Here is a 57,671-nt window from a genome sequence, read left to right as displayed (position 1 = left end):
CGAGGATTACTTGGAAGCGCGGGTACCGACCACTTCGATTTCCACGCGACGGTTCTTCGCACGGCCTTCGGCAGTCTTGTTGTCAGCCACGGGTTGCTTTTCGCCCTTGCCTTCGGTGTAGACGCGGTTCTTTTCGATGCCCTTGGACACCAAGTAAGCCTTCACGGCTTCGGAACGACGCACCGACAGCTTCTGGTTGTAAGCATCGGAGCCCACGGAGTCGGTATGACCCACGGCAATGATCACTTCCAGGTTGATGCCCTTGACCTTGGAGACCAGGTCATCCAGCTTGGCCTTGCCTTCTGGCTTCAGCACCGACTTGTCGAAGTCGAAGAATGCGTCAGCAGCGTAGGTCACCTTGGTGGCCACAGCAGGAGCTGGAGCGGCAGGAGCTGGAGCGGCAGCAGCAGGAGCTGGGGCAGCAGCAGGAGCGGCAGCAGCAGGAGCTGGAGCGGCGATAGCGCCATCGCAGCCAGGAGCAGCCGTTGCAGGCGTCCAGTTGGCATTGCGCCAGCAGTATTCGTTGGTGCCGTTCTTCCAGACGATGCCAGAAGCGTTTCTCCAGTTGTCAACGGTTTGTGCGCCAGCGGCGGTTGCGAGCGCTGCAGAGGCAAACAACATCGCCACTTTGTTCAGTTTCTTCATGGTTCTCCTCTTGGGGAAAAAGCCGCAGCCGCGCTGCGAATCAGGACGCTTGGAGTGACCATCACCCAAAGCGTTCAAACGATTGTGCCATACGTAACAGGGCAAAAGCGGGGGCACCCGCCTGGGGCCCGTAGGACAAAACCGGAATTGCTTCGATATGTTGCGTGGTCGCTACACGGTCTTACCTCTAAAATGGTTCTCCTTCGCCGCCACCGCAGTCCCCAATGACCCAGTTTGCCAAAGAAACCCTGCCGATCAGCCTCGAAGAAGAGATGCGGCGCAGTTACCTTGATTACGCGATGAGCGTGATCGTGGGCCGGGCCCTGCCCGACGCGCGCGACGGCTTGAAGCCAGTGCACCGCCGCGTGCTTTTTGCGATGCACGAGCTCAACAACGATTGGAACCGGCCTTATAAAAAGTCGGCCCGTATCGTAGGCGACGTGATTGGTAAATACCACCCGCACGGTGATTCCGCTGTATACGACACCATCGTGCGGATGGCACAGGATTTTTCGCTGCGCCATATGCTGGTGGACGGCCAAGGAAATTTCGGATCGGTGGATGGCGATAACGCCGCAGCGATGCGGTATACCGAAATCCGCCTGGCCAAAATCGCGCATGAAATGCTGGGCGATATCGATAAGGAAACCGTCGATTTCGGCCCCAACTACGACGGCAGCGAAAAGGAACCGCTGGTATTGCCCAGCAAGCTCCCGAATCTGCTGGTCAACGGTTCGGCCGGTATTGCCGTGGGCATGGCCACCAATATCCCGCCCCACAACCTCAATGAAGTGGTCGATGGCTGCCTGCACATGCTGCGCAACCCCGATGCCACAGTTGATGAGCTGATGGAGATCATTCCCGCGCCCGACTTCCCCACGGCCGGCATCATCTATGGCATCAACGGCGTCAAAGACGGTTACCGCACGGGGCGCGGGCGTGTGATCATGCGCGCCAAGTGCCACTTTGAGGACATCGACCGGGGCCAGCGCCAGGCCATCATCGTCGATGAGCTGCCCTACCAGGTCAACAAAAAGACGCTGCAGGAGCGCATGGCCGAGCTGGTGCACGAGAAGAAGATCGAAGGCATCAGCCACATCCAGGACGAGTCTGACAAGTCGGGCATGCGCCTGGTGATCGAGCTCAAGCGCGGAGAAGTGCCCGAGGTAGTGCTCAACAACCTGTACAAGCAGACGCAGCTGCAGGACACGTTCGGCATGAACATGGTGGCGTTGATCGACGGCCAGCCCCGCCTGTGCAACCTGCGCGACCTGATCAGCGTCTTTTTGCAGCACCGCCGTGAAGTGGTCACCCGCCGCACAGTGTTCGAGCTGCGCAAGGCGCGCGATCGTGGCCACGTGCTCGAAGGCTTGGCCGTAGCGCTGGCCAACATCGACGACTTCATCGCCATCATCCGCAACGCGCCGACCCCGCCGGTGGCCAAGGCCGAGCTGATGGCCCGCCCGTGGGACAGCAAGCTGGTGCGCGAAATGCTCACCCGCACGCGTGCCGACGGTGGCGTGATCAATGCTGACGACTATCGCCCCGACGGCCTCGAAAAAGAATTCGGCATGGGCCAGGACGGCCTGTACCGCCTGTCGGAAACGCAGGCCCAGGAAATCCTGCAGATGCGCCTGCAGCGCTTGACCGGCCTGGAGCAGGACAAGATCGTCGCCGAGTACAAGGAGGTCATGGCGGTCATCGAAGACCTGCTGGACATCCTGGCCAAGCCCGAGCGCGTCTCCACCATCATTGGCGAAGAACTCACCTCCATCAAGACCGAGTTCGGCCAGCACAAGCTGGGAGCTCGCCGCAGCATCGTCGAGTACAGCGCGCAGGACCTCTCCACCGAGGACCTGATCACCCCCACCGACATGGTGGTCACACTCAGCCACACCGGCTACATCAAGAGCCAGCCCCTGTCCGAATACCGCGCCCAGAAGCGCGGCGGACGCGGCAAGCAGGCCACGGCGACCAAGGAAGACGACTGGATCGACCAGCTCTTCATCGCCAACACGCACGACTACATCCTGTGCTTCTCCAACCGAGGCCGCCTGTACTGGCTCAAGGTCTGGGAAGTGCCCGCCGGCTCGCGCGGATCGCGTGGCCGCCCCATCGTGAACATGTTCCCGCTGCAAGACGGCGAAAAAATCAACGTCGTGTTGCCACTGACCGGCGACATGCGCACTTTCCCGGCCGACCGCTATGTTTTCATGGGCACCAGCATGGGTACCGTGAAGAAAACGGCGCTGGATGAATTCAGCAACCCGCGCAAGGGCGGCATCATCGCCGTCAACCTTGATGATGGCGATTACCTGATCGGCGCCGCCCTCACCGATGGCAAACACGACGTGATGCTGTTCAGTGATGGCGGCAAGGCCGTGCGTTTCGACGAAAACGACGTGCGCCCACTGGGCCGTGCGGCACGTGGCGTACGCGGCATGATGCTGGAAGACGGCCAGAGCGTGATCGCCATGCTGGTCGCCGAGGACGAAACCCAGAGCGTGCTCACCGCCACCGAAAACGGCTATGGCAAGCGCACCAGCATCACCGAATACACCCGCCACGGCCGGGGCACCAAGGGCATGATCGCCATCCAGCAAAGCGAGCGCAATGGCAAGGTGGTGGCCGCCACGCTGGTGCATGCTGACGACGAGATCATGCTGATCACCGACAAGGGCGTGCTGGTGCGCACCCGCGTCTCCGAGATCCGCGAACTGGGCCGCGCCACGCAGGGTGTCACACTGATCGCATTGGACGAAGGCTCCAAGCTCAGCGGGCTGCAACGTATTGTTGAAAACGATGCCAATGTGGCTGAGGGCGAAATCGAAGGCAACGCCAACGACGGAAACCCGCCAGCCGCCGAAACCCCGGAACCACCAGACGCTTGAGTCAGACCAGCGGGTGCTGCCCCGACGGCGCAGCACCCACTGCGCTATTAAAACTGAAGCTGCTAGCGCTTATTTGATAAGCGCCAGCAGCCTTTTTGACCAAAAAAATGAAACGCCCATACAACTTCTCGGCCGGCCCGGCCGCCATACCTACCGAAGTCCTGGAGCAGGCCGCCGCCGAGATGCTGGACTGGCATGGCAGCGGCATGGGCGTGATGGAAATGAGCCATCGGGGCAAAGAGTTCCTGTCCATCTACGAACAGGCGGAAGCCGATCTGCGCGAGCTTCTGGCAGTGCCAGCCAACTTCAAGATCCTGTTCATGCAGGGCGGTGGCCTGGCCGAGAACGCGATCGTCCCGCTCAATCTCTCGCGGGCCGGCGTGGTTGATTTTGTGGTGACTGGCAGCTGGAGCCAAAAGTCGCAGAAGGAAGCGCGCAAATACGCATCCGAAGTGAACATCGTGGCCTCCTCCGAAGACACCGGCTTCACCACCGTGCCCGACCCAGCCTCCTGGACGGTGAGCCGGGGTGCGAGCTATTTGCACATCTGCAGCAACGAAACCATCAATGGCACCGAGTTCCACGAGTTGCCCGACCTGAAGGCACTGGGCAGCGATGCACCACTGATCATTGACTTCTCCTCCCATGTCGCATCACGGCCGGTGGACTGGTCACGTGTCGGACTGGCCTTTGGCGGTGCGCAGAAGAACCTCGGGCCTGCAGGCCTCACGCTGGTGATCGTGCGCGAGGACCTGCTGGGCCACGCCCTGCCCGCCTGCCCCAGCGCGTTTGACTACCGCGTGGTGGCAGAAAACCAATCCATGTTCAACACCCCCCCCACCTGGGGCATCTACGTTGCAGGCCTCACCTTCCAGTGGCTCAAGCGCCAGACCGAAGGGGCCTTGAGCGGTGTGGCAGCCATGGAGCAGCGCAACATGGCCAAGGCGGATCTTCTCTACAAAGCCATCGACAGCTCGCAGTTGTATGTGAACAAGGTGGCTGCCAACTGCCGCTCGCGCATGAACATCCCGTTCTTCCTGCGCGACGAAAGCCGCAACGAAGCCTTCCTGGTCGGCGCCAAGGAGCGCGGCCTGCTGCAGCTCAAGGGCCACAAGTCCGTGGGCGGCATGCGCGCCAGCATCTACAACGCCATGCCCCTGGCGGGCGTGCAGGCGCTGGTGGACTACATGCGAGAATTTGAACAAAAACACGCCTGAGCGGACTACGGCCCACCCACGTTTTCGCGACAGCGCACCGAAATTTCCCCATCCATGAACACTCCGCAAGCCTCACCCGACCTCGCCAGCCTGCGCGTGCAGATCGACAGCATCGACCAGCAACTGCTCACGCTGCTGAACCAACGGGCGCTCGTGGCCGAACAGGTGGGTGAAGTCAAGAAGCGCGAAGGCACGCCCTTTTTCCGACCCGACCGTGTAGCCCAGGTCATCGACAAGATCACCCATGCCAACCCTGGGCCGCTCAAGGGTGCGCACGTCGCTGCCATCTGGCGCGAGATCATGTCCGCCTGCCTTGCGCTCGAATCGCCCCAGCGTGTGGCCGTGCTCGGCCCCGAGGGCACGTTCTGCGAGCAGGCAGCGATCGAGTTCTTTGGCGGCGCGGCCGACCTGATGTACTGCGCCAACTTCGACGAAGTGTTCCACGCCACAGCCGCTGGCAGCGCGCAGTACGGCGTGGTGGGCGTCGAGAACTCCACCGAAGGCGTGGTCACCCGCTCGCTCGACCTCTTCCTGCACACCCCCACCCATGTGGTGGGCGAAGTGAGCCTGCTGGTGCGCCACAACCTGCTGCGCACCACCAATTCGCTCGACGGCATCGAGGCCGTGCTGGCCCACCCGCAGGCGCTGGCCCAATGCCAGGCCTGGCTGTCCAAGCACCTGCCGCACGCCGAGCGCCGCCCGGTATCGAGCAATGCCGAGGGCGCCCGCCTGGCCACCACCAACCCCGCCTGGGCGGCCCTCTCCAGCGAACGCGCAGCCACTCAGTTCGGCTTGCACATCGTCTCCCACGCCATTCAGGACGACGCCTACAACCGCACCCGCTTCGCCATCATCTGCCTGCCGCACACGCTGCAGACGCCACCGCCCTCGGGCAAGGACTGCACCAGCCTTGTGGTGTCGGTGCCCAACCGCCCTGGCGCCGTGCACGACCTGCTGGTGCCACTCAAGACGCACGGTGTGTCCATGACGCGCTTCGAATCGCGCCCCGCCCGCACCGGCCAGTGGGAGTATTACTTCTACATCGATCTCGACGGCCATCCTGCCCAGCCCCATGTGGCCAGGGCGCTGGAAGAACTGCGCAGCCTGTGCGCGTTCTACAAGGTCCTGGGCACCTACCCTGTCTCGTCATAAGGAGCCGTCGCCATGTTCGAACAACTGGGACTGATCGGCTGCGGGCTCATGGGAGGCTCATTCGCCCTGGCCATGAAGAAGGCCGGCCTGGTCAAACGCGTGGTGGGTTACAGCAAATCACCCTCCACCACCGACCGCGCCCGTCAGCTGGGTGTGATCGATGTCGAGGCGCCGTCCGCCTTGCTGGCCGTTGCTGGCGCTGACATTGTGCTGGTGGCCGTGCCCGTGGCCGCCACCGAAGCCACGCTCAAGGCCATCAAGCACCTGGTCACCCCCCAGATGCTGATCATGGACGTGGGCTCCACCAAGGCCGATGTGGTGCAGGCCGCACGCCGCGCCCTGCGCGATCAGGTGGGCTCGTTTGTGCCCGCACATCCCATCACCGGGCGCGAAGTGTCGGGCGTGGAACACGCCGAGGCCGATCTCTACAGCGGGCGCCAGGTGATCCTGACGCCCACCGAACGCACCTTCACCGCGCAGCTGCAAAAAGCCCAGGACATCTGGACAGCACTGGGCAGCCGTGTGACCAGCATGTCGCCCGAGTCGCACGATGCGGCGTTTGCAGCTGTCAGTCACCTGCCCCATGTGCTCGCCTTTGCGATGATGAACAGCATCACGGGCCAGGACACCGGGGACGACTTCCTGTCGCTGGCGGGCCCGGGGTTCCGGGACTTCACGCGCATTGCAGCCAGTGATCCCAAGGTGTGGCGCGACATCCTGCTGTCCAACCGCGACGAGCTGATCGCCCAGTCCAAACTGTTCCAGCAGGCACTGCACACCATCGAGCAGGCCATGCAAAAGGGCGATGCCCAGGCGCTGGAAGACATGCTGACGCTGGCCAGCGAGACCCGGGCGCATTGGCGCATGGGTGCGAAGAGAAAGTAACCCCCTGAGTCGCCTGCGGCGCCTTCCCCCAAGGGGGACGCACCCAGTGGCCTGGCAAAGCCAGTTCCACGGGTGCACTGGGATGGGCCTGCGCCAGTAATGACGGGCGCTTGGACCAATGGACGAAAGATACCGATGTACAGCACCGCATTTATTGACCTGCCCCCCTTGCAAGCCGCTGCAGGTGAAGTCCACCTGCCGGGCTCCAAGAGCATCTCCAACCGGGTGCTGCTGCTGGCGGCGCTGAGCAATGGCACCACCACCGTGCACGACCTGCTGGCGTCCGACGACACCCGCGTCATGCTCGATGGGCTGCGCCAGATTGGCTGCACCGTGGACGAGGCGGGCAGCACCGTGCACATCACGGGCCTGGGCGGCCGCGCACCGCAGTCGCCGGCCAAGCTCTTCATGGGCAATGCTGGCACTGCCATGCGCCCGCTGACGGCCGCACTGGCCTTGCTGGGCGGTGAATTCGAGCTGTCGGGCATCCCGCGCATGCACGAGCGCCCCATTGGCGACCTGGTGGATGCACTGCGCCAGCTGGGCTGCCAGATCGACTACCTGGGGAACGACGGCTACCCGCCGCTGCGCATCGCCCACGCCAATGGCGTCCCTGCGCTGGCACTGGCAGAGCCAATCCGCGTGCGCGGCGATGTGTCCAGCCAGTTCCTGACCGCCCTGCTCATGGCATTGCCACTGGCGGCTGGCACCCAGAACATCGTGATCGATGTGGTGGGGGAATTGATCTCCAAGCCCTACATCGCCATCACCCTCCAGCTTCTGGCGCGCTTCGGCATCGTGGTCGAGCACCAGAACTGGCAGCGGTTCACGATTGCGGCGGGCAGCCGCTACCAGTCGCCCGGCACCATCCACGTCGAGGCCGACGCATCATCCGCTAGCTATTTCATAGCACTTGGCGCAATCACATCAAGCGCTAGCGGCCAAATTGGCATCAAAATTCAAGGCGTGGGCCTCGATTCGATCCAGGGTGACATCCGCTTTGTCGATGCCGCCCGCGCCATGGGGGCCGTGGTCACCGGTGGCCCCAACTGGCTGCACATCCAGCGGGGGGAACCGGGCCAGGGCTGGCCGCTCAAGGCCATTGACCTGGACTGCAACCACATCCCCGATGCCGCCATGACGCTGGCTGTGATGGCGCTGTATGCCGAGGGCACCACCACGCTGCGCAACATCGCCAGCTGGCGCGTGAAGGAAACCGACCGCATCGCCGCCATGGCCAACGAACTGCGCAAGCTCGGAGCCACGGTGGAAGAAGGGGCGGACTTCATCCGCGTCACGCCACCTGCCCAAGTCCAAGACTGGAAAGCGGCCAGCATCCACACCTACGACGACCACCGCGTGGCGATGTGCTTCTCGCTGGCGGCGTTCAACCCAGCGGGCCTGCCCGTGCGCATTGAAGACCCCAAATGCGTGGCGAAGACCTTCCCGGATTACTTTGAAGCCCTGTTCTCGGTGGCAAGCACTGCCACTGGCCACATCCCGGTGATCTGCATCGACGGCCCCACCGCCTCGGGCAAGGGCACCGTGGCGGCTGCGGTCGCGCAGCGCCTGGGCTACCGGTTCCTGGACTCTGGGGCGATGTACCGCATCACGGCCCTCGCCGCCCTGCGCGCTGGCCTGGCCATCAGCCCCGAGCACGAGGCCCGCATTGCCGCCTTGGCGCAGACGCTGCCCGTGCGTTTCGAAGGGGGCCGGGTGTGGCTGGGCAGCGACGATGTAACGGAAGCCATCCGCACCGAAGAGGCCGGCATGAACGCATCCCGCGTCTCTGCCCTGCCCGCCGTGCGGGGGTCGCTCGTGGATCTGCAACACAGCTTCCAGCGTCTGCCGGGGCTGGTGGCCGACGGCCGGGACATGGGCACGGTGATCTTCCCCGAGGCCCCTTTGAAGGTCTATTTGACGGCCAGCGCTGCCTGCCGCGCCGAGCGCCGTTATAAACAGTTGATTTCAAAGGGTTTTTCGGCTAGTATCGCAGACCTCCGCGCAGATCTGGAAGCGCGCGACGCCCGGGACAGCACCCGCAGCGTTGCACCTCTCAAGCCCGCGCAGGACGCTCTGGTCCTGGACAACTCCGATTTGACGATTGAACAAGCCGTTGAAAAGGTGCTGGCCTGGTGGCAAGAGCGTCAACCTTTCGCAGGGTCTGCGCAGGGTTGAAACGTGTGGCGCCTTTTTTAGAACGGGCTCCACAGGCAATGCTGAAAGGCCTTGCCACAGGCCCACGCAACTCCTCTCGCGCGCCAGCGCACAGGTTGTGTGGATCGATAACCTAACCCGCGGTTCTACCGCAAAAAACCACCGCAAGCAGCTATAAAAACAGTAGCAATGGTGCTACTGGAATCCTGTTTGTGGCAAGGAAACACATGTCCGAATCTTTTGCCGCCCTTTTTGAAGAATCTTTGCAGCGCACGGAAATGCGCCCAGGCGAAGTCATCACCGCTGAAGTCGTGCGCGTCGAGCACAACTTCGTGGTCGTGAACGCTGGCCTCAAGTCCGAAGCCTACGTACCGCTGGAAGAGTTCAAGAACGACAAGGGCGAAGTCGAAGTCCAAGTGGGTGACTTCGTTTCGGTGGCCATTGGCTCCATCGAAAACGGCTACGGCGACACCATCCTGTCGCGCGACACCGCCAAGCGTCTGGCTTCGTGGATGAGCCTGGAAAAGGCCCTCGAATCCGGCGAATTCGTCACTGGCACGACCAGCGGCAAGGTCAAGGGCGGTCTGACCGTTCTGGTCAACGGCATCCGCGCATTCCTGCCCGGTTCGCTGATCGATACCCGTCCGATCAAGGATCTGACGCCGTACGAAAACAAGACCATGGAATTCAAGGTCATCAAGCTGGACCGCAAGCGCAACAACGTGGTGCTGAGCCGCCGCGCTGTGGTGGAAGCCTCCATGGGCGAAGAGCGCGCCAAGCTGATGGAAACCCTGAAGGAAGGCTCCATCGTTCAAGGCGTGGTCAAGAACATCACCGAATACGGTGCGTTCGTGGACCTGGGCGGCATCGACGGCCTGCTGCACATCACCGACATGGCATGGCGCCGCGTGCGTCACCCTTCCGAAGTGGTGACCGCTGGCCAGGAAATCACGGCCAAGATCCTGAAGTTCGACACCGAAAAGAACCGCGTGTCTCTGGGTCTGAAGCAAATGGGCGACGACCCATGGATGGGCGTGAACCGCCGCTACCCCCAAGGCACCCGCCTGTTCGGCAAGATCACGAACATTGCCGACTACGGCGCGTTCGTCGAACTCGAACCCGGCATCGAAGGCCTGGTGCACGTGTCTGAAATGGACTGGACCAACAAGAACATCGCTCCCGCCAAGCTGGTTTCGCTGGGCGACGAAGTCGAAGTCATGGTCCTCGAAATCGACGAAGACAAGCGCCGTATCAGCCTGGGCATGAAGCAGTGCAAGGCCAACCCATGGCAAGAATTCGCACAGGACACGAAGCGCGGCGACCGCGTGAAGGGTCCTATCAAGTCGATCACCGACTTCGGCGTGTTCGTGGGCCTGGCTGCCGGCATCGACGGCCTGGTGCATTTGTCTGACCTCTCGTGGAACGAAGCCGGCGAAGCCGCAGTTCGTAACTACAAGAAGGGCCAGGAAGTGGAAGCCATCGTGCTGGCCGTGGACGTGGACCGCGAACGCATCTCGCTGGGCATCAAGCAGCTCGACGGCGACCCATTCACGACCTTCGTGACGGTGAACGACAAGGGCCAGACGGTGACCGGCAAGGTCAAGACCGTGGACGCCCGTGGCGCTGAAATCGACCTCGGCGAAGACATCGTGGGTTACCTGCGCGCTTCGGAAATCTCCCGCGACCGCGTGGAAGATGCCCGCAACGTGCTCAAGGAAGGCGACGAAGTCACGGCCGTGGTGGTCAACGTGGATCGCAAGACCCGCAACATCCAGCTGTCGATCAAGCAAAAGGACATGGCTGACGAACAAGGCGCCATGGCCAACCTGAGCCAGCAATCGAGCCGCGAAAGCGCCGGCACGACCAGCCTGGGCGCCCTGCTGCGCGCCAAGCTGGACAACTCGGAAAAGTAAAGCGCTGACCCGTTGAGGAGCCTCAGCGCACATTGCGCGGTAAGCTCCTTGTACGGTCAGACAGCGGGCGCCTCGGCGCCCGCTCTTTTTTCAGCAAAGACCTGCCCACCCGCAGCCTGCCCATGCCCCAAGATTCCATGACCCGCTCAGACCTCGTTGAAGAACTGGCCGCGCGCTTTGGTCAGCTCACCCATCGCGATGCCGAATACGCCGTCAAGACCATCCTGGACGCCGTGGGCGAGGCCCTGGTGCGTGGGCACCGCATCGAGATCCGGGGCTTTGGCAGCTTCTCGGTCAACCACCGCCCACCCCGCATGGGACGCAATCCGCGCAGCGGCGAGGCCGTGGCCATCCCCGAAAAACGTGTGCCCCATTTCAAGCCTGGCAAGGCCCTGCGTGAAGCCGTGGACAAGCGCACCGCCGAGATGGAAGAAAACTCCGGTGCCGCCAGCAGCACAACCATTCAAAAATAATAGCTGCTCGCGCTTTACAGATAAGCGCTAGAAGCCTATTTGACTTGAATTCTTATCCTGCAAGGGCCATGCGGCCCAGCAGGCACAAGCTCTTAGAATCGCCCCACCACTGGGGAGACCGATGAAATACCTCCTGTGGCTGCTCAAGGCAGCCATTTTTTTTACGCTGTTTGCCTTCGCGCTGAACAACCAGCAGGACGCCACCGTGCACTTCTTCTTTGGCACGCAATGGCGCGCGCCGTTGGTGCTGGTGGTGTTGACCGCATTTTCAGCGGGCCTGGCCGTGGGAGTGCTGGGCATGGTGCCGCGCTGGTGGAGGCACCGCACCGCAGCGCGACGCGCCCATGCAGCGGTGGCAGCGCCTACGCCCGTGGCATCCTCCGCAGCAGCGGGCTCCATGCCCCCCGCCCCGCCACCACCGCCCGACCTGCCTTCAGCCCATGGAATTTGACCTGACCTGGATCCTGCTGGGTCTGCCCGTGGCCTTTGTGCTGGGTTGGCTGGCTTCGCGTTTTGACCTGCGCCAACTGCGTGCAGAAAACCGCCGCGCGCCCAAGGCCTACTTCAAGGGCCTGAACTTCCTGCTCAACGAGCAGCAGGACCAGGCCATCGACGCCTTCATCGAGGCCGTGCAGAACGATCCCGATACGTCTGAACTGCACTTTGCGCTGGGCAACCTGTTCCGCCGCCGGGGCGAATACGACCGCGCCGTGCGCGTGCACGAGCACCTGCTCTCGCGCGGCGACCTCTCCCGCACCGACCGCGAACGTGCCCAGCACGCGCTGGCGCTCGACTTCCTCAAGGCCGGCCTGCTCGACCGCGCGGAAGAAGCCTTGCACCGCCTGGAAGGCACCCCCTTCGAGGCCCAGGCCCGCCTGGCGCTGCTGGCCATTTATGAACGCTCACGCGACTGGCCCCACGCAGCCACCATCGCCCGCAAGATGCACGACGCCGACCAGGGCGACTTCAGCACGCGCCAGGCCCACTACCTGTGCGAGCAGGCACTGGCCCTGAGCGGCCAGGGTGATCTGCCGGGCGCGCAAGCCCTGCTGGAACAGGCCGTGTCCGCAGCGCCCGAGGCCGCCCGCGCCCGCATCGAACTGGCCCGCCTGCAGCGCATGATGGGCCGGCCCGCAGACGTTCTTGCCACGCTGCGCACCCTGGGCGAGCGCAACCCCGCCGCGATCCCGCTGGCGGCCCCGATGATGGTGGAGGCCGCCACCACCGCGCAGCGCGTGCCCGAGGTGCAGGCGCTGCTGCAGGCGCACTACGCGCAGGCTCCGTCGCTCGACGTGCTGGAAGCCATCGTCGCCATGGAAGCCGCCGACGAGGCCACGCACGACACCGCGCGGCAGCGCTATGTGCAGCACCTGGACAAGGAGCGCTCGCTGGTGGCCGCCGCCAAATGGCTGGCCGGCGAGAAGCTCGAACACGAGGAATTCCACCCCCAGGTCCAGCGCGCGCTCGAGCATGCCGTCAAGCCGCTCACACGCTACCGCTGCGCGGCCTGCGGCTTCGAGGCACGCCAGCATTTCTGGCAGTGTCCCGGCTGCCAGACCTGGGACAGCTACCCGGCGCGCCGCGTCGAAGAACTCTGACCTTCATCTCCCTCTCCTCACCTGCTCTACACCGCCGACAGGAAGCCCCATGCTCAAGAAACTGATGCTCCTCATTGCCGCGCTCTGCGCCACCGCCGCATTCGCGGCCGTGGACGTGAACACTGCCACCGAGGCCGAACTCGATGGCATCAAGGGCATCGGCCCCGGCTTGTCCGGCCGCATCCTCGAAGAACGCAAGAGCGCGCCCTTCAAGGACTGGAGCGACTTCATCGGCCGCGTGGGGGGCGTCGGCAACAAGAGCGCGGTCAACTTTTCCAAGGAAGGCCTGACGGTCAACGGCAAGAAGTACAGCGCCGCAGCAGCCGCGAAGGCCGAAGCCAAGTCCAAAGCCGGCCACAGCAGCGCGCACTCCAAAAAGCCGGCGGGCGCCACGGACGAGCGCAAGCAGCAGTCGCCGCAGTCGCAGCAGCAACAACAGGCCCCTGCGGCCCCTGCGGCTCCTGCCGCCCCGCCGGCAGCCACGGGCGCACCGGCCGCAGCCGCCAGCGCTAGCAAAAACTAAGCACACTCTCCAAGCTGCAAGCCCGCCCGCGCGGGCTTGTTTTTTTGCGCTGTCAGCGGCGCAACGGCCGGGACCAGGCAGGGTCTTTGAGGCATGCCCCTAAAATCGATCGGGCATGCCCCTGATCACACTCATCCTTCTCCCCTTCATCGGCAGCCTGCTTGCGGCAGTGCTGCCCGCCAACGCGCGCAACACCGAGTCCACGCTGGCGGGCCTCATCGCCGTGTTCTGCACCGTGCAGGTGGCGCTGTGTTTCCCCGAGATCGCGGACGGCGGCGTGCTGCGCCAGAGCATCGAATGGCTGCCTGCGCTGGGCCTGAACCTCGTCATCCGCATGGACGGCTTTGCGTGGATGTTCTGCATGCTGGTGCTGGGCGTGGGCAGCCTGGTGGTGCTGTATGCGCGCTACTACATGTCGGCGGCCGACCCGGTGCCGCGCTTCTTCTCGTTCTTTCTCGCGTTCATGGGCGCCATGGTGGGCGTGGTGCTGTCGGGCAACATCGTGCAGATCGCGTTCTTCTGGGAGCTGACCAGCCTGTTCTCGTTCCTGCTGATCGGCTACTGGCACCACCGCAAGGACGCGCGGCGGGGCGCACGCATGGCGCTCACCGTCACCGGCACAGGGGGCCTGGCCATGCTGGCGGGCATGCTGGTGCTGGGCCACATCGTGGGCAGCTACGACCTCGACCACGTGCTGGCGGCGGGCCAGCTCATCCAGAACCACCCGCTGTACACCACGGCACTGGTGCTGATCCTGCTGGGCGCGCTCACCAAGAGCGCGCAGTTCCCCTTCCACTTCTGGCTGCCCAACGCCATGGCAGCGCCCACGCCCGTGTCGGCCTACCTGCACTCGGCCACCATGGTCAAGGCGGGCGTCTTCCTGCTGGCACGCCTGTGGCCGGCGCTGGCGGGCACGGAGCAGTGGTTCTGGCTGGTGGGCGGCGCGGGGCTGTGCACGCTGCTCGTGGGCGGCTACGCGGCCATGTTCCAGAACGACCTCAAGGGGCTGCTGGCCTACTCCACCATCTCGCACCTGGGCCTGATCACGCTGCTGCTGGGCCTGAACAGCCCGCTGGCCGCCGTCGCGGCGGTCTTTCACATCATGAACCACGCCACCTTCAAGGCGTCGCTCTTCATGGCCGTGGGCATCGTCGACCATGAAAGCGGCACGCGCGACATCCGGCGGCTGTCGGGCCTGCGCCGCATGATGCCCATCACCGCCACGCTGGCCATGGTGGCCAGCGCGGCCATGGCGGGCGTGCCGCTGCTCAACGGCTTCCTGTCCAAGGAAATGTTCTTTGCCGAGACGGTGTACGTGAACACCACGCCGATGCTCGAATGGCTGCTGCCCGTCGCCGCCACAGTGGCCGGCATGTTCAGCGTAGCGTACTCGCTGCGCTTCACGGTGGATGTGTTCTTTGGCCCACCCGCTACCGACCTGCCGCGCCCGCCCCATGAGCCGCCGCACTGGATGCGCGTTCCTGTCGAACTGCTGGTGCTGGCCTGCCTGGTGGTGGGCACGCTGCCCGCCTGGTCTGTGGGGGCCTACCTGGCCGCCGCCGCACGGCCCGTGGTGGGCGGCGAGCTGCCCACGTACAGCCTGGCGGTGTGGCATGGCTTTAATACCCCGTTTGTAATGAGCCTGGTGGCATTGGGCGGTGGCATTGCGCTGTATGCGCTGCTGCGGCGTCAGCGCGCGCGCGGCATGCTGGATGCACCGCCCCTCATGCACCACCTGAGCGGCCAGCGCATGTTTGAGCACCTGCTGGCCGCCCTCACGCTGGCGGGCCGCAACGGCCGCCGCCTGCTGGGCACCAGCCGCCTGCAGTGGCAGATGCTGTGGCTGGCCGCAGCGGCCCTGGTGGCGGGTACCCTGCCCCTGTGGGCGCGGGGTCTGCCGATTGGCGACCGCGTGCAGTTGCCGCTGTCGCCCACGTTTGCGCTGCTGTGGCTGCTGGGCGCCGTGTGCGCCGTGGCGGCGGCCTGGCAGGCAAAGTACCACCGGCTGGCAGCCCTCACGCTGCTGGGCGGCTCGGGCCTGTGCGTGTGCCTGACCTTTTTGTGGTTCTCGGCGCCCGACCTTGCGCTCACACAGATCGTGGTGGAGATCGTGACCACCATCCTCATCCTGCTGGGCCTGCGCTGGCTACCCCGCCGCGACGAAAGCCTGCGTGTGCCCACCCTGGCCGAAGAGCGCCGGACCCAGCTGCGCCGCTACCGGGACTTGGCACTGGCGTTGAGCGCGGGCGCAGGCATGGCGCTGTTGTCGTTCGCGATGATGAGCCGCCCCTTCCCCGACAGCACCTCCACCTTCTTCCTGGAGCGCGCCCTTACCGACGGGGGCGGCACCAACGTGGTCAACGTCATGCTGGTGGACTTCCGGGGCTTTGACACCTTTGGCGAGATCGTGGTGCTGGGCATCGTGGCGCTCACGGTGTATGCGCTGCTGCGGCGCTTCCGCCCCGCGCGCGAGGTGATGGATCTGCCACCCCAGCAGCGCGCCCTGCCCGCCGATGTGGACACCGACCTGACCAACCCGCGCCAGACTGCCGACACCGCCGTGGGCTACCTCATGGTGCCCGCCGTGCTGGTGCGGCTGATGCTGCCCTTTGCCACGCTGGTCGCGGTCTACCTCTTCATGCGCGGGCACAACGAGCCCGGCGGCGGCTTTGTGGCGGGGCTGGTGTTTTCGGTGGCGCTGCTGCTGCAGTACATCGTTTCGGGCACCTCGTGGGTCGAGGCCCACCTGCCGCTGTACCCACGCCGCTGGATCGGCATGGGCCTGCTGACGGCACTGGCCACCGGACTGGGGGCGTTGGCCTGGGGCTACCCGTTCCTCACCAGCCACACCGCGCACTTTGCGCTGCCTGTGGTGGGCGAGATCCATGTGGCCAGCGCGCTGTTCTTCGACATTGGCGTGTTCACCCTGGTGGTGGGCTCCACCATGCTCATCCTCACCGGCATTGCCCACCAGTCGGTGCGCAGCCACCGCTACAACAATGCGCGCGCCGACGACGAGGCGGCAGAACAAGCCGCTGCTGCCACAGCGCCCACCACCCGGGGAGAAACTGCATGGAACTGATACTGGCCCTGGCCATTGGCGTGCTCACCGGCTCGGGTGTGTGGCTGCTGCTGCGCCCACGCACCTTCCAGGTCATCATGGGCCTGTCGCTGCTGTCGTATGCCGTCAACCTCTTCATCTTCAGCATGGGCCGCCTGGGCCTGGCGATTGACAAGGAGCCCGTGCTGCAACCCGGCCTGCCGCAGGACCTGGCCCACTATGCCGACCCCATGCCCCAGGCGCTCACACTCACGGCCATCGTGATCGGCTTTGCCATGACGGCGCTGTTCCTGGTGGTGCTGCTGGCATCGCGTGGCATGGCGGGCACTGACCATGTGGACGGCACCAAGGGTAAAGACGTGCAGGAAATGCCATGACGGGAGGCACCAGCATCACCGCGTGGCTGATGCCGCACCTGATCCTCGCGCCCATCGCGCTGCCCCTGCTCACAGCCGGGCTGATGCTGCTGCTGCGCGAGGAGCGCCAGCGCACCAAGGTCACGCTCAACATCACCTCGACCTTTCTGGGCCTGGTGGTGGCCGTGCTGCTGCTGGTGCAGGCCAAGGACCCGAACCTGCCGGGCGGCCTGGGCGTGTACCTGCCCGGCAACTGGCCCGCGCCCTTTGGCATCGTGCTCACCATCGACCGGCTCTCGGCCATGATGCTGGTACTGTGCAGCACCGTGGCGCTGGCCACCGTGCTGTTCTCTGCGGCGCGCTGGCACCGGGCGGGGGTGCACTTCCACCCGCTGTTCCAGTTCCAGCTCATGGGGCTGGCCGGTGCCTTCCTCACCGCCGACCTGTTCAACCTGTTCGTTTTCTTCGAGATCATGCTGGCCGCCTCCTACGGGCTGCTGCTGCATGGCTCGGGACGCCCACGCGTGTCGGCGGGGCTGCACTACATCGCCATCAACCTCGCGGCCTCGTCGCTGTTCCTGATCGGTGTGTCGATGCTGTATGGCATCACCGGTACGCTCAACATGGCCGACCTGGCGCAGAGCATTGCAGGCATTGCGCCTGCAGACCGAGGCCTCCTGCATGCGGCGGCGGCCATCCTGGCGGTGGCTTTTCTCATCAAGGCCGCTGTGTGGCCGCTCAACTTCTGGCTGGTACCCGCCTACAGCGCGGCCACTGCGCCCGTGGGTGCGCTTTTCGCGCTCATGACCAAGGTGGGCGTGTACAGCGTGCTGCGGCTGTGGACGCTGTTGTTTGGCCCCGAGGCCGGTGAATCGGCCCAGTTCGGCAGCCAGTGGCTGATTGGCGGCGGCCTGCTCACCATGGCCTTTGGCGCCATCGGCATGCTGGGCTCGCAGCGCCTGGGGCACCTGGCAGGCTTCAGCGCCGTCCTGTCGTCGGGCACGCTGCTGGCGGCCGTGGGCTTCGGCCAGAACCTGCTCACAGGCGCACTGCTGTACTACCTGCTTAGCTCCACGCTGGCGGTGAGCGCCCTCTTCCTGCTGACCGACCTGATCGACCGCTGGCGCAACGACGGCTCCAACCTCGCACCCTACGAGCAGACCGACGACGCGCCGTTCCTGTCGGCCGATCTGGTGCCCACCGAAGGCATGAACCTCGACGACAAGGAGGAGGCGCTCATCGGCGAGGTGATCCCTGCGGCCGCTGCCTTCCTGGGCCTGGCCTTTATCGCCTGCACGCTGGTCATTGCAGGCCTGCCACCCCTGCCAGGGTTTGTGGGCAAGTTCGCCATGGTGCATGCGCTGCTCAACCCTCTGGGGCTGGGCGCATCCAGCGGGTTCCAGCTGGGCGCGGCGGGCTGGACGCTGGTGGCCCTGCTGGTGGCCTCGGGCCTGCTGGCGCTGGTGGCCTTGACCCGTGCAGGCATCCGCCATTTCTGGGCCGCACATGATCGGTCGGCCCCCAAGCTGCTGGTACTGGAAGGCTTGCCGATTGCCCTGCTGCTGGGTGCCTGCGCGGCGCTGGCCTGGCAGGCCGGCGCCGTGATGCGCTACACCCAAGCAACGGCCGACGCATTGCACGCGCCCGCTGGCTACATGCGCGCGGTGATGACCGCTGAGCCCGTGCCCAACCCGCCCCAGCCTGCCACCACACCGGGGGGCAACCTGCCATGAAGCCAGAGCCCCTTCCTACATCCACATCGCCCCGGCCCTTCAAGCGGCTGGTGCCCGCGCCCCTGCTGTCGCTGGCGCTGCTGGGCCTGTGGCTGCTGCTCAACCGCAGCCTGAGTGCCGGGCATTTTGTGCTGGGCAGCGTGCTGGCACTGGCGATTCCGCTGCTCACGGCCGGGCTGCGCCCGCTGCCGGTGCGCGTGCGCAAACCGGGCGCTGTGCTGCGCCTGGCCTTCACGGTGGTGGCCGACACCACCCGCTCCAACCTGGCCGTGGCCCGCCTGCTGCTGGCGCCCGGCCGCAGGCGCCACCCTGCAGGGTTTGTGCACATCCCTCTGGACGTACGCGACCCCAATGCACTGGCCGTGCTGGCGATGATCGTCTGCATCACCCCTGGCACGGCCTGGGCCGAGCTGTCGCTGGACCGCAGCGTGCTGCTGCTGCATGTGCTGGAACTGGACGACGCGGCCACCGTGATCGCCGACGTGAAGCGGCGCTACGAGGCCCCTTTGATGGAGATTTTTGAATGACCCCGATACTGGATTGGGCCCTCCCCATCGCCCTGTTCATGCTGGCCCTGGCTATGGGCTGCGCGCTGATCCGCCTGCTCAAGGGCCCCTCCGCACAAGACCGGGTGCTGGCGCTCGACTGCATGTACCTGAGCGGCATGCTGGTGATGCTGGTGCTGGGCCTGCTGTATGGCAGCAAGAACTACTTCGAGGCTGCGCTGCTGCTGGCGCTGTTCAGCTTTGTGGGCAGCATGGCCATGGCCAAGTTTCTGCTGCGTGGCGAGGTGATCGAATGACCGAAGCCGCTACCACTGCCGCCGCCGTGCTGCCGCTTTGGCTTGAAATCATCGTGGCCTTGCTGGTGCTGGCGGGCGCCGGGCTGGCCCTGCTGGGCTCCACCGGCTTGCTGCGCCTGCCCACGTTTTTCGAGCGTGTGCATGCGCCCGCCATCATCGCCACGCTGGGCTGCTGGCTGATCATGCACGGCACCGTGCTGTACTTCTCGGTGGCCGACCGCAGCCTGGCGCTGCATGCGCTGCTGATCGCCGTGTTCGTGGCGATCACGGTGCCGATCATGTCGATCTTCTTGATGCGCGCGGCGCTGTTCCGCGCGCGGCAGATGGGGCTGGACGTGCCGCCCAGCCTGAGCCAGCCCAAGGCGCCATCCGAAACCGAAGACTCCTGAATTAATAGCTGCCAGCGCTTTATGGATAAGCGCTAGCGGCCATTTTCATCCCTATTTTTGACCTGAAGACCCGAAGCCGCCGCCGCCCGGCGTGTGGATTTCAAACACGTCGCCCGGCAGCATCTCGGCCTGGCCGATGTGGTCCAGCAGCTCCACCCGGCCATCGCTGCGCACCACCCTGTTGATACCCACGGCCCCCGGCTGGCCGCCCGCCATGCCAAACGCGCCATGGTGGCGGCCGTTCGACAGGATGCTGGCCGTCATGGGCTCCAGAAAGCGCACACGGCGGATGCCGCCATCACCGCCCTTCCACTGCCCGGCGCCGCCCGAGCCCCTTCGGATCTCGTAGCCCTCCAGCCGCACGGGGAAGCGGAACTCCAGCACCTCGGGGTCCGTAAGGCGCGAGTTGGTCATGTGGCATTGCACGACGCTGGTGCCTGCAAAACCGCCAGTGAGCTGCCCGTTGGCATCCCACACGCCGCCCGCGCCGCTGCCCCCCGAGATGGTCTCGTAATACTGGTAGCGCGTGCTGCCAAAGGTGAAGTTGTTCATGGTGCACTGCCCCGCCGCCATCAGGCCCAATGCGCCATACAGCGCGTTGGTGATGCAGGTGGAGGTCTCCACATTGCCCGCCACCACCGAGGCTGGGGGGTTGGGGTTGAGCATGCTGCCCGGCGGAATGATCACGTTGAGCGGCTTGAGGCACCCAGCATTCAGCGGAATGTCGTCATCCACCAGCGTGCGGAACACATACAGCACCGCCGCCATGCACACCGCCGTAGGCGCGTTGAAATTGTTCGTCTGCTGCGCGCTGGTGCCGGTGAAATCGATGGTGGCGCTGCGACTCGCTGCATCCACTTTCACCGCCACGCTTATCTGTGCGCCGTTGTCCAGCGGCAGCGTGAACGCACCGTCCTTGAGCCGTGTGATGACGCGGCGCACGGACTCTTCGGCGTTGTCCTGCACATGGCGCATGTAGGCCAACACGACATCGAGGCCAAACTCGGCCACCATGCGGCGCAGCTCCTGCTGGCCCTTTTCGTTGGCGGCGATCTGCGCACGCAGGTCGGCCATGTTCTGTTGCGGGTTGCGCGAAGGGTACTCGCCGCTTTCCAGCAGCGCGATCATCTCCGCCTCACGCAGCACGCCGCGCTCGACCAGCTTCACGTTGTTGATCTGCACGCCCTCTTCCTCGATGCGTGTGGAGAACGGCGGCATGGAGCCCGGCGTGGTACCGCCCACGTCGGCGTGGTGGCCCCGGCTGCCCACGTAGAACGTGGGCGTGGCTTCATCGGCGATGTAGACCGGCGTGATGACCGTGATGTCCGGCAAATGCGTGCCACCGTGGTACGGGTCGTTGAGCACGAACACATCGCCAGGCTGCATGCGACCAGCGTTCTTGCGGATCACCGTCTTGATGCTCTCGCCCATCGAGCCCAGGTGCACCGGCATATGCGGCGCGTTGGCGATGAGGTTGCCTGCGGTGTCAAACAGCGCGCAACTGAAGTCCAGCCGCTCCTTGATGTTCACCGAGTACGCCGTGTTCTGCAGCTGCAGACCCATCTGCTCGGCAATGTTCATGAACAGGTTGTTGAACACTTCGAGCAGCACCGGGTCCACCGTGGTGCCCACGGCATGCTGCACGGCGCGCGCCACGCGGCGGTTGAGCAGCAGGTGGTCCCGGTCGGTCAGCTGCGCTTCCCAGCCGGGCTCCACGATGGTGGTGGCGTTCTTCTCGGCAATGATGGCCGGGCCGGGGATCACATCGCCGGGGCGCAGATCCTCACGCACCACCAGGGCGGCGTCGTGCCATGCTGCAACGCCATCGATGCCGCCGGTGTACATGCGCACAGTGCTGCGGCGCGGCACCTCGCGCGCAGGTTGCAGCGTGTGGCGCGGCACCACGGGCGCATCGCCGGGCACCACGGCCTCGACGGACACGGCCTCCACCACCAGGCCCTTGCCCTGCATGAGGAACGCAAAACGCTGGCGGTAGGCGTTCTCGAACGCGGCGGTGATTTCGGCCAGCGAGCCCAACGGCACGATGAGCGCCGAGTCGCTGCCCTCGTAGCGCACATGCACGCGGCGGTGCACCACGGCTGTGCCCGCGCCCACCTGCTGGCGCTCCAGCTCGGTGCGCGCGGTGGTGGCCAGCTGCTCCAGCGTGGCTTCGATGCCTGCGAGCGCTTCGGGCGCGAGCCTGGTTTCCACCGCCTGTTCGCGGATCACGTTCTGGTCCGCCAGGCCCATGCCGTAAGCACTGAGCACGCCCGCCAGCGGGTGCACAAACACGCGTGTCATGCCTAAAGCATCGGCCACCAAACACGCATGCTGGCCGCCCGCGCCGCCAAAACACTGCAGCGTGTAGCGCGTCACGTCGTAGCCGCGCGCCACGCTGATCTTCTTGATCGCGTTGGCCATCTGCTGCACGGCGATCTGGATGAAGCCATGGGCCACGTCTTCTTGCGAGCGGCCGCTTTGCACCGCCAGCTGCGCAAACTTCTGCCCCACCACATCGCCATCCAGCGCCTCGTTCGCAGCGTGGCCAAACACCTTGGGGAAATGTGCGGGCTGGATCTTGCCCACCATCACGTTCGCATCCGTCACAGCCAGCGGGCCGCCGCGGCGGTAGCTGGCGGGGCCGGGGTTGGCACCCGCGCTTTCGGGGCCGACGCGGAAACGTGCGCCGTCAAAACCGAGGATGGAGCCGCCACCGGCCGCCACGGTGTGGATGCTCATCATGGGCGCACGCATGCGCACGCCCGCCACCTGGGTCTCGAACTCGCGCTCGAACTCGCCCGCGTAGTGGCTCACGTCGGTGCTGGTGCCGCCCATGTCAAAGCCGATGACCTTGTCGTGGCCCGCCAGGCCTGCGGTGCGCGCCATGCCAACGATGCCGCCTGCGGGGCCTGAGAGGATCGCGTCCTTGCCCTGGAACACCTGCGCATCCGTGAGGCCGCCCGACGACTGCATGAAGAACAGCTTCACGCCTGGCATCTCGCTGGCCACCTGGTCCACATAGCGGCGCAGGATGGGCGAGAGGTAGGCATCCACCACCGTGGTGTCACCCCGGCTCACCAGCTTCATCATGGGGCTGGTGGCGTGGGATGCACTCACCTGTGTGAAGCCCGCTTCGCGCGCAATGCGGGCGGCGGCTTCTTCGTGTGCGGTGTAGCGGTAGCCGTGCATGAACACGATGGCCGCGCTGCGCAGGCCCGCGTCGTAGGCCGCCCACAGGCGTTCTTTCAGGTGCGCTTCGTCCAGCGGCTCAATCACCTCGCCCCGTGCGCCCACACGCTCCTGCGCCTCGATCACGCGCTCATACAGCAGCTCGGGCAGCACGATGTGGCGGTCGAACAGACGCGGGCGGTTCTGGTAGGCGATGCGCAGCGCGTCCTTGAAGCCCTTGGTGGTGATGAACAGCGTGGGCTCGCCCTTGCGCTCCAAGAGCGCGTTGGTGGCCACGGTGGTGCCCATCTTCACGCACTCTACCAGTGCGGGCGTCACGGGCTCGCCGGGCTTCAAACCGAGCAGGTGGCGGATGCCAGCGACAGCCGCGTCCTTGTACTGCTCGGGGTTCTCCGACAACAGCTTGTGCGTGACCAGCGTGCCGTCCGGCCGCTTGCCCACCACGTCGGTGAAGGTGCCGCCCCGGTCGATCCAGAACTGCCAGCGGGACATGGGTGAAACTTGGTGGGACATGAATAACTATCTTTTTGATAGCTACCAGCGCTTATCAGATAAGCGCTAGAGCATGGTTTTATTCAAAATTCTGCGCCGATCAAAGGGATGCCGCCGAGCGCGCCGCCTGGTCGTACATGCCTGAGAGCACACGCAGCAACCGGGCCAGCTCGCCGATGTCGCGGTTCAGCGCGTCGTCGGCTTTCAGGGCGTCGATCAGGCAGCTCTCGCGGATCTCGCGATAGCGCTGCACATAGGCGCGGCCGACCTCGGTGGCGGCGTAGGTCACCTCCTTGCCGTTCTTCTGCGACGCGACCACGCCCAGGTTCAAAAGCTTCTTGAGCGCGTAGTTCACGAGGTGCGTGTCCTCCACGTTCATGATGAAGCAGATGTCGGCCAGCCGCTTGTCGCGCGCGCGGTGCGTGACATGGTGCAGCACCACCACATCCAGCGGCGTCAAGTCCTTGAGCCCCGCCGCTGCCATGCAGTGCACCACCCAGCGGTGGAAGGCATTGCCCGCCACGATGAGGCCGAATTCGAACTCGCTCATTTCTGCGCTCTGTGCCGACACCAGGTGTGCCGATGACACGATAGGGCCGGAGTCGGTTTTGGCCTTGGACTTGGCGTCAGATTTCATGGAGGTTTCGGGCCTACGGGTTCTGTCATTGGCACGGGATATGCATGGGGCATTGTAGGCAAGTCGATGGTAATTTGTTGGCAATTTGTCAGCGTTTAGGCAAAACACCTATCGCAATCGGATCGGCTTCCGATACAGTGATTTGTTACATCCAACCTTGTACATCCAACCCTGCGGAGCAATATCCATGAAGCGTCGAATCTTCCCCGTGACCGCACTTGCCCTGACCCTGGCGGCGGGCCTGTCTGCCACCTCGGCATTCGCCCAGACCAAGTGGGATCTGGCAGCCGCCTACCCAGCCACCAACTTCCACACCGAGAACATGGTGCAGCTGGCCGGCGATGTAGACAAAGCCACGGGGGGCAAGCTCAAGATCACGGTGCATGCCAACGCCGCACTGTTCAAGGCCCCCGAAATCAAGCGCGCGGTGCAAGGCGGCCAGGCGCAGATGGGTGAGATCCTGCTGGCCAACTTCCAGAACGAGTGGCAGCTGTTTGGTGTGGACGGCCTGCCCTTCCTGGCCGACAGCTACGACGCATCCAAGAAGCTCTACGCCGCGCAAAAGCCGTTCCTGGAGAAGAAGCTGGCCGAACAAGGCATGGTGCTGCTGTATGCCGTGGCCTGGCCCCCACAAGGCATCTACACCAAGAAGCCCCTGGCCTCGGCCGCCGACCTCAAAGGCATCAAGTGGCGCGCCTACAGCCCTGCCACCGCACGCATTGCCGAGCTGGTCGGCGCGCAGCCTGTGACGGTGCAGGCCGCAGAGTTCTCGCAAGCCCTTGCCACGGGCGTGGTCGAATCGACGATGACCTCGGGCGCCACCGGTGTGGACAGCAAGCTGTACGAGCACCTCAAGTTCTACTACGACACCCAGGCCTGGCTGCCCAAGAATGCCGTGCTGGTGAACAAGAAGGCGTTTGACGCGCTGGACAAGCCCAGCCAGGACGCCCTGCTCAAGGCCGGTGCCGACGCCGAAGCACGTGGTTGGGCTGCCAGCGCCAAGGTCAACACCGACACCATCGCCAAGCTCAAGGCCAATGGCATGTCCGTGGAAGCGCCGCCCGCCGCACTCAAGGCCGACATGGCCAAGGTCGGCGACACCATGCTCAAGGAATGGCTGGACAAGGCCGGTCCTGAAGGCAAGGCGCTCATCGACGCCTACCGCAAGTAAGCCCGGGCACCTGCGCAATGCGTCGTCTGCTGGACTTTCTGTACGACAGCGCCGCCGCCCTGGCGGCGCTTTTCATGGTCGGCCTGCTGGGCATGGTGCTGCTGTCCATCGCCAGCCGGCAGTTCCACTTCCACGTGCCGGGCACCGATGCCTATGCGGGCTACCTGATGGCGGCTGCGGGTTTTCTGGCGCTGGCCCACACCTTGAAGCGCGGTGAGCACATCCGCGTCACGCTGCTGCTCAACTTTTTGAAGGGCGGCGCCAAGAAAGCCTTTGAGATCTGGGCCCTGGCCATTGCCACGCTGCTGGCCGTGCTGTTTGCGGTGTACAGCTGCAAGCTGGCTTGGCAATCGCACGAGTTCCACGACATCTCCACAGGCAGCGATGCCACCCCCCTGTGGATTCCCCAGATCGCCATGGCCGTGGGCACGGTGATTCTGGCCATCGCCTTCATCGACGAGCTGGTGCTGGAGGTGATGAACAAACGCGCCGACGCCCATCCCGGCGAAGCCTTGCGCAATGAATAAGACAACCAGGCCCATCTACCATGAGTGATCTCGCCATTACCGGCCTGCTGGTCCTGTCGCTGTTCCTGATCCTGGGCAGCGGTGTGTGGATCGGCCTCACCCTCTCGGGCGTCGCCTGGATCGGCATGCAACTGTTCTCGTCGCGCCCAGCGGGCGATGCGATGGCGGTGACGATCTGGGGCAGCGCCTCCAGCTGGACCTTGACCGCCCTGCCCCTGTTCATCTGGATGGGGGAAATCCTGTTCCGCACCCGGCTGTCGCAAGACATGTTCAAGGGGCTGGCCCCCTGGGTGCAGGCGCTGCCGGGCCGCCTGCTGCACACCAACGTGGTGGGCTGCACGATTTTTGCCGCCGTGTCGGGGTCGAGTGCCGCCACCTGCGCCACCATTGGCAAGATGACACTGCCCGAACTGACACGCCGGGGCTACCCTGAGCACATGGTGGTGGGCACCCTGGCCGGTGCCAGCACGCTGGGCCTCTTGATCCCGCCGTCGATCATCATGATCGTCTACGGCGTATCGGCCGAAGTGTCCATCTCGCAGCTGTTCATTGCGGGCGTGCTGCCGGGCATTCTGCTGGCGGCCTTGTTCTCAGGCTACATCATGGTCTGGGCGCTGCGGCACCCCGACCAGATTCCCGCCGCCGACGTGCGCCTGACCTTTGCGCAAAAGCTGGCCGAGTCGCGCAGCCTGATCCCTGTGGTGCTGCTGATTGCAGCGGTGCTGGGCAGCATCTACACCGGCTTTGCCACGGCCACCGAAGCCGCAGCCGTGGGTGTGGTGGGCTCGCTGGTGCTCTCGGCCGTGCAGGGCTCGATGAGTTGGAACACATTCAAGGAATCGCTGATGGGCGCCACGCGCCTGTACTGCATGATTGCGCTGATCCTGGCCGGTGCCGCGTTTCTCACGCTGTCCATGGGCTATATCGGTCTGCCGCGCCACCTGGCTGAATGGATTGCGTCGCTGGGGCTCAACAAGGCCCAGCTCATTGCGGCGCTCGCAGTGTTCTTCATCATTCTGGGCTGCTTCCTGGACGGCATCTCCATGGTGGTGCTCACCATGGGCGTGCTCATGCCCACGGTGCAGGCTGCGGGCATCGACCCCATCTGGTTCGGCATCTTCATTGTGCTGGTGGTCGAGATGGCGCAGATCACACCGCCCGTGGGCTTCAACCTGTTCGTGCTGCAAGGAATGACGGGCCGCCAGCTGCCCTGGATCGCCAAGGTGGCCCTGCCCATGTTCCTGCTGATGTGCGCGGCCGTGGCGCTGCTCTATATCTTCCCCGGCATCGTCACTTGGCTGCCGCAGCAGATGGCGGCGCGCTGAGCCGCCGGCATGCGAAACGGGTGTGGTCCAGACCAGGGCCGCTCCGTTTTGCGCTTTGGGAGAAGGCGCGAAGCGACCCAGGGGGACTTCATTTGCTGTGACAATCCCCCCCATGCTCAATGTTCTGGCCATCTGCATCGGCGCCTGTGTGGGCGCACTGGCGCGCTGGCGCCTGGGCCTGTGGCTCAGCCCGGGCGGCTTGATTCCCTGGGGAACCCTGGCAGCCAACCTGGTGGGCGGTTATCTCATCGGCGTGTGTGTGGCTGTTTTTCACGCCCTGCCCCAGATCGATCCCGTCTGGCGGCTGGCCTTGGTCACGGGTTTTCTGGGCGCACTCACCACGTTCTCCAGCTTCTCGGCCGAGGTGGTTGAAATGTTGATGGTGCAACGCTACGCCATGGCCCTGGGCACTACAGCACTGCACCTGTTCGGGTCGCTATGCCTGACGGCGCTTGGCATACAAAGTGCTTCATATTTCATAGCAGCCCGCGCATTGTAGACTTGCCCAAGGGCCCATTTTTCTCTACACCTCATCCTCCATTGCATTACGCTGCCCAAGCCGGTGGCCGCAGCATTCGCCCCACCCCTTTTCCCCCTACAGACCGACACGAAGAGTCTCTTATGGACGCCAATACCCAACTCAACGAACGCCGCCTGGCCGATGCCTGGGCGGAACTGCAGAACCACGCAGTCAACGGCAACCCCTTGCATGCAGACGCTTATCGCCTCGCGTTTGCCGACCCGGAATTCCTGTTCCGCCGCGAGACACGCGGTATCCGCTTTCAGCTGGAAATGCTCAAGCCCGACCTGGGCCAGGCCGAGCAAGGCATCGAGAACACCGTGGTGGTCTACGGCAGCGCCCGGTTTGTGGCACCCGACGAGGCCGCAGCCCAGTTGGCCGAGGCCGAGGCCAGTGGCGACGAGGTGCGCCTGCAGCGTGCCCAGCAGGCTGTGCGCAACGCCCGCTACTACGACCTCGCCCGCCAGTTCGCCAAGGTGGTGGCGGAATACAGCGAGCACCAGCGCCCCGCAGACCGCATCTACATCTGCACGGGCGGCGGCCCCGGCATCATGGAGGCCGCCAACCGGGGTGCCCACGAAGCCGGTGCACTGAACGTGGGCCTGAATATCGCCCTGCCCCACGAGCAAAGCGGCAATCGCTTCATCTCGCCCTCGCTCTCCTTCAAGTTCCACTACTTCGCGCTGCGCAAGATGCACTTCATGATGCGCGCCAAGGCATTGGTGGCCTTCCCGGGGGGTTTTGGCACGCTGGACGAACTGTTCGAGGTGCTCACGCTGGTGCAGACCAAGAAGGCCAAGCCGGTGCCCATCGTGCTGTTTGGCACCGACTACTGGAGGCGGCTGATCAACTTCGAAGTGCTGGTCGAAGAAGGCACGATCTCCGCCCAAGACCTCAAGCTCTTTCACTACACCGACGACCCGCAAGAGGCGTGGGAGCTGATCAAGTCGTTCTACCAGCTGTAGGCATTTCTTCGCCTACTGGCTCGGCACGGCAAGCGGCACTCAGCCCGGCCCCTGCCCCGGCTGTTTTTTCTCGCCCCCGATGCGCCACGCCAGCCGGGCGCCGCCCAGGCCTGCGGCGCCCCCCCCCCAGAACAGGCCGCTCACGCCAATCACCGCCCCGGCCGATCCGAACATCAACGGCATCAGCACGCTGGATGCGTTGATGGCCATGAGGCGCAGCCCCAGCGCTTCGCCCTGGCGATGTGAGGGCGTGATCTGGTGCAGCAGGCTCATCACCATGGGCTGCCCCGTGCCCAGCACGAGGCCCAGCAACACCGAGCACAGCCCCATGGCCCAGGCGCTTTGCAGCATGGGGTACACCGCAAATAACACGGCCGTCACCAGCATGGCGCCAGCCATCACGCCCCGCTCGCGCAAGTGCTTGGCCACAAAGGGCATGAGCACGCGGATCACGGTGGCCGCAATCGCAAACGCCCCGAAGATGGTGCCGATGACCGCCGCCGACAAGCCGCGCTCATGCCCCAGCAGCGGCACCGCAAAGGCATGCACATCCCAGCACGACGAGATGAGCCAGTTCACGATGAGCAGGCGGCGAAACGGTGGGTCATTCAGCAGATCCCAGGCACGCTGTGGCGGGCCATCTTTGGCGGAGGCTGCGGCCGCAGCGGGCAGATCCTGCGTGCTGCGCACACACCACCAACTGACCAGGGGCAGCAACGCCAGCAACGCAAAGGCCGCGCGGTAGCCTTCCAGGCTGCCCGGGGTGGTACCCGCATGGTCGATGGCCAGCCCCGCCGCAAATGGGCCAATGAAGTTGGACACCGCCGGGCCTATCGACAGCCAGCTGAACACCTGCTTGAGTTCGGTGGCGTCATGCACTGCGCGGCCCGCGTGGCGCTGCACGGCAATGGTGGCGCCCCCTGCGCCCGCCCCTGTCATCAAGGCCGCAACGCACAAGACCGCATAGGTCGGAAACACCACCGCCAGCCCTGCGCCCATGCACGCCACAGCCACCGAATAACCCATCGGGCGCTTGAGGCCGTGGCGGTCTGCAAACCGGCCCGCAGGAAGGGCCAGAAACACCTGGGTGAGCGCGAACAGCGCCACCAGAAACCCCACCGCCGCCACGCTGTAGCCCTCGCGCAGCGCGAGCAGGGGCGCGGCCAGCCGCATGCCAGCCATGCTGCCGTGCACACAGATCTGCGCGGCAATCAGCCGGGCCAGTGCCCAGTTCACAGCGGATCGTCCTCAAGGTCCAGCCCCGGCAACGGCACGGTGGTAGCCGCTGGCGCGGGCAGGTCCTGCACATCCCGCAGGCGCTTCTGGATGGCGCGGGTGCGCACGCCCACCTCGTCAAACTTCTTGGCGGCGGCGTCGATGGATTTTTTGGTGGCCTCGACCACGTCGCCAAACTTGGCGAACTCGGTCTTGACCATGCCCAGAAGGCTCCACACTTCTGACGAGCGTTTTTCAATCGCCAGCGTCTTGAAGCCCATCTGCAGGCTGTTGAGCATGGCGGCCAGATTGGCCGGGCCGGTGATCATCACGCGGCAATCGTTCTGCACGGCTTCGACCAGGCCGGGGCGGCGCATGACCTCGGCAAACAGGCCTTCGGTGGGCAGGTAGAGCACGGCAAAGTCGGTGGTGTGCGGGGGCGAGACGTACTTGGCGAAGATCTTCTTGGCTTCGAGCTTGATCGAGGTCTCGAACGCATTGCCTGCAGACAGGATGGCGGCCTTGTCGGCCGCGTCCTGCGCATCCATCAGGCGCTGGTACTGCTCCACCGGGTACTTGGAGTCGATGGGCAGCCACACCGGGTGCTCGTCGTTCCTGCCGGGCAGGCGAATGGCGAATTCGACCAGCTCGTCGCTGCCCGGAACGGTCTTGACGTTGCGCGCGAACTGGTCGGGCGTGAGCACGTTGTCGATGATGGCGCCGAGCTGCATTTCGCCCCAGGTACCGCGCGACTTCACGTTGGTCATCACGCGTTTCAAGTCGCCCACGCTGCCCGCCAGGGTCTGCATCTCGCCCAGGCCCTTGTGCACTTGTTCGAGCCGGTCGCTCACCAGCTTGAAGGATTCGCCCAGGCGCTGCTCCAGCGTGGCGTGGAGCTTTTCGTCCACCGTGCGGCGCATTTCCTCGAGCTTGGTGGCGTTGTCGGCCTGGATGGCGGCCAGGCGCTCGTTGAGCGCGGTGCGCAGTTGTTCGGCATTGTGCTGGCTGCCCTGCACCAGCCCGGTGAGCTGCTGCGACACCGCGTCTTGCAGCACCGCAAACTGGTTCTTGATCTGAAAGCTGTTGGCTTCGAGCTGGTCTTTGAGCGCTTGCGACATCACCCCCAGCTGCGACTGGGTGTCGCTCTTGAGCGAATCGAGCGTGAGGCGCGTGGCTGCGTCCAGGGCCGTGAGGCGCTGCTCCAGCCGCGCCTCGAACACGCCAAAGGCGGCCAACAGCTCGGCACGGCCGTTGCGCGATTCGGCCACCGCCTGCGTCAAACGCTCATCGACCGCGTGGCGCAGCCCCTCCAGCGTGGTCTGCGTGGTTTGGGTGAAGCCGCGCAGTTGCTGGCCCATGCCATCCAGCGCGCCATCGTTCTTGGCCACGGCCAGCTGGGTGGCCTGGGTGGTGCGCTCCAGTGCCTGCAGGCGGGCCAGCCATTCGGGCGGCAAATCCACACGGGGGCGGCGCAGCGCCAGCAGCGCGAGCGCGATGAACACCAGGGCCAGTGCGGCCAGCAGAACGAGGGTATCGGTAGTCAAGGAAGGATTACTATGGTTTCGATAGCTGCTAGCGCTTATCTATAAAGCGCTAGCGGCCAATTTCTCTTAATAAATCCGGCGTTACTGCGCCCGCAGGCCAGGCACGGGCTGGTTCACCGGAGTGAGGGGGGCACGCCCGCCCAAAAAGGCGATCAGGTTGTCCGCCGCCAGGTTGGCCATGGCGCGGCGCGTGGGCACCGTGGCGCTGGCGATGTGGGGCGTGAGCACCACGTTGGGCACGGTGAGCAGGTCGGGGTGCACGCTGGGCTCACCCTCAAACACATCCAGGCCCGCCGCGGCAATGCGGCCTTCGCGCAGCGCCACGGCCAGCGCCGCGTCGTCCACAATGCCGCCACGCGCAATGTTGATCAGGGTGGCCGTGGGCTTCATCAGCGCCAGTTCGGCCGCGCCAATGGTGTGGTGCGAGGCTGCGCTGTACGGCACCACCAGCACCACATGGTCGGCCGTGCGCAGCAAGTCTTCCTTGCCCACGTAGGTGGCCTTGCATTCGGCTTCCAGGTCAGCCGACAGGCGCGAGCGGTTGTGATAAACCACCTTCATGCCAAAGCCGTGCGCGCCGCGCTTGGCAATGCCCTGCCCGATGCGACCCATGCCGATGATGCCCAGCGTGCTGCCGTGGATGTCGCTGCCCGCGAACATGTCGTAGCTCCACTTCGTCCACTTGCCAGCGCGCAGGTAATGCTCGCTCTCGGTCATGCGGCGCGCCGTGGCCATCAAGAGCGCAAAGCCGAAGTCGGCCGTGGTCTCGGTCAGCACGTCGGGGGTGTTGGTGCCCAACACGCCCGCCGCCGTCATCGCGTCCACATCAAAGTTGTTGTAGCCCACGGCCATGTTGGCGCAGATTTTGAGACGCGGCGCCGCAGCCAGTAACGCGGCATCCACGCGCTGGCTGCCGGTGGTCAGCACTCCGTCCTTGTCCGCCAAGCGCGCGGCCAACTCGGCTGGGGTCCAGATCACGTCGTCGGGGTTGTCCTCCACGTCGAAGTGCGCGCGCAGGCGGTCCACGATGTCGGGAAAGATAGCTCGGGCGACCAGGATGCGGGGTTTGCTCATGAATCTTCAGTCTCCAATGTATCGATACGGCTGCCCTACCTTGCAACTGGCGCGGCCCGCACCAGCGGCCACCGTGCAAGGGCAGCCCCGCCGCACTGGTGGCGTCTCCCTTCCCATCGCGCAGCGATGAGAGAAGGGGGAAGCGGCGCGCCGCTCAAGGGGATGGTCACTACCTAAACCAGATGAAAGTCATGACGACAAACAGCGGCACCAGGATGCCCCCCGACCACAGCATGTAGCCAAAGAAGCTCGGCATCTTCACGCCCCGGTCTTCGGCGATGGCCTTGACCATGAGGTTGGGTGCGTTGCCGATGTAGGTGTTGGCCCCCATGAACACGGCCCCTGCCGAGATGGCAGCCAGCGTGGGCGCAAGGGTGGTCATCAGCACGGCAGGGTCGCCACCGGCAGTGTTGAAAAACACGAGGTAGGTGGGGGCGTTGTCGAGGAAGGAGCTGAGCGCGCCCGCGGCCCAGAAGTACATGGCCGGGTCGGGCGAACCATCTGCGCGGGTCACGGCCGACACAACGGCGCCAAACGGGCCGTTGACGCCCGCCTTGAGCATGGCGATGACCGGGATGATGGTGAGAAAGATGCCCGCAAACAGCTTGGCCACCTCTTGCATCGGCCCCCAGCCGAACTGGTTGTCTTCGTGCACCTTCTTGGGCGTGAGCCACAGGGATACAAAGGTGACGAAGACCAAACCGACGTCGCGCACGATGCCAGGCAGGCCAACGTCGGTGCCCGCGATGTTGAACACCACCGACGACTTCCAGAAACCGCTGACCAGCACCAGCGCCACCACCACGCCCAGCAGGGCAAAGTTGACCTTGCCATCAAAGCCGATGGCCCGGCTGTCGGGTGTGGGGTCGGCCGTGACCACCTCTTCGCTGCGGCGGTAGTACCAGGAATCGAGCACAAAGAAGATGGCCAGCAGCGCACCCACGAGGAAAAGCGTTTCCTGGAAGATGTGGCTCACCGTCCAGAAGAAATCCACGCCCTTCAGGAAGCCCAGGAACAGCGGCGGATCGCCCAGCGGCGTGAGCGAGCCCCCGGCGTTGGACACGATGAAGATGAAGAACACCACCACATGCGCCACATGCTTGCGGTTGTCGTTGGCGCGGATCAGGGGGCGGATCAGCAGCATGGACGCCCCGGTGGTGCCCATGAAGCTGGCCAGCACGGCGCCAATGGCCAGGATGGTGGTGTTGAGCCCCGGGCTGCCGTGCAGGTTGCCGCGAATGAAAATCCCGCCCGCCACCGTGAACAGCGCAGTCAGCAGGATCACAAACGGGATGTACTCCGCCACCAGCGCATGCACCAGACTCACGCCCGCCATGCCGGGGCCGAATGTGATGGCAAACGGCACCAGAAACGCCAGCCCCCAGGCTGCCGCCACCTTGCCAAAGTGGTGGTGCCAGAAGATCGGCGCCAGGAGCGGCATGAGGGCAATCGACAGCAGAATGCCCGCGAATGGAACGCCCCAGAGGACGGACAGCGTGCTGCCATCGATGTCGGCGGCCAGGGCCCAGCCGGGCAGTGCCGCCAAAAGACCGGCCACTGCCAGCCCGCGCGAGAGTTTCATGGGTTGTGTCTCCATCCAGTTATAAAAATCGGTGCGCCTCACGGCGGTTTGACGTACTTCACAGCACATCGCGGCACTTCACGGAACATCACGGAACCTGTGGGCGCTTCCGCGCGCCAGCGCGGCTACGCTGTCGCAGGGATATCAAACACCTGCCGCAGGTATGCGAGGTATTTCTCGTCATCACACATGCCCTTGCCCGGCGTGTCCGACAGCTTGGCCACAGGCTGGTCGTTGCAACGCGTCATCTTGATGACCACCTGCAGCGGCTCGTGCGCCGGCGGGCTGCCCAGGTCATTGGTGAGATTGGTGCCAATTCCAAACGCCAGCTGGCAGCGGCCTCGGAACTGCTGGTACAGCTCGATGGTGCGCGGCACCGTGAGCGCGTCGCTGAAGATCAGCGTCTTGGTCAGCGGGTCCACGCGGTTCTTGCGGTAGTGTTCCAAAAGGCGCTCGCCCCAGGCGAACGGATCGCCGCTGTCATGCCGCGCGCCGTCAAACAGCTTGCAAAAGTAAAGGTCAAAGTCGCGCAGGAAGGCGCTCATACCGTAGACGTCCGACAGCGCAATGCCCAGGTCCCCCCGGTACTCCTTGGCCCACATTTCAAAGCCAAAGACCTGGCTGTCGCGCAGGCGCGGGCCCAGCGCCTGGCAGGCCTGCAGATATTCATGCGCCATGGTGCCCAGCGGCGTCACGCCCAGCTTCATGGCATAGAGCACGTTGCTCGTGCCCGCAAACTGGCCGGGCCCTGCGGGGGCGCCGGGACGGCGGTCGCCCGTGCCCAGGCGGGCCACCAGCACACGCAGCACTTCTTCGTGCCAGGCGCGGCTAAAACGCCGGCGCGTGCCGTAGTCGGCAATCTTGAGATCCGACAGGCCGTCACCCTGCAGCAGCGCAATCTTGGCATCCAGGCGGCGGCGGCCTTCCAGGAAGTCGGGCACTTTCTGCGTGTTGCGAAAGTAGACCTCATTGACGATGGCCAACACCGGGATCTCGAACAGGATGGTGTGCAGCCACGGCCCCCGGATGGAGATTTCGATCTCGCCGTTGTGCTGGGGCGTGACGGTGATGTATTTCTCGTTGAGCTTGAACAGCCCGAGAAAATCCACGAAGTCGCTCTTGATGAAACGCAGGGATCGCAGGTAGGCCAGTTCGGCATCCTGGAACTGCAGGCAACACAGCGACCGGATCTCGTCGCGGATTTCGTTGGCAAACGGTGCCAGTTGCACGCCGGGGTTGCGGCACTTGAACTTGTATTCGACCTGCGCCCCCGGAAACTGGTGCAGCACGACCTGCATCATGGTGAACTTGTACAGGTCGGTGTCGAGCAGGCTGGTGATGATCATGGACAGGGCAAGCCTCAGAAATCGCGAACACGTTCCCAAGGCCTCAGACCGGGCAACGAAGCCACAAAGTGTAGGCCATCGGGGACCCTGGTACCGCGCAAGGCCAGCGGCGTCAGCCAGGTTTCAGCCGCCGCACAGCGCCTGGCCTGGTTAAGTGCCCTGTGGTGCGCCAGCGCTTATCTGTGTTGCGTTACGCGCTATCAAAACCATATCACGCAATTTGCACGCGGTCAGCCGGGCACCACCAGAGCCTGCAGCACGGTGCGCAGCGCCTCGGGCACGGGCACCGGCCGGCGGGTTTCGCGGTCCACATACACATGGATGAAATGGCCAGCGGCAGCGGTCAGCGGCTCGCCTTGGGCAAACAGGCCCACCTCATACCTGACGCTGGAGCCGCCCAGCCGTGCCACGCGGATGCCCGCCTCCACCGTTTGCGGAAACGCCAGCGGGGCAAAGTAATTGCACTGGGTTTCGATCACCAGGCCAATGGTGCCGCCCGCATGGATATCGAGCACGCCTTGGTCGATCAGGTGGGCATTGACCGCAGTGTCAAACCAGCTGTAGTACACGACGTTGTTCACATGGCCATACACGTCGTTGTCGGCCCAGCGTGTGGTGATGGAGCGAAAGGCCTGGTAGGCGCTGCGCGGCTGCGGGGACGGGCGGGCGGCCGGTGCGGACGCAGCGGCAGGGGTGGTGCTGGCGGCAAAAGTCATGGCCGCACATTCTGCCAGCGCTGGTGGTACTGCCAGGCCACGCGCCAGGTGTTGAGCTGGGCCAACACCGTGTCGTCCAGGTTGCGGCCGTAACCTCCGGCCATGGCAAAAACCAGGGGGATGCGCCGCTGCCACGCCCAGTCGAACACACGCCGGTCGCGCGCCTCCAGCCCGTCGTGCGTCACCGCCAGCCGCCCCAGGCGGTCACCCTCATGGGGGTCGGCACCTGCCAGATAGAAGATGAGCTGGGGCGCAAACCGCTGCTCCAGGGTATCGAGCGCCTGCTCCAGGGCCTGTAGATAGTCAGGGTCCGTGCAGCCATCGGGCAGCTCGACATCGAGGTCGCTGGGCTCCTTGCGGAACGGAAAGTTGCGGGCCCCGTGCAGCGACAGCGTGAACACGCTGTGGTCTCCCCGGAAGATGTGCGCCGTGCCGTTGCCCTGGTGCACATCCAGGTCAATCACCGCCACCTGGAGCGGCCGGGCGGTGCGCCCGCCGCCTCCCCGCGCCCATTCCACCTGCATCAACCGGGCGGCCACCGCCACGTCGTTGAACACACAAAACCCGCTGCCCTTGTCGGCATAGGCATGGTGCGTGCCCCCCGCAAGGTTGCCCGCCACCCCTTCGTGCAGTGCCACGCGGCTTGCGGCCACGGTAGCGCCCACAGAGCGCCGCGCGCGCTCGGCCATGGCCTCGCTCCAGGGGAATCCAATCTCGCGCTGGGCCGGGGGCGGCAGCGTGCCGTCGGCAATCGCATCAATGTAGTCGGGCGCATGGGCCAGCGCCAATTCGCGGTCGGATGCGGGCATGGCCACCTGGAGCGAGACCCCGGGCAGGTGCTGCGCAATCCGGTCGCGCAGCAGTCTGTACTTGGCCATGGGAAACCGATGGCCTTCGGGCAAGGGCAGCACAAAATGGTCTGCGTAGTAGGCGTGCATGACGCGATTGTGGCGAAGGGCGGATTTCTGGGTGGCCGTCCCTAATTTGCTGCACCGCAACAAAAAAACCCTTGCAATCGCGAACGAAGCCCCTAAAATTCAACCCATGCTGCACTGCAACATGACTTACCGAGTCAGGGCCAGCGCAGATGTCTGTGAACCACCTGGCCTTCAAGGCCCTCATTTTTAGGAGATATGACATGACGCTGACCGCTGAACAAATCCTGGCCTCGCACAAAGCCAACATCGAAACCCTGTTTGGTCTGACCACCAAGGCCTTCGAAGGCGTGGAAAAGCTGGTTGAACTGAACGTGACCGCTTCGCGCGCCGCTCTGTCGGAAGCCGCTACCCACACCCAGGCTGTCCTGGGCGTGAAGGACGCACAAGAACTGCTGGCCCTGCAAGCTGGCCTGTTCCAGCCCCTGGCTGAAAAGACCGCCGCCTACAGCCGTCACCTGTATGACATCGCTTCGGGCACCGGCGCCGAATTCGGCAAGGCTTTTGAATCGCAAGCTGCTGATGCTCAGAAGAGCTTCACCAACTTGGTCGACAGCGCCGCCAAGAACGCACCTGCCGGCTCCGAAACCGCTGTGGCCGTGATGAAGAGCGCCGTCTCCGCTGCCAACAACGCTTTTGAATCCGTTCAAAAGGCCGTCAAGCAAGCGTCTGATGTAGCCGAAGCCAACTTCAACGCCGTGGCCAATACCGCTGCCAACGCCGCCAAGACTGCGGCTCCCCGCAAGCGCTAAGTCCAGTACCTGCGGTCTGGAGTGAAACCTCTAGGCCGCATTCAGGGAATACCCTGATAATTCAACCACGCGCTGCGGACACCCTCTGCAGTGCACCAGTTGTCTCCTTGGATCCTCTCGAAACCCCCGTTTCAGGGATCCTTTTAAAGCCCGGTTCATGACCGGGCTTTTTTTTGCCTGGACCTTCGCGCAGCGCACTGGAACTGGCTCTGCGCGGCTTCAGCGGCCGGTTCCGCGGGCGACGAGCCCCAGTTGTGGCGGGCCTTGTCGGAAATTCCCGCCCCGTCCTTCCCGACGTGCAGACTCGCCTTTGCGCTGCATCAGACGCTTGCACCAAATCCCGCTCTCTCTCGGGCATTTATTAAGAATAATTCGTGTTTGCTTTATCATTGGCGGAGTTACAACCCCGAAAGATGCATCCATGTCGAAGACTGTGAAAGCCTTGCTGAGTGCTTGTGCCCTGGCCGCCGCTGCAGGCGTTGTCCATGCCCAGGAACAAGTCGTCAACCTCTACTCGGCCCGCCACTACTCCACCGACGAAGCGCTGTACAGCGGCTTCACCAAGGCCACTGGCATCAAGATCAACCGCGTGGATGCCGACGACGCCGGCATCCTGGCGCGCCTGAAGGCCGAGGGCGCTGCCTCGCCAGCGGACGTGATCCTGCTGGTGGACGCCGCACGTCTTTACAAGGGCGAAGTGGACGGTCTCTTCCAGCCCATCCAGTCCAAGGTGCTGAATGACGCCATCCCCGCCAACCTGCGCAGCAAGCCAGCCGCTGACGGCGGCATCGCCTGGTTCGGTCTTTCCACCCGCGCCCGCGTGATCGTCTACAACAAGGTCAAGATGCAAAAGGCGGACGTCGATACGTACGAAGAGCTGGGCGACCCCAAAAACAAGGGCAAGCTGTGCATCCGCTCCGGCTCGCACCCCTACAACCTGAGCCTTTTTGGCGCCGTGACAGAGCACATGGGCGAGCAGAAGGCCGAGGCCTGGCTCAAGGGCCTGGTGGCCAACCTGGCGCGCCCTCCCAAAGGTGGGGACACGGACCAGATCAAGGCAGTGGCTGCTGGCGAATGCGATATCGCCGTGACCAACAGCTACTACCTGGCCCGCATGATGCGTTCTACCAAGCCTGAAGATGTGGCTGTGGTGAACAAGGTGGGCGTGGTGTTCCCCAACCAGGAATCCTGGGGCACCCACCTGAACATCGCGGGCGGCGCTGTGGCCAAGCACTCCAAGAACCAGGCCAACGCGGTCAAGTTTCTGGAATACCTGGCCAGCCCTGAAGCGCAGAACTACTTTGCCAATGGCAACAACGAGTGGCCTGCCGCAAAGGGTGTGACCCTGGACAACCCTGCCCTCAAGGCCATGACGGGTGGACAGCCTTTCAAGAGCGAGACCATTCCTATCAGCGCAGTGGGTGCCAACACCACGAAGGTGCAGCAGATGCTGGACCGCGTCGGCTTCCAGTAAGCCCGCCCGGCTCCTGACAAGCCCGGCCTGGCCGGGCTTTTTTTCGCCTGCAGAAAGTCGGCCTCGATGCGCCATAATTGACGTTTACGTTAACGTCACTTACAGGAGACAGCACATGGACATCAAGGGCAAGGTATTCATCGTCACCGGCGGCGCATCGGGCCTGGGTGAAGGTACGGCACGCATGCTGGCGGCCCAGGGCGGCATCGTGGTCATCGCCGACATGCAGGCCGAAAAAGGCGAAGCCGTGGCCAAGGAGATCGGCGGTGCCTTTGTGAAATGTGATGTGAGCAACGAGGCCGATGGCCAGGCGGTAGTGGCCAAGGCGGTTTCGCTGGGCAAGCTCATGGGCCTGGTCAACTGCGCTGGCATTGCCCCCGCAGAGAAAACGGTGGGCAAGAACGGCGCCCATGCCCTCGCGCTGTTCAGCAAGACCATCACGGTCAACCTGATCGGCAGCTTCAATATGATCCGCCTGGCCGCCGAAGCCATGAGCAAGAACGAACCCGAATCCACCGGGGAGCGCGGTGCGCTGATCTCGACGGCCAGCGTCGCGGCGTATGACGGCCAAATTGGCCAGGCAGCCTATGCCGCATCCAAGGGCGGCGTGGTCGGCATGACCCTGCCGATCGCCCGCGACTTGGCGCGCAACGGCATCCGCAATATGACGATTGCCCCCGGCATCTTCGGCACACCGATGCTGTTTGGCATGCCGCAAGAAGTGCAGGACGCGCTTGCCGCTGGTGTGCCCTTCCCTAGCCGCCTGGGCACGCCGCAGGACTATGCCAAGCTGGTGCAGCACATCTTTGAGAACGACATGCTCAATGGCGAAGTGATTCGCCTCGACGGTGCCATCCGCTTGGCACCACGCTGAAACAATGGCCTGTGGCGCTGACAGCGTCACACCTTATTTGCTATTAAATATATAGCATACAAGGCTTTCATATAAAGCGCTACGGGCCATTTTCTTCAAACTTCTACCTTTCGCACCTCCTGAGAAGGAGGTTGTCATTGCCAGGAAGTTAGACGGCTGTCATCAGCAGCCTGTTCACGGTTTCGCATGGTCATAAGCAGGCTCTCAGACCAGGGTGACGCGACGCTCTGTCATCCAGGCATCCAGTTGCGCCGCCGGAACCGGCCGACTGAAGTAATACCCCTGGCCGGTATTGCAACCCAAAGATAGCAAAGCTTCACACTGCGTGGCCGTCTCGACCCCTTCGGCGATGGACTCCAGGTCGAGGCTCTGCGCCAAGCCGATGATGGCGCGCACGATGTGTTGGGCGCTGCCATCCTCGCCAAGATGGCGCACGAAGGACTGGTCAATCTTGAGCTTGTGAACCCGCAGGCGCTGGATGTAGCTGAACGACGAGTAGCCTGTGCCAAAGTCGTCAATGGACAGCTGCACCCCCAGGTCGAACAGCTGCTGGACAATGGCGATCACCTTTTCGGGGGCGTCCATGGCAATGCTCTCGGTCAGCTCCAGCTCCAGCATCTGAGGCGACACCCCGCTGTCAGCCAGTGCCTGCTGCACCATCTCGACCAAACCGGGATGGCGAAACTGAACCATCGACAGATTGACCGCCACCGTGAACCCGGTATGGCCCGCTTCGCACCACGCGCGTGCCTGTGCCAATGCCGTGCGCAATACCCATTCCCCAATGCCCAGAATCTGCCCACTGCTTTCCGCCACGGGGATGAACTCTGCGGGGCTGATCAAGCCGAGCTCCGGATGGGTCCAGCGCAGCAATGCCTCAACCCCGGTGAGCCTGCGGTCGCGCAAACGGATCTGGGGCTGGTAGTGCAACGCCAACTGGTTTTGCACCACCGCACTGCGCAACGCATTTTCTATCTGCAACACCCGCAATGAATGGGCTTGCATATCGGCAGAGAAAAACCGGTAGGTGTCACGCCCCGTCTCCTTGGCACGGAACATCGCCGCATCGGCACGCTGTGCCAGGGTTTCAAACTCGCGGCCATCCTCTGGATACAAAGCAATGCCGATGGACGACGTCACCACCAGCTCATGGTGGCCCAACCTGCAGACCCGGCGCACCTCGGACTGCAGGCTCTCGGCCACATGGGCGGCATGCTGCGCATCCGCCAATGGCAGCACGATGATGAACTCGTCTCCCCCAGGGCGCGACACGGTATCTTCCTCGCGCAGCACCAGCTGCAGTCGGTGTGCGATCTCCACCAGCAACTCATCGCCCACCTGGTGACCCAGGGAGTCATTGACATTCTTGAAATGGTCCAGATCCAGGTACAGCAATGCAAGATGCTGTCCGCTGCGCTGGGTCAGCGCAAGCGCCTGGCTGAACCGCGACGCAAACATCGTACGGTTGGGCAAGCCCGTCAGCGCATCAAAGTTGACCAGCTTGCGGATACGCTCTTCATCGCGCTTGCGTTCGGTCACATCTTCTTGCACGGCCAGGTAGTGCGTGATCCGCCCTTGCTCATCGTGCAGCGGCGAAATGATGGCCGACTCATAGTACTCACGACCGTCCTTGCGGCGGTTGAGAAACTCGCCGCGCCAGGCACGCCCCGATGACAGATGCGCCCAAAGGTCGGCATAAACAGACAGCGGGGTTCCCCCCGCGCTGAGCAGACGCGGGTTGCGCCCGACAACTTCGGCGAGGCTGTATCCGGTGGTGACGGAAAAAGCCGGATTCACATATTCAATGTTGCCGTCGGCTCCAGCGATGAAGATCGAATTGGGAGCCTGCTCTACGGCATGGCGCAGTTTGCGCAAAGTATCGAGCGTCTGCACCCGCTGCGTGATGTCACGGGACAACACCACAAAATGCGCCTCTGACGCCTCATCCATCACTTTGCGGGCCACGGAGAGTTCGAACCAGTGCTTGCCATCTGGCAGATCGAGTGTGTACTGGAAATCACGGGCAACCCCGTGCTCGGCAGCCGCGTCAATGGCACGCTGTGCCACCGCAGCAGCCTGCGGTGGAAGAATGTCGTGAATGGTGCGACCCAGAACCTGTTCGGCCGGCAACAGCAGCAACTCGGGCTGGCGCGTATGGATCTCGACATAACGACCACCGCGCGTCACCTCGAACATGAGATCGGGAACCGCGTCCAGCACCGCACGCAAGGCCTTGTCGGACTGCTTCAATGCGCGGTATGGCGCCTCAATAGTGCCCACAAAAATGGCCCGGTACAGATAGTAGTAACCCACCACCTTGTAGACATGGCCCAGCAGGTTGAAAGGGTCCGTGGCGGTAACGTAGAAAGTGAAAAAGAACTCGCTCAGGGCCATGAGCCAGACCGCCGCGAAGAGGCGAGCCACATCAAACGATGTACGCTCTCTCGCCAGACGCAGCAGGAGCACCAGCGACCCGGCATACAAGGCAATCACGCCATATTCAGCCGCAATCTTGAACGGGGTAAGACCTGTTGATCCGTAGGTTTCGGGATACCAGTGCGGGTACCAGAAAACCAGCACGTGAACCGCTCCAACAACGCCCAGGACCAGCGCCAGCACGGCAAATCGCCCTGGCCCCGCAGATGCCGAATCCCCAGGCGCATGCCAGTGCAGCCCCAGCGCCCACAGCAGGCTTACAGCCACCAGGTAACGCGCAGGCAGCCAGAAATTGATGCCCTTGGCCACCGAATTGGCCGTGACGTAATCGGGCATGCCAGCATACGACAGCATGTGCGAAAAATCCAGCAGGGCCACACCCAAAAACCCGCAGGCGAGGATGAACACGTTCCGCTGAGGATTGATGCTGTGCGCCTTCCAGCCCACCGCAAAGACCAGTGCCGACACCACAATAGAGAGCGTTTCCAGCCCCTGGTGAAGTACCAGGAAATGCCGCACTCGTTCGGGAGTCGCCATCGAGAAATACGCGCAGGCGGCAATCGCCGCCCCGGTCAGCAGCCACAACACCGGCGCCACACTTCTGAAGCTGGCGATATGTTGGGAATGGATCTGCCACCGTGAGGGTGTCATGGGCACCTTGTCTCTTTGATGTGCCCCACCCTCAGTGCGGCCATGTTGTTACACATTCTTGCACAACCCATTTTCAGCCACAAATGGGGGACCGCAGGCACAAAAACAAAAAAACCGCTGCAGCCTTGCGACTGCAGCGGTTGATGACTGGCGGAGTGGACGGGACTCGAACCCGCGACCCCCGGCGTGACAGGCCGGTATTCTAACCAACTGAACTACCACTCCTGGCAGGCAGCTTTTGCTTGCATCTTTTCAACACAAGCCAAGCGCTACAACTTGGCGACCCTACGGGGATTCGAACCCCGGTACTCACCGTGAAAGGGTGATGTCCTAGGCCTCTAGACGATAGGGTCAAAACCTTGGAACTAACCGTTAACAAACTTTGGTGGAGGTAAACGGGATCGAACCGATGACCTCTTGCATGCCATGCAAGCGCTCTCCCAGCTGAGCTATACCCCCAAAATTTCTCTGGCTTACACCAAAGAAAAACCCTTGCACATCAAAGACCTGCAAGGGTTTTGACTGGCGGAGTGGACGGGACTCGAACCCGCGACCCCCGGCGTGACAGGCCGGTATTCTAACCAACTGAACTACCACTCCTGGCAGGCAGCTTTTGCTTGCATCTTTTCAACACAAGCCAAGCGCTACAACTTGGCGACCCTACGGGGATTCGAACCCCGGTACTCACCGTGAAAGGGTGATGTCCTAGGCCTCTAGACGATAGGGTCAAAACCTTGGAACTAACCGTTAACAAACTTTGGTGGAGGTAAACGGGATCGAACCGATGACCTCTTGCATGCCATGCAAGCGCTCTCCCAGCTGAGCTATACCCCCACTTAATGACTCGAAACACACTGTGTTTGTTGTCATCATCTGAGCCTTGAATTATAGACAGATTTTTAGCGGTTTCGCAAACGCGCTACAACTTTTTCACGACCGACCAATTCCAGCACGGCATCCACCGAGGGCGTGTGGGCCGTACCCACGGTCAGCACCCGTGCGGGCATGGCCAGCTGGGGCATCTTCATGCCCTGGCTAGCCAGCACCTGCTTAAACGCAGCGCTGATGGAAGCCTTGTCCCATGCACAGGCCGACAGCGCATCGGCCAAAGCATCCAGCGCGGGTGCAATGGCTTCGGTAACGTGCTGGCTGCGCTCCGCATCCACGGGCGTTACTTCACCGTAGAAGACATGCGCCCAATCGGCGAGCGCCACTGTGGTGTCGCAGCGATCCTTGAACAAGGCGCAAATCCGCGCAAGCCGTCCATCTGCCAGCGCTTCGGCAGATACACCCCGCTGCTGCAGCTGAGGCGCCACCAGCGCGGCCAGTGCATCGTCGGCCATGGCTTTGAGGTGCTGGGCGTTCACCCACCGCAGCTTGGCTTCGTCGAACTGGGCCGCACTGCGACCCAGGTGGTCGAGGTTGAACCACTGCAGGAATTGCTCGCGGCTGAAGATCTCATCGTCGCCGTGGCTCCAGCCCAAGCGCGCCAGGTAGTTCACCATGGCATCTGGCAGATAGCCCTCATCGCGGTACTGCGTGACGGGCTTGGCACCGTTGCGCTTGCTCATCTTCTCGCCTTGCTCGTTGAGCACGGTGGGCAGGTGGGCATACACCGGCGGCTCCTTGCCCAGAGCGCGGAAGATATTGATCTGGCGCGGCGTGTTGTTCACGTGGTCGTCACCCCGGATCACGTGGGTGATGGCCATGTCGATATCGTCCACCACCACACAGAAGTTGTAGGTGGGTGTTCCGTCCGGGCGCGCAATCACAAGATCGTCGAGCTCGTCATTGCTGATCTCGATGCGGCCTTTGACCTTGTCGTCCCACGCCACCACACCGCCTTGCGGGTTCTTGAAACGCAGCACGGGCAATACCCCCTCGGGCACGGGCGGCAGGGTTTTTCCAGCCTCGGGGCGCCAGGTGCCGTCATAGCGGGGCTTTTCCTTGGCGGCCATCTGCTTCTCTCGCAAGGCATCCAGTTCGGCCACGCTCATGTAGCAGGGATACACATGGCCTGCGGCCTGCAGCTCTGCCAACACAGTCTTGTAGCGGTCCATGCGCTGCATTTGGTAGAACGGGCCTTCGTCGTGGTCCAGCCCGAGCCATGCCATGCCTTCGATGATCACGTCTACCGCCGCCTGGCTGGAACGCTCCAGGTCCGTGTCTTCAATGCGCAGGATGAAATCGCCGCCCGTAGCACGGGCAAACGCCCAGGGGTACAGCGCAGAGCGGATGTTGCCCAGGTGGATAAATCCCGTGGGAGACGGGGCAAAACGGGTGCGCACGCGGCCCGCGCCGGAAGCAGTGGTATCAGTCATGTCAATAAGTTCTGGCCCTCGCGGGGCCAGTTTCAAGATTCAATCAATCCAGAGAGCGGGGGCAAAGCTTGCTGCCAGGTCGCCATCCAGGACAAGGCGACCTGCAACGATCCTATGCCTAAACCTCTTGGGCATTCGGCAGCGCCAGGCGGGAGGTGTCTTCCTCTCCCTCCTCCACCCCCACCCGCCCCTCGTTCAGGCTGGCGATGCCCTCGGCGGTAATGTCTCCGGTCACATAAACACCATCAAAGCAGGACGCATCAAACCCTACGATGGCGCTATTGAGGGCGCCCACCGTCTTTTTCATGCCGTCCACATCCTGATAAATCAGTGCGTCGCAGCCAATCGCCTGGCGAATCTCTTCCACGGTGCGGCCATGGGCCACCAGTTCGCTGCTGGTGGGCATGTCAATACCGTACACGTTGGGGTAACGCACCGGCGGTGCAGCGCTGGCAAGGTACACCTTGCGCGCGCCGGCGTCACGTGCCATCTGCACGATCTCGCGGCTGGTGGTGCCACGCACGATGGAATCGTCCACCAACAACACGTTGCGGCCCTTGAACTCGCTGCCGATCACATTGAGCTTCTGGCGCACCGACTTCTTGCGCACACCCTGCCCCGGCATGATGAAGGTCCGGCCCACATAGCGGTTCTTGACGAAGCCTTCGCGGTATGGGATGCCCAGCAGGTGAGCCAATTGCGTGGCACTGGGGCGGCTGGACTCGGGGATCGGGATGATCACGTCGATTTCGTTGGGTGGCACGGTAGACACCACGCGCTTGGCAAGGGCCTCGCCCAGGTTCAGACGCGCCTGGTACACCGAAATGCCGTCGAGCACCGAGTCCGGGCGCGCCAGGTACACGAATTCGAAGATGCAGGGGTTGAGCTGCGGGTTTTCGGCGCATTGGCGGGCATGCACCTGTCCGTCGAGTGTGATGAAGATCGCCTCGCCGGGGTCGATGTTGCGCTCGAACACATGCGATGTGCCCTCCAGGGCGACCGATTCGCTGCCCACCATCACAGTTCCATCCTGGCTGCGCCCCATGGCCAGCGGGCGAATGCCGTGCGGGTCGCGGAAGGCCAGCAGGCCGTGGCCTGCTATCAGCGCGATCACGGCATAAGAGCCCTTGATGCGTTTGTGTACCGCACGTACCGCAGTGAAGACGTCTTCAGGCTGCAGCGGCACACCCCGGGTGGCGCGCTCCAGCTCGTGCGCGAACACATTCAGCAGAACTTCAGAATCGCTTTCCGTGTTCGTATGGCGGTGGTCCGTCAGGAACAGCTCGGTGCGAAGTTCGCGCGCATTGGTCAGGTTGCCGTTGTGCACCAGCACGATGCCGAACGGTGCATTGACATAGAACGGCTGCGCCTCTTCTTCGCTGTAGGCGTTGCCTGCGGTGGGGTAGCGGACCTGGCCCAGACCCACATTGCCAGGCAACGCGCGCATGTTGCGCGTGCGAAACACATCGCGCACCATGCCCTTGGCCTTGTGCATGAAAAACTTGCGGCCCTGCTGGGTCACGATGCCCGCTGCGTCCTGACCACGGTGCTGCAAGAGCAGCAAGGCGTCATAGATCAGCTGATTGACGGGCGCTGGACTGACGACGCCGACGATTCCACACATAGTTGTATTCCATCCGTTTGCGGGAACAGCCCCGCGGCAACCCAGCGGCAACGGCTTCTGGCCGCAACCGCATCGCTATCAGGAAGGCAGATGCCTTCCAAATTCTTCCGGCAGCGCCGGTTTCAAGCCCCGAAGCACTTCAGCCAGCACCGGGGCCCCTTGGGACTCCTGCCACCACAAGGCTTCGTGCAGGGGCGTGAGGCCCGCCACCACGGCCACCGCCAGCAGCAAAACCACCCCGCGCAACACCCCGAAGGCCGCCCCCAAAGTACGATCTGCAGGCCGCAGGCCGATGGCGTCCACCAGCTTTTTTGCCAGCCATGTCAAAAAGCCGCAGGCAAACACCGACGCAACAAACACCACCACAAACCCTGCGGCATAGCGCAATGCTTCGGCTGACTCGCCCATAGGCAACAACGCCGCCATGTCCTCGGCAAACCATTGCGCCACAAAAAAAGACACCACCCAGCCCACCAGAGACAGCACCTCGAACACCAGCCCGCGCCATGCCCCTATGAGCATCGATGCCAGCAGCACCGCCGCAAAAATCCAGTCCAGCGCAGCCATGGATGCAGAAACCCCTTGGCGCTGGCCTACAGAGTCAGCACAGAGGCCGACAGATCCAGCGCCTTGATGCGCGCCGCAGCCTTGTCCGCCTCAGCCCGGTTGGTGAAAGGCCCCACACGAACCCGCGTGCGCTTGCCCTCCTTGGTGTCCACCACCTGGGTGTAGGTTTTCATACCCGCACGCTCCACTTTGGTACGCGCTTCACGGGCTTTGTCTGCGTCTGCGAAAGCACCCACCTGCACAATGAACCGGGCTTCCTCTGCAGTGGCAGCCGCAGCCGCGGGCTCTGCCGACCGGCCTTCCAGCAGCGCACGCGCGCGGGCAGCCTCGTCCGGGCGCTGCACAGGCTTGGGCTCGCTGGGCACCGGCGGCTTGGGCTCTGGCTTCGGTTCGGGTTTTATTTCCGGTTTGGCTGGCGCTGCAGGGGCGGGTTTGGAAGCCGCGGAACGCGATCCTTGCACCAGTTCCTCGCCATCCGCGAGCCCATTGCCCACCGCGTTGTTGCTGCGCTGGGGCGTGGGGCGCGGTGCGGTGGCCACGTCCTGCGAAGACGGTGTCGAAGGCTTGGCAGCCCCTGGCGCCTCAGCAACCGGAGCGGGCACCACCAAGGGCGCCACCTTGTTGCGGTCGGGGATCTCGATGGGAATATCCACCGGAATCGGCCGGGGTTGGGTGTCAAACAGCATGGGGAAACCGATTACCCCAATCAGCACCAGCACTGCGGCGCCGATCAACCGATGGCGAGCACGCCGCCGCATCACCTCGATGCTCTCGGCCTGCGGGGTGCGCGGGCGCTTGGACGGCTTTTCGGCCTGAGCTTGTTCACCCTGACCGGGCCACCGAAACTTGAAAAATGCCATGGAGTAACGACTCGTTCGGACCTCAGAACCTGTCTATTGGCCCAGATGTTTGGCGTGCAGGCGAGGTGTTCCGTTGATCAGAACACCACCCACCGTGTAAAACGAGCCAAAGACCACGATTCTATCAGCGGGGTCTGCTGCGGCCACCGCCGCCTCCAGGGCCTCCATGGGGTCTGCGTGCAGACTGGAGGTCACATCGCGGCGCCCGCCCGCCACCATCTGCACGGCGTTCCACTTCTGCTGCAGGACGGCGGCAGTCTCGGCGCGCGGGGTCGGCAGGTTGGTAAAATACCAGCGGTCTACCAGCGGGCCGACCTTGGCCAGCATGGGCCCCAGGTCCTTGTCGGCCATGGCGCCGAACACCGCATGCGTCGTGGGGAAAAACCCCATGGCATCCAGATTGGCAGTGAGTGCAGCCACTGAATGCGGGTTGTGCGCCACGTCGAGCACCAGCGTAGGCTGGCCTGGCACGATCTGGAACCGCCCCGGCAGCTCCACCAATGCCAGCCCGTTGCGCACCGCCTGGGCCGTGACGGGAATGCGCTCGCGCAGGGCCTCCAGCGCGGCCAGCACGCCCGAGGCATTGATCAGCTGGTTGGCGCCGCGCAGCGACGGATAGGCCAGCCCCGCATAACGGCGGCCCCGCCCTGCCCAGCTCCACTGCTGTTTGTCGCCCGAGAAATTGAAATCCTTGCCGAAGCGCCACAGGTCGGCACCGATTTCCAGCGCATGGTCGATGACACTCTGGGGAGCCATCGGATCGCCCACGATCACCGGGCGGCCCGTGCGCATGATGCCGGCCTTCTCCCGGCCGATGCTCTCGCGGTCTGGTCCCAGGAATTCAGTGTGGTCGATGTCGATGCTGGTGATGATGGCGCAGTCGGCATCAATGACGTTGGTGGCATCCAGGCGCCCGCCGAGCCCCACTTCGAGGATGGCCAAGTCCAGCCGCGCATGGCTCATGAGGCGCAGGATGGCCAGCGTCGTGAATTCGAAGTAGGTGAGGGAGATTTCATTGCCATTTTGGACCCTGGCGCTTTCCACAGCTTCGAAGTGCGCTATCAAATCAGAAGCATTGACAATTTCACCGTGAACGCGGCAGCGCTCCTCAAAATGCACCAGGTGGGGCGACGTGTACACGCCTGTGCGGTAGCCCGCCTGCTGCGCCACCGCCTCCAGCATGGCGCAGGTAGAGCCTTTTCCATTGGTGCCCGCCACGGTGATCACGGGGCAGTCAAACCGCAGCACCATGCGGCGTGCCACTTCACGGACACGGTCCAGGCCCATTTCGATGTTGCGGGGATGAAGCTGCTCGCAGTGGCGGAGCCAGCCTTCCAGAGTGTGGATTTTGGTATGCATACAGGGCGGGATTGTCGCCCAGCCACAAGTTCGAGGATGATGCGCGGCATGACAACCTCACTCATCACCGTTTACGGTATACCCAACTGCGACACCGTCAAGAAATCCCGCACCTGGTTGACTGAACACGGCGTGGACTACCAGTTTCACGACTTCAAGAAACAAGGGGTGCCCGCCCACCGCCTGCCCGACTGGACGGCGGCAGCAGGCTGGCAAAAACTGGTCAATCGGCAGGGGACCACATGGCGAAAGCTGGACGCGCAAACCCAGGCAGCTGTCACCAACGACGATAGCGCCAGCGCCCTGATGCAGGCCCAACCTAGCGTCATCAAACGCCCGGTGGTGGAGTGGCAGCACGGTGGCCAGGTGCACATTTCCGTGGGTTTTGCTCCCGACCAATGGCAGATGTGGTTGGGACGGGCTGCAGGCACCTGAACCGGCACGTGAATCAATCGCCATGACCGGAGAAATTGCACAAATCTTTACGCAGATTTACGGCGGGCAGGCCCTGAATTGACCGTGCGGGCCTAAACTTTTCTGCAGTCTGGTGCGTTATGTACCGACCCGAAAGGAGTTTCTCCATGAAAAAGATCGTCATTTTTTCCGCCATGGCAGCCATCGCCACCATGGCCAGCGCCCAGGAACAGGGCCGCGTGCTCTCGGCCACCCCCATCGTCCAGCAGGTCGCGACGCCGCAGCAGGTGTGTGGAAACGAGACCGTCTATAGCGGTAACCGCACCACCGGAGCAGGCGCCGTGATGGGCGCGATTGCGGGTGGCGCAGCCGGCAACGCCATTGGCAAAGGCAGTGGCCGCGCCGCCGCCACAGCCATTGGCCTGATCGGTGGCGCCGTGATCGGCAACCAGATCGAAGGTGGCCAGCCGCAGTACCAGAACGTACAGCGCTGCACGACCGAGACGTACTACGAGAATCGCACAGTGGGCTACGACGTGGTGTATGAATATGCAGGGCGCCAGTACACCACCCGCACCCAGAACGATCCAGGCCGCTGGATCCCGCTGAGCGTGCAGCCTGCAGGCCAGACCTATTCCACCCAGCCTGATCCTTACGCCTCACAAGGTGTGTACAGCCAGCCGGGCGTGGTGACCTCGACCTACCCTGCGCAACCGGTGTACCAGCAGCAGCCCACTTATGTGACGCCGCCCGTCACGGTGATCGAGTACGGCTACGACAGCCGTCCTTATTACCCGCACCACCGCAACCCGTACTGGCGCTAAGCCTCGGCATGCCAGCATCACCAAGAGCCCTTCGGGGCTCTTTTTTTTTGCGCCCAACGGCTGATGGGGATTTTTCAGAGGCCCGCTGTAGCGGCGCTCCCCGCCCCCTGCCCTAAAATCCCGGGTTTCCCTCTACCTTATCCAGCGCACCCATGACCACCGAAAAAATTGACGGCGTGTCCGTCACCACCCAGGCCAATGTGTACTTTGACGGCAAGTGCGTGAGCCACGGCATCACGTTTGCCGACGGCACCAAGAAGTCGGTGGGCGTGGTACTGCCCGCAACGCTGACCTTCAACACCGGCGCGCCCGAGATCATGGAATGCGTGGCCGGATCCTGCGAATACAAGCTGGACGGCACCGACGCCTGGGTCAAGTCTTCGGCGGGCGACAAGTTCAGCGTGCCCGGCAACTCGAAGTTCGACATCCGCGTGACCGAGGCCTACCACTACATCTGCCATTTCGGCTGATCGTTCGACTGCGCATTCGGCTGGAATTTGATTGATTTTGGCCTCTAGCGCTTATCTATAAAGCGCAAGCAGCTATCATTTTTGAGAAGCATTTCATGGCAACCATCCTCCAGAACCTCCCCCTCGGCCAGAAGGTCGGCATTGCATTCTCCGGCGGCCTGGACACCAGCGCAGCCCTGCACTGGATGAAGCTCAAGGGCGCCGTGCCCTACGCCTACACCGCCAACCTCGGCCAGCCCGACGAGCCCGACTACGAAGCCATTCCGCGCAAGGCCATGGAATACGGCGCAGAGAAGGCTCGCCTGGTGGACTGCCGCACCCAACTGGCGCACGAAGGCATTGCCGCCCTGCAGGCTGGCGCCTTCCATATCAGCACTGGCGGCCTCACCTACTTCAACACCACGCCCCTGGGCCGCGCTGTGACCGGCACCATGCTGGTGGCGGCGATGAAGGAAGACGACGTCAACATCTGGGGCGACGGATCGACCTTCAAGGGCAACGACATCGAGCGCTTTTACCGCTACGGCCTGCTGACCAACCCCTCGCTCAAGATCTACAAGCCCTGGCTGGACCAGTTGTTCATCGACGAACTGGGCGGCCGCGCCGAGATGTCGGCGTTCATGACACAAGCCGGTTTTGGCTACAAGATGAGCGCCGAGAAGGCCTACAGCACCGACAGCAACATGCTGGGCGCGACGCACGAGGCCAAGGACCTGGAGTTCCTTTCCAGCGGCATCCGCATCGTGAACCCCATCATGGGCGTGGCATTCTGGAAGGAAGAAGTCGCCGTCAAGGCCGAGGAAGTGTCGGTCCGCTTTGAAGAAGGCCAGCCCGTCGCCCTGAACGGCTTGGAGTTCAACGACCCGGTGGAGCTGATCCTCGAAGCCAACCGTATCGGCGGCCGCCACGGCCTGGGCATGAGCGACCAGATCGAAAACCGCATCATCGAAGCCAAGAGCCGCGGCATCTACGAAGCCCCGGGCCTGGCGCTGCTGCACATCGCCTACGAGCGCCTAGTGACGGGCATCCACAACGAAGACACCATCGAGCAGTACCGCATGAATGGCCTCAAGCTGGGCCGCCTGCTGTACCAGGGCCGCTGGTTCGACCCCCAGGCCATCATGCTGCGCGAAACCGCCCAGCGCTGGGTGGCCCGCGCCGTGACCGGCACCGTGACGCTGGAACTGCGCCGTGGCAACGACTATTCGCTGCTGAACACCGAATCGCCCAACCTGACCTACGCGCCCGAACGCCTGTCGATGGAGAAGGTGGAAGACGCGCCTTTCAGCCCGCTGGACCGGATTGGCCAGCTGACCATGCGCAACCTGGACATCTCGGACACGCGCGACAAGCTGGGTGTGTATTCGCGCGCTGGCCTGCTGTCGCTGGGTGGCAACGCGGCACTGGCGCAGCTGGAAAACGACCGCAAGTAAACCTTGGGCCCAGAATATGGGTCAAAAATGGCTCTAGCGCTTACCCATCAAGCGCTAGCAGCTACATATATATGAGCAAAGCCACCGGAAACGGTGGCTTTTTTCTTTGCGGGGAAGGTTGGCTGCTGGTCTAAACCACCACCGGCTCGGGCTCCAGCCGGATGCCAAAGCGCTCGTACACGCTGGTCTGGATGGCCTTGGCCAGGGTCATCACCTCGCCGCCCGTCACGCTGTCGGCGCCGTGCCCCCGGTTGACCAGCACCAAGGCCTGCTTTTCGTACACCCCCGCCTTGCCGATGGACTTGCCCTTCCAGCCGCAGGCATCAATCAGCCAGCCCGCCGCCAGCTTGATGCTGCCGTCGGGCATGGGGTAATGCACGATCTTGGGCTCGCGCGCGATGATGTCGGCGCACTGGTCGGGCGACACCGTGGGGTTCTTGAAGAAGCTGCCTGCGTTGCCCACCACGGCAGGGTCGGGCAGCTTGGCGCGGCGAATGTCGCAGATCCAGTCAAAAATCTGCTGGGCACTGGGGTGCTCCACGCCCGCCTCGGCGCGGCGGCGCTCCAGATCGAGGTAGCCCAGCACGGGCTTCCAGGGCTTGGGCAGCCGAAACCGCACATGGGTGATGACCGCGCGCCCCGCCAGGCCCATGCCGCGCGGCATCCCGCTGCCGTCGGGTGCTTCAGACGGCGCATGCTTGAAGACGGAGTCGCGGTAGCCAAAGCCGCACTGCGCGGCATCCAGGCTGAACGACTGGCCGGTGGCCAGGTCGATGGCATCGAGCGACTCAAAACGGTCCTGGAGCTCCACGCCATAGGCACCGATGTTCTGTACGGGCGAGGCGCCCACCGTGCCCGGAATGAGCGCCAGATTTTCCAGCCCCGGGAACCCGCGCGCCAGCGTCCAGGCCACAGCATCGTGCCAGACCTCACCCGCACCCGCCTCCACGATCCAGGCCTTGGGGGTTTCCTCCACCAAGCGCAGCCCCTTGATTTCCATCTTGAGCACGATAGATTTCACATCACCGGTCAGGATGATGTTGCTGCCACCGCCCAGCACAAACTTGGGTGCAGGGGCCAGGTCCGTATCGGCCAGAACGGCCTTCAGATCGGACACGGAGCGCACACGCACCAGGGTTTGGGCACGCGCAGCAATGCCAAAGGTGTTCCAGGGCTGCAAAGGGGCGTTTTTCTCGACTACCATTGGCCCGATTGTCGCACCCGCCCTTTCGGGCTCCTGCGATCTGTAGCTGTTTTCCCTGAGATTGAGAGCCATCCATGCCATCTTTTGACACCGTCTGTGAAGCCAACCTGGTTGAAGTGAAAAACGCAGTCGAGAACACCGCCAAGGAAATCGCCACCCGTTTCGACTTCAAGGGCACATCGGCCAGCATCGAGATCAAAGACAAGGACATCACGCTGATCGGCGACGCCGACTTTCAGCTCACCCAGATCGAGGATGTACTGCGCAACAAGCTCACCAAGCGCAACGTGGACGTGCGTTTTCTGGACATGGGCGATGTGCAGAAGATAGGCGGCGACAAGGTCAAGCAGGTCATCAAGGTGCGCAACGGCATCGAGAGCGAGCTGGCCAAGAAGATCCAGAAGCTCATGAAGGAAAGCAAGCTCAAGGTGCAAGCGGCCATCCAGGAGGACAAGGTGCGCGTGACGGGTGCCAAGCGCGACGACCTGCAGGCGGCCATGGCGCTGATCCGCAAGGATGTAACGGACGTTCCCCTGTCGTTCGACAACTTCCGCGATTGAGATGGCGCCCCCCCTGAGTCGCTTCGCGCCTTCCCCCTCCAGGGGGACGACGCCCTCGCTGCGAGGCGGCCCTTGCTTGGCTTCCCTCGCCTGGGCCGCGCCAGTTCCGAAGTACGGGGGAGGCGCACAGCGCCATCAACGAATGACGATCCACTCCTTTGCCCTGGCCGCGCTGGTTGCTCTGTGCTTGGCTCCGTCCTGGGCTCATGCGCAGGCGGTGGCGCTGGCGGGCATGCTGGGCAGCAAGGCCTTGCTGGTGGTGGATGCCAACCCACCCAAGGCGGTGGGTGCTGGGGATGAGTACCAGGGCGTCAAGGTCATTACCGTCACCAAAGAAGAAGCCACCATCGAAGTCAATGGCACGCGACGCGTGCTGCGGCTGGGCGAGGCCCCGGTGAGCGTTGGCGCCCGTGGCGGAAGCGGCAAGCGCGTCGTATTGATGGCCGACAGCCGTGGGCATTTCATCAACAGCGGCACCATCAACGGGCGTGTGATGCAGTACATGGTGGACACCGGTGCTTCCACCGTGGCCATCGGGCGGCAGGATGCTGAGCGCATGGGGCTCAACTACCAGAACGGCCAGCCCGTGCGCATGAACACGGCCAATGGTGTGGCGCAAGGGTGGCGCATGAAGCTGGACTCAGTGCGCATCGGCGATGTCGAGGTGTTCGGGGTCGAGGCCATCATCACCCCGCAGCCCATGCCCTATGTGCTGCTGGGCAACAGCTTTCTGACCGAGTTCCAGATGACACGCATCAACGACCAGATGGTGCTGGAAAAGCGCAACTGAGCCTGACCGCTGCACACACCACCATGTCTGCCCACCACTCCACCGGCACCCCACACCACGCCGAAGGCGAGTACGAGGACTTGCTGGGCCTGTGGTCAGACCTGGAATCAGCGCTGTCGGTGCTCCTGTCGCGACCTCTGCAGGTACAGGATTTTGCCGCCAAGGTGCGCCAGTTCGATAGCTGGATGCAGGACCTGGTGGCGCACGACATCGACGCAGCGCTGTACCTGATGTTCCAGCTGGCGTCCACATCCACCGTGGGCTATAGCGCCTCCCATGCGCTGGTGTGCGGCACCTTGTGCCACATCATGGCGCACGAACTGCAGCTGGCACCACGCGAGCGCGACAGCCTGGTGCGCGCGGCCCTCACCATGAACATCGGCATGACGGCCCTGCAGGATGAGCTGGCCGAACAACGTGAACGCCCGACACCGGTCCAACAAGAGGCCATCAAGAGCCACCCGGAAGAAAGCATGATGCTGCTGGAGCGCCTGTTCATCAACGATGCGCTCTGGCTGGACGTGGTGGGACAACACCATGCCACCGTGGCCGACCGTGTGCCGCTGGCCAACCAGGACCCGGTGGACCGGCTCACACGTGTCCTGGGCACCATCGACCGCTATGCAGCCATGATCAGCCCACGCAAGTCCCGTGCAGGCCGCAGTGCCACCGACTCGGTACGCGCCATCGTCGGGCAGGAGATCGACCAGCGCGACGAGGTGAGTTACACCCTGGTGCGCTCCATCGGCCTGTGCCCGCCAGGGACTTTTGTGAAGCTCGACAACGGCGAGACCGCCATCGTGCTGCGCCGCAGCGAAAAAGCCAATCATCCGCTGGTCGCCAGCCTTCTGGACCGCACCGGCACCCACCACGCGCAGCCCAGCCTGTACCAGACGGCCACGGGAAAACCCCGCATCCAGTCCGCCCTGGCCCGATCGGCCGTGAGCCTGGAGCTCAACCACCGCACCATGGTGCGCCTGGGCCTCTATGCCGCCCAGCACAGCGCCGGGCTCCGGGGGCTGATTTCAGGGCCAGGTTCGCTGTAGAACCTGTCCGTACAAGAAGCTGAGCAGACGGCACGTGCACCGCAGTCAGCGCGGCGTGCCTTCCCCCTGCGTTTACTTTGGCGACTTGCCTGCACCCTCGGCGTTCAGCTTGGCCTTTTTGCTGCCCAGTCGCGACTCCTTGCCTTCGATCAGGCGCTGGATGTTCTCCTTGTGGCGCCAGGCCAGCAGCATGGCCATCACGATGATGGAGCCCGCAATCGTGCCCTCGGCATACCACACCACCCCATCCACCAGCAGGTAATACACCGGCGCAAAGGCGGCAGCCACCAGCGAGGCCAGGGACGAGTAGCGGAAGAAAAACGCGATGATGAGCCAGGTCGCAGCCGTGGCCAGCCCCAGCCAGACGCTGATGCCCAACAGCACGCCCAGCGCAGTGGCAACGCCCTTGCCCCCTTCAAATCGGAAGAATACAGGCCACAGGTGGCCCAGAAAAGCCGCCAGCCCCACCATGGCGACCGTGCCGTCGTCCAACCCATAGGGCTGACCAAACCACATCACCAACGCCACAGGCAGCCAGCCTTTCATGGCGTCCAACAGCAGTGTGACGATGGCTGCCGCCTTGGAGCCCGAGCGCAGCACGTTGGTGGCGCCGGGGTTCTTGCTGCCATAGGTGCGCGGGTCGCTCAGCCCCATCACACGCGTCACGATGACGGCGAACGACAGCGAGCCCAGCAAGTAGGCGGCCACAGCGGCAAGGATGGGATACACGGCGGTCAAAGTAACTCCTCAAAAATCGGGGGACGGCGGACGGTCTGCCGTGGCGGCCTATTCTGCCAGCGCGCAGTGCACCGGTTTAGCACCCAGCAACTGCACGCACACCTGCGGATCGATCTGCACCAGAAAGCCCCGGCGCCCGCCATTAATGGCAATGCGCGGCAGCGCCAGGATGGTTTCTTCGATGTACACCGGCATGGCGCGCCGCGTGCCAAAGGGCGACGTGCCACCCACCAGGTAGCCG

Annotated in this window: 50 protein-coding genes and 6 tRNA genes (1 of these 56 cut by a window edge); 31 read left to right on the top strand and 25 right to left on the bottom strand. The window is 63.8% G+C overall.

What is annotated here, in order from left to right; all coding sequences use genetic code 11:
* Positions 1–6: 6 nt before the first annotated feature.
* On the bottom strand, positions 7–645 hold the full coding sequence (gene ompA, locus C8C93_RS05040) for an outer membrane protein OmpA (RefSeq protein ID WP_121506111.1): 639 nt from the start codon (positions 643–645) through the stop codon (positions 7–9).
* Between the two features lie 224 nt (positions 646–869).
* Here ompA and gyrA point away from each other — a divergent pair, with 224 nt between their 5' ends.
* From gyrA to mnhG, 16 genes are all read left to right on the top strand, one after another.
* On the top strand, positions 870–3,536 hold the full coding sequence (gyrA, locus tag C8C93_RS05035; protein WP_121506110.1) for a DNA gyrase subunit A: 2,667 nt from the start codon (positions 870–872) through the stop codon (positions 3,534–3,536).
* Between the two features lie 107 nt (positions 3,537–3,643).
* Positions 3,644–4,753, top strand: a complete 1,110-nt coding sequence (gene serC / locus C8C93_RS05030) for a 3-phosphoserine/phosphohydroxythreonine transaminase (protein WP_121506109.1) — start codon at positions 3,644–3,646, stop codon at positions 4,751–4,753.
* A gap of 54 nt (positions 4,754–4,807) precedes the next feature.
* A complete protein-coding gene (pheA, locus tag C8C93_RS05025) occupies positions 4,808–5,905 on the top strand; it encodes a prephenate dehydratase (protein WP_121506108.1) in 1,098 nt (365 codons plus the stop codon).
* Positions 5,906–5,917: 12 nt separating this feature from the next.
* The gene (locus tag C8C93_RS05020) at positions 5,918–6,790 is read left to right on the top strand and encodes a prephenate dehydrogenase (protein ID WP_055402512.1); all 873 of its coding nucleotides are present in this window, start codon (positions 5,918–5,920) and stop codon (positions 6,788–6,790) included.
* A 135-nt stretch (positions 6,791–6,925) separates the two neighbouring features.
* Positions 6,926–8,968, top strand: a complete 2,043-nt coding sequence (locus C8C93_RS05015; protein ID WP_121506107.1) for a bifunctional 3-phosphoshikimate 1-carboxyvinyltransferase/cytidylate kinase — start codon at positions 6,926–6,928, stop codon at positions 8,966–8,968.
* 191 nt (positions 8,969–9,159) lie between these two features.
* Positions 9,160–10,860 (top strand): 30S ribosomal protein S1, encoded by a 1,701-nt coding sequence (gene rpsA, locus C8C93_RS05010; protein ID WP_304439398.1) that lies wholly within the window; start codon positions 9,160–9,162, stop codon positions 10,858–10,860.
* A 122-nt stretch (positions 10,861–10,982) separates the two neighbouring features.
* Positions 10,983–11,333 carry an integration host factor subunit beta gene (locus tag C8C93_RS05005; protein WP_055402517.1) on the top strand — a complete coding sequence of 117 codons (351 nt, stop codon included), beginning with the start codon at positions 10,983–10,985 and terminating at the stop codon, positions 11,331–11,333.
* Between the two features lie 121 nt (positions 11,334–11,454).
* Positions 11,455–11,784: a lipopolysaccharide assembly LapA domain-containing protein gene (locus C8C93_RS05000; protein ID WP_055402518.1), complete on the top strand. Its 330-nt coding sequence runs from the start codon at positions 11,455–11,457 to the stop codon at positions 11,782–11,784.
* On the top strand, positions 11,774–12,931 hold the full coding sequence (gene lapB / locus C8C93_RS04995) for a lipopolysaccharide assembly protein LapB (protein ID WP_121506106.1): 1,158 nt from the start codon (positions 11,774–11,776) through the stop codon (positions 12,929–12,931). The genes C8C93_RS05000 and lapB overlap by 11 nt, the downstream gene beginning before the upstream one ends.
* Before the next feature lie 49 nt (positions 12,932–12,980).
* Positions 12,981–13,454, top strand: coding sequence for a helix-hairpin-helix domain-containing protein (locus C8C93_RS04990; RefSeq protein WP_121506105.1), 474 nt, complete (start codon positions 12,981–12,983; stop codon positions 13,452–13,454).
* 115 nt (positions 13,455–13,569) lie between these two features.
* A complete protein-coding gene (locus C8C93_RS04985; RefSeq protein WP_121506104.1) occupies positions 13,570–16,536 on the top strand; it encodes a monovalent cation/H+ antiporter subunit A in 2,967 nt (988 codons plus the stop codon).
* Positions 16,527–16,892 (top strand): Na+/H+ antiporter subunit C, encoded by a 366-nt coding sequence (locus tag C8C93_RS04980; RefSeq protein ID WP_063460563.1) that lies wholly within the window; start codon positions 16,527–16,529, stop codon positions 16,890–16,892. The genes C8C93_RS04985 and C8C93_RS04980 overlap by 10 nt, the downstream gene beginning before the upstream one ends.
* Positions 16,889–18,604: a monovalent cation/H+ antiporter subunit D gene (locus C8C93_RS04975; RefSeq protein WP_121506103.1), complete on the top strand. Its 1,716-nt coding sequence runs from the start codon at positions 16,889–16,891 to the stop codon at positions 18,602–18,604. The genes C8C93_RS04980 and C8C93_RS04975 overlap by 4 nt, the downstream gene beginning before the upstream one ends.
* Entirely contained in the window at positions 18,601–19,131 is a 531-nt protein-coding gene (locus C8C93_RS04970) for a Na+/H+ antiporter subunit E (protein WP_121420416.1), read from the top strand. The genes C8C93_RS04975 and C8C93_RS04970 overlap by 4 nt, the downstream gene beginning before the upstream one ends.
* Positions 19,128–19,406, top strand: coding sequence for a K+/H+ antiporter subunit F (locus C8C93_RS04965; RefSeq protein ID WP_055402533.1), 279 nt, complete (start codon positions 19,128–19,130; stop codon positions 19,404–19,406). Before C8C93_RS04970 ends, C8C93_RS04965 begins: the two co-directional genes overlap by 4 nt.
* Complete coding sequence (gene mnhG / locus C8C93_RS04960; RefSeq protein ID WP_121506102.1) at positions 19,403–19,795, top strand: monovalent cation/H(+) antiporter subunit G; 393 nt, start codon at positions 19,403–19,405, stop codon at positions 19,793–19,795. Before C8C93_RS04965 ends, mnhG begins: the two co-directional genes overlap by 4 nt.
* Before the next feature lie 51 nt (positions 19,796–19,846).
* Here mnhG and C8C93_RS04955 read toward each other — a convergent pair whose 3' ends face one another.
* Positions 19,847–23,497 (bottom strand): hydantoinase B/oxoprolinase family protein, encoded by a 3,651-nt coding sequence (locus C8C93_RS04955; RefSeq protein WP_121506101.1) that lies wholly within the window; start codon positions 23,495–23,497, stop codon positions 19,847–19,849.
* Between the two features lie 79 nt (positions 23,498–23,576).
* Entirely contained in the window at positions 23,577–24,113 is a 537-nt protein-coding gene (locus tag C8C93_RS04950) for a winged helix DNA-binding protein (RefSeq protein ID WP_121506100.1), read from the bottom strand.
* A gap of 187 nt (positions 24,114–24,300) precedes the next feature.
* Between C8C93_RS04950 and C8C93_RS04945 the strand changes: the two genes are divergently transcribed.
* From C8C93_RS04945 to C8C93_RS04925, 5 genes are all read left to right on the top strand, one after another.
* A complete protein-coding gene (locus C8C93_RS04945; RefSeq protein ID WP_121506099.1) occupies positions 24,301–25,284 on the top strand; it encodes a TRAP transporter substrate-binding protein in 984 nt (327 codons plus the stop codon).
* A gap of 17 nt (positions 25,285–25,301) precedes the next feature.
* Positions 25,302–25,811: a TRAP transporter small permease gene (locus tag C8C93_RS04940; protein ID WP_121420420.1), complete on the top strand. Its 510-nt coding sequence runs from the start codon at positions 25,302–25,304 to the stop codon at positions 25,809–25,811.
* 20 nt (positions 25,812–25,831) lie between these two features.
* On the top strand, positions 25,832–27,136 hold the full coding sequence (locus C8C93_RS04935) for a TRAP transporter large permease (protein ID WP_121506098.1): 1,305 nt from the start codon (positions 25,832–25,834) through the stop codon (positions 27,134–27,136).
* A 112-nt stretch (positions 27,137–27,248) separates the two neighbouring features.
* Positions 27,249–27,635: a fluoride efflux transporter CrcB gene (gene crcB, locus C8C93_RS04930; RefSeq protein WP_055402547.1), complete on the top strand. Its 387-nt coding sequence runs from the start codon at positions 27,249–27,251 to the stop codon at positions 27,633–27,635.
* 122 nt (positions 27,636–27,757) lie between these two features.
* Positions 27,758–28,621 (top strand): TIGR00730 family Rossman fold protein, encoded by an 864-nt coding sequence (locus C8C93_RS04925; protein ID WP_055402549.1) that lies wholly within the window; start codon positions 27,758–27,760, stop codon positions 28,619–28,621.
* A 39-nt stretch (positions 28,622–28,660) separates the two neighbouring features.
* On the opposite strand, the gene C8C93_RS04920 is transcribed toward C8C93_RS04925, so the two are convergent.
* The 7 genes from C8C93_RS04920 to C8C93_RS04890 form a co-directional block, all read right to left on the bottom strand.
* Complete coding sequence (locus C8C93_RS04920) at positions 28,661–29,857, bottom strand: MFS transporter (RefSeq protein WP_121506097.1); 1,197 nt, start codon at positions 29,855–29,857, stop codon at positions 28,661–28,663.
* Positions 29,854–31,380 carry a DNA recombination protein RmuC gene (gene rmuC, locus C8C93_RS04915; RefSeq protein WP_121506096.1) on the bottom strand — a complete coding sequence of 509 codons (1,527 nt, stop codon included), beginning with the start codon at positions 31,378–31,380 and terminating at the stop codon, positions 29,854–29,856. Before rmuC ends, C8C93_RS04920 begins: the two co-directional genes overlap by 4 nt.
* An 81-nt stretch (positions 31,381–31,461) precedes the next feature.
* On the bottom strand, positions 31,462–32,454 hold the full coding sequence (locus C8C93_RS04910; RefSeq protein ID WP_055402555.1) for a D-glycerate dehydrogenase: 993 nt from the start codon (positions 32,452–32,454) through the stop codon (positions 31,462–31,464).
* A 169-nt stretch (positions 32,455–32,623) separates the two neighbouring features.
* Positions 32,624–34,036: a sodium:proton antiporter gene (locus tag C8C93_RS04905; RefSeq protein WP_121506095.1), complete on the bottom strand. Its 1,413-nt coding sequence runs from the start codon at positions 34,034–34,036 to the stop codon at positions 32,624–32,626.
* 125 nt (positions 34,037–34,161) lie between these two features.
* A complete protein-coding gene (gene pncB, locus C8C93_RS04900; protein WP_121506094.1) occupies positions 34,162–35,382 on the bottom strand; it encodes a nicotinate phosphoribosyltransferase in 1,221 nt (406 codons plus the stop codon).
* Between the two features lie 230 nt (positions 35,383–35,612).
* A complete protein-coding gene (locus C8C93_RS04895) occupies positions 35,613–36,098 on the bottom strand; it encodes a thioesterase family protein (protein WP_121506093.1) in 486 nt (161 codons plus the stop codon).
* The gene (locus C8C93_RS04890) at positions 36,095–37,036 is read right to left on the bottom strand and encodes a histone deacetylase (RefSeq protein WP_121506092.1); all 942 of its coding nucleotides are present in this window, start codon (positions 37,034–37,036) and stop codon (positions 36,095–36,097) included. The genes C8C93_RS04895 and C8C93_RS04890 overlap by 4 nt, the downstream gene beginning before the upstream one ends.
* A gap of 200 nt (positions 37,037–37,236) precedes the next feature.
* On the opposite strand from C8C93_RS04890, the gene C8C93_RS04885 reads away from it, so the two are divergent.
* The 3 genes from C8C93_RS04885 (at position 37,237) to C8C93_RS04875 (ending at position 40,133) form a co-directional block, all read left to right on the top strand.
* Positions 37,237–37,785, top strand: coding sequence for a phasin family protein (locus tag C8C93_RS04885; protein ID WP_055402564.1), 549 nt, complete (start codon positions 37,237–37,239; stop codon positions 37,783–37,785).
* Positions 37,786–38,206: 421 nt separating this feature from the next.
* Positions 38,207–39,259: an extracellular solute-binding protein gene (locus C8C93_RS04880; protein WP_121506091.1), complete on the top strand. Its 1,053-nt coding sequence runs from the start codon at positions 38,207–38,209 to the stop codon at positions 39,257–39,259.
* A 115-nt stretch (positions 39,260–39,374) separates the two neighbouring features.
* Complete coding sequence (locus C8C93_RS04875; RefSeq protein WP_121506090.1) at positions 39,375–40,133, top strand: 3-hydroxyacyl-CoA dehydrogenase; 759 nt, start codon at positions 39,375–39,377, stop codon at positions 40,131–40,133.
* A gap of 204 nt (positions 40,134–40,337) precedes the next feature.
* Here C8C93_RS04875 and C8C93_RS04870 read toward each other — a convergent pair whose 3' ends face one another.
* From C8C93_RS04870 to folC, 12 genes are all read right to left on the bottom strand, one after another.
* A complete protein-coding gene (locus C8C93_RS04870) occupies positions 40,338–43,220 on the bottom strand; it encodes an EAL domain-containing protein (protein WP_121506089.1) in 2,883 nt (960 codons plus the stop codon).
* 148 nt (positions 43,221–43,368) lie between these two features.
* Positions 43,369–43,445, bottom strand: a tRNA-Asp gene (locus tag C8C93_RS04865).
* A 52-nt stretch (positions 43,446–43,497) separates the two neighbouring features.
* Positions 43,498–43,573 (bottom strand) — tRNA-Glu (locus C8C93_RS04860).
* Positions 43,574–43,603: 30 nt separating this feature from the next.
* A tRNA-Ala gene (locus C8C93_RS04855) sits at positions 43,604–43,679 on the bottom strand.
* Between the two features lie 64 nt (positions 43,680–43,743).
* Positions 43,744–43,820: transfer RNA gene (locus tag C8C93_RS04850), tRNA-Asp, on the bottom strand.
* Positions 43,821–43,872: 52 nt separating this feature from the next.
* Positions 43,873–43,948, bottom strand: a tRNA-Glu gene (locus C8C93_RS04845).
* A gap of 30 nt (positions 43,949–43,978) precedes the next feature.
* Positions 43,979–44,054 (bottom strand) — tRNA-Ala (locus C8C93_RS04840).
* Between the two features lie 65 nt (positions 44,055–44,119).
* The gene (gltX, locus tag C8C93_RS04835; protein WP_121506088.1) at positions 44,120–45,541 is read right to left on the bottom strand and encodes a glutamate--tRNA ligase; all 1,422 of its coding nucleotides are present in this window, start codon (positions 45,539–45,541) and stop codon (positions 44,120–44,122) included.
* 118 nt (positions 45,542–45,659) lie between these two features.
* A complete protein-coding gene (purF, locus tag C8C93_RS04830; protein ID WP_121506087.1) occupies positions 45,660–47,165 on the bottom strand; it encodes an amidophosphoribosyltransferase in 1,506 nt (501 codons plus the stop codon).
* Positions 47,166–47,243: 78 nt separating this feature from the next.
* Positions 47,244–47,732, bottom strand: a complete 489-nt coding sequence (locus tag C8C93_RS04825) for a CvpA family protein (protein ID WP_121420430.1) — start codon at positions 47,730–47,732, stop codon at positions 47,244–47,246.
* Between the two features lie 26 nt (positions 47,733–47,758).
* Positions 47,759–48,592: an SPOR domain-containing protein gene (locus C8C93_RS04820; RefSeq protein WP_121506086.1), complete on the bottom strand. Its 834-nt coding sequence runs from the start codon at positions 48,590–48,592 to the stop codon at positions 47,759–47,761.
* A 33-nt stretch (positions 48,593–48,625) separates the two neighbouring features.
* A complete protein-coding gene (gene folC, locus C8C93_RS04815) occupies positions 48,626–49,951 on the bottom strand; it encodes a bifunctional tetrahydrofolate synthase/dihydrofolate synthase (protein ID WP_055402580.1) in 1,326 nt (441 codons plus the stop codon).
* Between the two features lie 48 nt (positions 49,952–49,999).
* Here folC and C8C93_RS04810 point away from each other — a divergent pair, with 48 nt between their 5' ends.
* The 4 genes from C8C93_RS04810 to argG all read left to right on the top strand — a co-directional run bounded on the left by C8C93_RS04810 (position 50,000) and on the right by argG (position 53,092).
* Entirely contained in the window at positions 50,000–50,386 is a 387-nt protein-coding gene (locus C8C93_RS04810) for an ArsC family reductase (RefSeq protein WP_121508656.1), read from the top strand.
* Between the two features lie 146 nt (positions 50,387–50,532).
* Entirely contained in the window at positions 50,533–51,189 is a 657-nt protein-coding gene (locus C8C93_RS04805; protein WP_121420433.1) for a glycine zipper 2TM domain-containing protein, read from the top strand.
* Positions 51,190–51,341: 152 nt separating this feature from the next.
* Entirely contained in the window at positions 51,342–51,659 is a 318-nt protein-coding gene (locus C8C93_RS04800; protein ID WP_121506085.1) for a pyrimidine/purine nucleoside phosphorylase, read from the top strand.
* Between the two features lie 95 nt (positions 51,660–51,754).
* Complete coding sequence (gene argG, locus C8C93_RS04795) at positions 51,755–53,092, top strand: argininosuccinate synthase (RefSeq protein ID WP_121506084.1); 1,338 nt, start codon at positions 51,755–51,757, stop codon at positions 53,090–53,092.
* A gap of 130 nt (positions 53,093–53,222) precedes the next feature.
* On the opposite strand, the gene murB is transcribed toward argG, so the two are convergent.
* The gene (gene murB, locus C8C93_RS04790) at positions 53,223–54,296 is read right to left on the bottom strand and encodes a UDP-N-acetylmuramate dehydrogenase (RefSeq protein WP_121506083.1); all 1,074 of its coding nucleotides are present in this window, start codon (positions 54,294–54,296) and stop codon (positions 53,223–53,225) included.
* Positions 54,297–54,370: 74 nt separating this feature from the next.
* Between murB and C8C93_RS04785 the strand changes: the two genes are divergently transcribed.
* From C8C93_RS04785 to C8C93_RS04775, 3 genes are all read left to right on the top strand, one after another.
* Positions 54,371–54,856, top strand: coding sequence for a YajQ family cyclic di-GMP-binding protein (locus C8C93_RS04785; protein WP_055402590.1), 486 nt, complete (start codon positions 54,371–54,373; stop codon positions 54,854–54,856).
* A gap of 142 nt (positions 54,857–54,998) precedes the next feature.
* Positions 54,999–55,646 (top strand): TIGR02281 family clan AA aspartic protease, encoded by a 648-nt coding sequence (locus C8C93_RS04780; protein WP_121420436.1) that lies wholly within the window; start codon positions 54,999–55,001, stop codon positions 55,644–55,646.
* A gap of 23 nt (positions 55,647–55,669) precedes the next feature.
* Complete coding sequence (locus tag C8C93_RS04775) at positions 55,670–56,692, top strand: HD-GYP domain-containing protein (RefSeq protein WP_055402593.1); 1,023 nt, start codon at positions 55,670–55,672, stop codon at positions 56,690–56,692.
* 72 nt (positions 56,693–56,764) lie between these two features.
* On the opposite strand, the gene plsY is transcribed toward C8C93_RS04775, so the two are convergent.
* Together plsY and C8C93_RS04765 are read right to left on the bottom strand one after the other, a co-directional pair.
* Entirely contained in the window at positions 56,765–57,430 is a 666-nt protein-coding gene (gene plsY / locus C8C93_RS04770) for a glycerol-3-phosphate 1-O-acyltransferase PlsY (RefSeq protein WP_121506082.1), read from the bottom strand.
* 48 nt (positions 57,431–57,478) lie between these two features.
* On the bottom strand, positions 57,479–57,671 hold the end of the coding sequence (locus tag C8C93_RS04765; RefSeq protein WP_055402597.1) for an aminoacyl-tRNA deacylase. 299 nt of this gene lie beyond the right edge of the window; only the last 193 of its 492 coding nucleotides appear in the window; the start codon falls outside the window, past its right edge; the stop codon is at positions 57,479–57,481.

Source organism: Acidovorax sp. 93 (genome assembly GCF_003633835.1).
Lineage (GTDB): Bacteria > Pseudomonadota > Gammaproteobacteria > Burkholderiales > Burkholderiaceae_C > Acidovorax > Acidovorax facilis.
The sequence above is the reverse complement of the archived record's forward strand: the minus strand, read 5'-3'. Positions and strand labels throughout refer to the sequence as shown.

Excerpts from the sequence above, each read along its gene's own strand:
- ompA (WP_121506111.1), bottom strand. The coding sequence starts at position 645 with ATGAAGAAACTGAACAAAGTGGCGATGTTGTTTGCCTCTGCAGCGCTC.
- gyrA (WP_121506110.1), top strand. The coding sequence starts at position 870 with ATGACCCAGTTTGCCAAAGAAACCCTGCCGATCAGCCTCGAAGAAGAG.
- serC (WP_121506109.1), top strand. The coding sequence starts at position 3,644 with ATGAAACGCCCATACAACTTCTCGGCCGGCCCGGCCGCCATACCTACC.
- pheA (WP_121506108.1), top strand. The coding sequence starts at position 4,808 with ATGAACACTCCGCAAGCCTCACCCGACCTCGCCAGCCTGCGCGTGCAG.
- C8C93_RS05020 (WP_055402512.1), top strand. The coding sequence starts at position 5,918 with ATGTTCGAACAACTGGGACTGATCGGCTGCGGGCTCATGGGAGGCTCA.
- C8C93_RS05015 (WP_121506107.1), top strand. The coding sequence starts at position 6,926 with ATGTACAGCACCGCATTTATTGACCTGCCCCCCTTGCAAGCCGCTGCA.
- C8C93_RS05005 (WP_055402517.1), top strand. The coding sequence starts at position 10,983 with ATGCCCCAAGATTCCATGACCCGCTCAGACCTCGTTGAAGAACTGGCC.
- C8C93_RS05000 (WP_055402518.1), top strand. The coding sequence starts at position 11,455 with ATGAAATACCTCCTGTGGCTGCTCAAGGCAGCCATTTTTTTTACGCTG.
- lapB (WP_121506106.1), top strand. The coding sequence starts at position 11,774 with ATGGAATTTGACCTGACCTGGATCCTGCTGGGTCTGCCCGTGGCCTTT.
- C8C93_RS04990 (WP_121506105.1), top strand. The coding sequence starts at position 12,981 with ATGCTCAAGAAACTGATGCTCCTCATTGCCGCGCTCTGCGCCACCGCC.
- C8C93_RS04985 (WP_121506104.1), top strand. The coding sequence starts at position 13,570 with ATGCCCCTGATCACACTCATCCTTCTCCCCTTCATCGGCAGCCTGCTT.
- C8C93_RS04980 (WP_063460563.1), top strand. The coding sequence starts at position 16,527 with ATGGAACTGATACTGGCCCTGGCCATTGGCGTGCTCACCGGCTCGGGT.
- C8C93_RS04975 (WP_121506103.1), top strand. The coding sequence starts at position 16,889 with ATGACGGGAGGCACCAGCATCACCGCGTGGCTGATGCCGCACCTGATC.
- C8C93_RS04970 (WP_121420416.1), top strand. The coding sequence starts at position 18,601 with ATGAAGCCAGAGCCCCTTCCTACATCCACATCGCCCCGGCCCTTCAAG.
- C8C93_RS04965 (WP_055402533.1), top strand. The coding sequence starts at position 19,128 with ATGACCCCGATACTGGATTGGGCCCTCCCCATCGCCCTGTTCATGCTG.
- mnhG (WP_121506102.1), top strand. The coding sequence starts at position 19,403 with ATGACCGAAGCCGCTACCACTGCCGCCGCCGTGCTGCCGCTTTGGCTT.
- C8C93_RS04955 (WP_121506101.1), bottom strand. The coding sequence starts at position 23,497 with ATGTCCCACCAAGTTTCACCCATGTCCCGCTGGCAGTTCTGGATCGAC.
- C8C93_RS04950 (WP_121506100.1), bottom strand. The coding sequence starts at position 24,113 with ATGAAATCTGACGCCAAGTCCAAGGCCAAAACCGACTCCGGCCCTATC.
- C8C93_RS04945 (WP_121506099.1), top strand. The coding sequence starts at position 24,301 with ATGAAGCGTCGAATCTTCCCCGTGACCGCACTTGCCCTGACCCTGGCG.
- C8C93_RS04940 (WP_121420420.1), top strand. The coding sequence starts at position 25,302 with ATGCGTCGTCTGCTGGACTTTCTGTACGACAGCGCCGCCGCCCTGGCG.
- C8C93_RS04935 (WP_121506098.1), top strand. The coding sequence starts at position 25,832 with ATGAGTGATCTCGCCATTACCGGCCTGCTGGTCCTGTCGCTGTTCCTG.
- crcB (WP_055402547.1), top strand. The coding sequence starts at position 27,249 with ATGCTCAATGTTCTGGCCATCTGCATCGGCGCCTGTGTGGGCGCACTG.
- C8C93_RS04925 (WP_055402549.1), top strand. The coding sequence starts at position 27,758 with ATGGACGCCAATACCCAACTCAACGAACGCCGCCTGGCCGATGCCTGG.
- C8C93_RS04910 (WP_055402555.1), bottom strand. The coding sequence starts at position 32,454 with ATGAGCAAACCCCGCATCCTGGTCGCCCGAGCTATCTTTCCCGACATC.
- C8C93_RS04905 (WP_121506095.1), bottom strand. The coding sequence starts at position 34,036 with ATGAAACTCTCGCGCGGGCTGGCAGTGGCCGGTCTTTTGGCGGCACTG.
- pncB (WP_121506094.1), bottom strand. The coding sequence starts at position 35,382 with ATGATCATCACCAGCCTGCTCGACACCGACCTGTACAAGTTCACCATG.
- C8C93_RS04895 (WP_121506093.1), bottom strand. The coding sequence starts at position 36,098 with ATGACTTTTGCCGCCAGCACCACCCCTGCCGCTGCGTCCGCACCGGCC.
- C8C93_RS04890 (WP_121506092.1), bottom strand. The coding sequence starts at position 37,036 with ATGCACGCCTACTACGCAGACCATTTTGTGCTGCCCTTGCCCGAAGGC.
- C8C93_RS04885 (WP_055402564.1), top strand. The coding sequence starts at position 37,237 with ATGACGCTGACCGCTGAACAAATCCTGGCCTCGCACAAAGCCAACATC.
- C8C93_RS04880 (WP_121506091.1), top strand. The coding sequence starts at position 38,207 with ATGTCGAAGACTGTGAAAGCCTTGCTGAGTGCTTGTGCCCTGGCCGCC.
- C8C93_RS04875 (WP_121506090.1), top strand. The coding sequence starts at position 39,375 with ATGGACATCAAGGGCAAGGTATTCATCGTCACCGGCGGCGCATCGGGC.
- C8C93_RS04870 (WP_121506089.1), bottom strand. The coding sequence starts at position 43,220 with ATGACACCCTCACGGTGGCAGATCCATTCCCAACATATCGCCAGCTTC.
- gltX (WP_121506088.1), bottom strand. The coding sequence starts at position 45,541 with ATGACTGATACCACTGCTTCCGGCGCGGGCCGCGTGCGCACCCGTTTT.
- purF (WP_121506087.1), bottom strand. The coding sequence starts at position 47,165 with ATGTGTGGAATCGTCGGCGTCGTCAGTCCAGCGCCCGTCAATCAGCTG.
- C8C93_RS04825 (WP_121420430.1), bottom strand. The coding sequence starts at position 47,732 with ATGGCTGCGCTGGACTGGATTTTTGCGGCGGTGCTGCTGGCATCGATG.
- C8C93_RS04820 (WP_121506086.1), bottom strand. The coding sequence starts at position 48,592 with ATGGCATTTTTCAAGTTTCGGTGGCCCGGTCAGGGTGAACAAGCTCAG.
- folC (WP_055402580.1), bottom strand. The coding sequence starts at position 49,951 with ATGCATACCAAAATCCACACTCTGGAAGGCTGGCTCCGCCACTGCGAG.
- C8C93_RS04810 (WP_121508656.1), top strand. The coding sequence starts at position 50,000 with ATGACAACCTCACTCATCACCGTTTACGGTATACCCAACTGCGACACC.
- C8C93_RS04805 (WP_121420433.1), top strand. The coding sequence starts at position 50,533 with ATGAAAAAGATCGTCATTTTTTCCGCCATGGCAGCCATCGCCACCATG.
- C8C93_RS04800 (WP_121506085.1), top strand. The coding sequence starts at position 51,342 with ATGACCACCGAAAAAATTGACGGCGTGTCCGTCACCACCCAGGCCAAT.
- argG (WP_121506084.1), top strand. The coding sequence starts at position 51,755 with ATGGCAACCATCCTCCAGAACCTCCCCCTCGGCCAGAAGGTCGGCATT.
- murB (WP_121506083.1), bottom strand. The coding sequence starts at position 54,296 with ATGGTAGTCGAGAAAAACGCCCCTTTGCAGCCCTGGAACACCTTTGGC.
- C8C93_RS04785 (WP_055402590.1), top strand. The coding sequence starts at position 54,371 with ATGCCATCTTTTGACACCGTCTGTGAAGCCAACCTGGTTGAAGTGAAA.
- C8C93_RS04780 (WP_121420436.1), top strand. The coding sequence starts at position 54,999 with ATGACGATCCACTCCTTTGCCCTGGCCGCGCTGGTTGCTCTGTGCTTG.
- C8C93_RS04775 (WP_055402593.1), top strand. The coding sequence starts at position 55,670 with ATGTCTGCCCACCACTCCACCGGCACCCCACACCACGCCGAAGGCGAG.